The following is a 57,671-nucleotide window of genomic DNA, read 5'->3' on the forward strand; positions in this document are numbered from 1 at the left end:
GCTCTGTCCTGCATTAGGTTTGACGATCCCAGTTGGTAAAGACTCCATGTCGATGAAAACCAAGTGGGAGGAGAACGGCGAGAGTAAAGAAGTCACTTCTCCACTGTCGCTAGTTATCACGGCATTTGGTCGTGTGGAAGACGTACGTAAGACCGTGACTCCACAACTACGCACTGACAAAGGCGATACTTCTCTAGTTCTTGTTGACTTGGGTAACGGCAAAAACCGCTTAGGTGCGACAGCATTGGCACAAGTATACAAGCAGCTGGGTGACAAACCTGCTGACGTAGATAACGCTCAGCAGCTAAAAGGCTTCTTTGATGCAATGCAAGCGTTAGTACGTGATGACAAGCTAGTGGCTTACCACGATAAGGGCGACGGCGGTCTATTTGTTACACTGGCTGAGATGGCGTTCGCGGGTCACTGTGGCGTAAAAGCGAACATCGCAGAGCTGGGTGATGATGCGCTAGCCGTTCTATTTAACGAAGAGCTAGGTGCGGTTGTTCAAGTTAAGAATGATGATCTGGATTCAGTTCTATCTACTCTGGCGGCAAACGGCTTAGAGGCATGTTCACATGTGATTGGTTCAGTTAACGCTTCAGACGACTTTATTATCTCTTCTGGTGATGCAGTTGTGCTTGAACGTTCACGTACCGAACTACGCGTTATCTGGGCTGAAACAACGCATAAGATGCAAGGTCTACGTGATAACCCAGCGTGTGCTGACCAAGAGCACGAAGCTAAGAAAGACAACTCTGACCCGGGTCTAAACGTTAAGCTCAGCTTCGACGTAAATGAAGACGTTGCAGCACCGTACATTGCGAAAGGTGCTAAACCTAAGATGGCGATTCTACGTGAGCAGGGTGTTAACTCCCACGTTGAAATGGCTGCAGCGTTTGACCGCGCAGGTTTTGAAGCAACCGACATCCATATGAGCGATATCCTAACGGGTCAAGCGGTACTGGATGAATACCATGGCCTAGTAGCTTGTGGTGGCTTCTCTTACGGCGACGTACTAGGTGCGGGTGAGGGTTGGGCTAAGTCTATCCTGTTTAACGCACAAGCTCGTGAACAGTTCCAAGCCTTCTTTAACCGTAAAGAGACGTTCTCTTTAGGTGTATGTAACGGTTGTCAGATGCTTTCTAACCTGAAAGAGCTGATCCCGGGTGCAGACTTGTGGCCACGTTTTGTTCGTAACGAATCTGAGCGTTTTGAAGCGCGCTTTAGCCTAGTTGAAGTTCAGAAATCTGATTCTGTATTCTTCGACGGTATGGCAGGTTCGCGCATGCCAATCGCGGTTTCCCACGGAGAAGGGCGTGTAGAAGTACGTGATGCTGAGCACCTAGCAGCGATTGAAGCATCAGGTACGGTTGCGGTTCGTTACGTGGATAACCTCGGTAACCCGACGCAACAATATCCGAACAACCCGAACGGTTCGCCAAACGCGATTACTGGCTTAACAACAGCAGACGGTCGCGTGACAATCATGATGCCTCACCCAGAGCGTGTATTCCGCACAGTTGCAAACTCTTGGGCTCCGGAAGGTTGGGGTGAAAATGGTGCTTGGATGCGTATGTTCCAAAATGCACGTAAGAATATCGGTTAATTAACCAAAGGTTAATCTAGCTTAAGTAAAGCGTTGGTTGAGAGACCAGCGCTTTCTTTTTTCTTATTGCTCTTTTTCTTCGTCGCTCTTTCTCGTGACTAGGCTAAACGTTGCTTTGTTCTGCCTCTTCTTTGTCATCTATTATCTCGCGTAAAAAACTTGCAGCGTTTAGATTACTTTTATGCTCTAATACCGCGCTTACCAAGGGATGGTGTTAAACAGCTCAGCTTAGATGGAGTTATCAAGTTGACCGAATCCCTGATTGATCCCTAAATCCCTTAGGAAATGAAAGAAATGTCTAAGAATCCAAAATTTGCTATCCGCGTCACTGAAAAACGTAACGGCTGGAGCGCAGAAATCACTCGCCAAGTGACATCTCGTAAGACTGTAGTATCAAAGCGTGAAACTGGCTTTGACAGCGAAGAGAAAGCACAAGCTTGGGCTGAACAAGAACTGGCTGGTTTTATCCAAAACCAAGTGGTTCGTAACGAGCGTAAAGCAGCGCAACGTCAAGAGCGTGAAGCAGAACAACTAGCGGCAAAAGTTCGTAAAGAAGAAGCCCGCAAAGCACGTGACGCTGAAGTAGACGCTGACGAAGAATAGATTCAAGTCGGTTAGATGGTGACGTCACCCATCAAACAAAAAGTGAAAATGCCCTGAGCTTTGTCTCAGGGCATTTTTTATTGTATCGACTTAAAAACAATCCGAAGATACGGACAGGCTAAACGTACCGTCTTCAGGGGCTGCAAATTGTTTATTGCCAGGAAGAAGGTGAGGGTTATTAGCATAAGTGCGATGTGTTGACTTGCCCTTTGCCGAGTGCCTCTCTGGTAAATCAAAGTGTTGCAATCCGTCAGATAGATCGTTTGCTTCACCGTAGTCGAAATGCGTTGCGACGTCTTTAGGCTGCTTGGCATAACGACAGTGATCCGGCTTTCCATCTTCATGCCAAGTTAACGCGTTTGTTTTGGCGTCTAGATTCAGATTATTTGTTGTTGGTTGTGCGTAATGATCCTCAATAACTTGGTGCTGACTCTGCTCTTGTAAGTAGTCAGCAATGCTCTCATAAGGCTGTGCCAGGCTTTGACTTGCTAGAACGAAGCAAGCAAGAAGAAACAGTGTTTTTAAGTTGTTCATAGTGTGTATGCAAGCAAAAAGAAATGATAGTACTGACAAATAAAACGGTGTGCAATTATGGTTGTTCGTAAAAAAACAGCAGGGCAGTTAATATCTGCCCTGAATCTTTTGGGTATAGTTAGTATTGATAAGTGAGGTGCAGTTTGACTTCGCGACCAGGCGAAGGCACGCCATTAGATAGGTATGCTTCGTAGTAACGATCGGTTAAGTTTTTCACAACAGCGCCAACACTCAAGCCTTCGACTTGTTGTATTTCCCAAACCACGTAAGCGTTTTGTAGCGTGTATTGCTCACTTGGTGATTTCACTTTTAAATTGTTACCGCTTGCCTTGGTTTTGGTTTGCGCATCATACCAACGGACTTCCCAGCCCGTACGTAAACCAGGAATCCATTCGTAACCTAAACCCAGATTAATGTTTAATGGTGGCACATCAGGGTGATCATCATCTGAACCTGTCGAGTCAGATAGGCTACCTTTGTTTTTGCCGCGAATGTAACTTGCTGAGAAATTACTGTAGAAATCTTCAATCCGGTATTGTGAAATTAGCTCAAAGCCGTAGTTTTTAAAGCCATCTAGGTTTGTATTCCAGCTTTGTAACTCAGTAGTATTTTTGTCGAGGTTTTCGCCCGTTCGTATATCAACCGTGTCGCTAACATCGTTATAGAATAAAGTTAACTCTGTTGCGAGGTTATCGCGAGTATTCACCAGCCCTTCCGTTAAGTTGATAACGCTTGCTTGATAAGCATGGATACGAGACACGTCCAGATTCAAAGCAGTAGCCGTAGCGGTAGCTCGTGCATATTGCACTGAGTAGATGTTATCAACGGTTGGTGCTTTTAAAGCGTAGGCGTAGGAGGCGTTTAAACGCGTATTTTTGGTCGCATCAAAGTCGATATCCAAACGTGGGCTAAAGCCTTTATGCGTCGTTTCACCGTAGTCATGTCCGGCGGCTGGGTCATTATAATCCGGCGCGGCGTTCCCTTTTCCTTCACTCTTGATGTATTCGTAACGCAGAGAAGGTGTGATGGTTAGACGGTCTGTTGCTTGATAGTGATCAGCAATGTAAGCCGCATAAATTGACTGCGTGCCAGATGGTTCGTAGTAAGGGGTATACCAACCGAAGTTTTTGGCTTCATTACTGTCGTATGATGCGTTGAATACTAACGAGTCTCTATCGGTTTTTTGATATTGAAGCCCTGTGACTAGAGTGTGGTCTCCGAACTGCGCTTGGTTAAACACATCAGCATAGTCACGCTCGTAACTTAACCAAGACTCGTGACCGTAACTGCCAACAGAAACGAACATTTTCTCGAATGCCACGTCAGGGCGAACCCAGTGACGATCGTTTTCAGAACGTGCCATTTTGATATTGAAATCAATATACGGGTTAGTCGGCATGTAGTGGTAAGAGATGGTCGTGGTGTTATCCGTGTATTTATTATCGACGGTGTATGCGTATTTGGCTTTTTCTAATGATCCGTATTTCTTGATGTTGTACTCAGTGATGTTAGGCATTTTTCCGCGGCGGTTAGCCCAAGGTTTACGACCTTCATCTTTGTAGCGAGTGTGGCTAATTTCAAACTCGTGATCGTTGTTTTCATAACCGACTTTTACGAGCATGTTTTCTTGCTCATAACCTGAGTAATCCAGCGTTTCACCACCACCGACTTTAATGTCATCAGAATCTTTTACCGAGCCATTCGCTAGAAAATAAAAACCAGTATCGTTTTTACCATAGAGTGTTAGCGTGTAGGCATTCTCATTGCCGTTGGTGTTGTATGCACTTGAGATGCGAGCACCAAAGTTTCTGTCGCCGTAAAGGAGATCATCGACACTCTTGGTTTTAATGCGAATGGAGCCACCAAACTTTCCGTTGAGTGCTCGATAGTCGTGCGCGCCCTTGATAATTTCTGCTTCACCAATCAAGAACGGATCAAAAAAGAAAGTTCCGTAGCGGTATTGTTGAAAGCCAATTGGAGCGCCATCGACAAATACGGCGATATCGCTTGGATCATCAAAACCACGAATATTAATACGTTCGCCGCCGGAACGGCCGCCGCCATCTAATGATGCGCCCGGAACAGCATCGATCATTGAGGCAAAATTGGAGTACTGTTGCTCTTCAATCTCTGACCAATTAATGGTGGTTTGCGCAGGCTCTGCAATGGTAATAGGTTTGGCATAACGCACACCGATGACTTCAAGCTCTTCATTTGGCGTTGTCTCGGCATATGAATAAAGAGGGAAGAGCAAAGTCAGTGAAATGAGATTTACTTTGAATGGATGACTTTTTAATCGTTTCATATTGATGATTTATAGTGTTTTTATGAAGCTCGGATTATAAGAACATTATTACGATTAATAAATGATAATGAGATTAATTATCAAGTGTGTTTTTGCGATGGCTTGTAAAGTTTTTTATCCATTCGTGGAAACTACGATGAGTATCTGTAGCTTACAGAAAACAAAAAGCCCAGCATCATGGACGCTGAGCTCATTGGCTTTTAAACAAGATGGTGCGAGCACTGTTAGCTAATCAAGTGCGTACTTGGTAGGAGTTACTGAGTTTCTAACGGGATCTGTCCGGTAGTCAGTGGCTCGACATCGAACTCGGTTAGTCCTTCAATGTAACTTTCAACGGCTTGTTCTACCGAATCATCACCTTGGTTGAAGTAAGCAAGGTGGAAGATCGCATCGCCTTCATTAACCAGTGGCAAAGTTTGTTGACCGATCACCAAGCCACGCTTTGGCGCTTTGAGCTCTACCTCATCATGTCCAAGAGGAGAGCTGATATAGGCGAGAGTTTCACCCTGTTCCACTTTGTCTCCCAGATTAACGACAGTACGCAAAATACCGTTACCTGACGCACGAACCCAGCTGGTGGACTTCGCTATGATAGGCTCAGGCAGCTTTTTTCGGCTAGCGCGCAACATGCCAATGGCTTGCATTACGCGCCGAACCCCGAGTACACCAGCGCTGATTGACAGTGGATCAAAACGCAATGCTTCGCCAGCCTCGTAGGTGAGCACGGGGATGTCACATTTTTCCGCTTCACTGCGCAAAGAGCCATCACGCAATGCTGAGTCAACAATCACTGGCGTAGCAAACGCCTGAGCAATACGCAGAGTTTCTGGGTTGCTTAAGTTTGCGCGAATCTGTGGCAGGTTCGTGCGGTGAATGGCTCCGGTGTGCAGATCCAAGATGTAGTCACAACGCTTGGCAATGTTGTTAAAGAACCCGTGTGCCATTCGAGATGCAAGCGCGCCTTTTTCACTGCCAGGAAAGCAACGGTTGAGATCTCGTCGATCGGGCAAGTACCGTGATTTATGGATGAAACCAAAAACGTTAACGATAGGTACTGCAATGACAGTGCCTTTCAGTTTTTGTGGATCCAGTTGGTTAATGATCTGACGAACGATTTCTACGCCATTAAGCTCATCACCATGGATAGCAGCATTGACCATTAACACAGGCCCTTCTTGTTTCCCATGGATGATTTCCACAGGAATAGATAAAGGCGAATGTGTGTATAGTTTCGCTGCTTCAAATTCGATCTCTAATCGTTGTCCTGGTTGTATTTGATGCCCTAAGAGCTCAAACACTTTGCTTTTTTTACTTCTGGCCATAAACCATCTCTGTCAAATGCGTTATCAGCAATGTAACAATTGCTGCAAAATCGCACTAATCATTCTCATTAAGGACACGACAAATTACTTTAATCGTCATGCGCGAAATCTCAGCATGTGTGAAGTTTTTGTTTTCAATATGATCTTTTCTATCAGTTTAATACATAACGAGAGGTACAGAAGGAAGAGCAATCATAGGCTTAAAAAATGTGACTGTATTAAAAATAATACTGATAATGAGGGACAAAAAAACGGACTTTTAACCCTACTTTTTATCCGATAATATCCGCGCCGAATTTGAGGTCTAACATTTCTAACTAGAGGTTTTGATGAAAAAGGCAATTGCTAAAATTGGTGCATTGACTGCTGTAGCAGTTTCACTTTCAGGTTGCGTTGGCAGTAATGCCGTGACAGGTTATGTCATGGGGTTTAACTTGAAAGCTGTAGATAACCGTTACGCTCGAGGTGGTCTAAACATGCTTTTAGCACCTGTTTATGGTGTCGCAATCGCAGCGGACTACATCGTGTTTAACTCTCTAGAGTTTTGGACGGGTAAGAACCCTTTAAATGGTAAGCCACATATCTTCGATACAAAGATGGATACTTACATCGATGTAAACCACCAGTTAGATAAATCGTTAACGACGGCGCCAATTGCACCGTTAGCGAATAACCGTGTTATTGATCAGGGTCGAATGCAGCAAATCGATGAGAATACTGTTCAAATGGATATTACTTACAATAACGGCGAGAAGGCGACACTTATGGGTGTGCGCGATGGTGAGCTTGTCACTTACTACATTGATGGCGAGGTCGTTGCACAAACCTCAATGGATGAATTAGCCGCTTATACGCAAAATCGCGTGTAATTTGGTCCAGCCAAACAAAAAAGGGTGCCGTAAAGCACCCTTTGTCGTTTTTCGTGCTTGAATTACGCTTTCTCTGGAATTGCCTCTAGAAGCGCGACCATTTGGTCCCAGTACAGCTGAACGGTATCAATCTTCACTTTCTCATCTGGTGAGTGAGGGAATTTAATTGTTGGACCGAAAGACACCATATCCATGTGTGGGTATGGTTCTTTAAACAGGCCACACTCAAGACCAGCATGGATGACCATGATGTTCGGTTTATGACCGTAAATGCCTTCATACATATCACGGAAAATTGCCATGATCTCGGAATCTGCATCTGGCTTCCAGCCAGGGTAAGCACCTGAGAACTGAATTTGTGCGCCTGCTAATTCAGCAATTGAACGTAGCATACTCTCAACTTGGCTGCGGCCAGAGTCAATCAAAGAGCGAATCAGACACAGAACTGTCACTTTATTTTCTTCAGTAGTGATCACGCCAACGTTCAGTGACGTTTCGACCACACCTTCAATTTCGTCGCTCATGCGCATGACGCCATTTGGGCATGCGTTAAGTGCGGCAATGAAGCGTTGCTGATCGGCGATTGAAAATACTTGCGCGTCAGTCGTGATCACTTCATTAAAGGTTACGATACCTGTTTCGATTTTACCCAATTCAGTTTTAAGCAGCTCAGTGTAGTGGTTGAACAGCTCAGCAAGCTTGTCTTGGTTTTCGACAGGAAGCGCGACAGTAACAAACGCTTCGCGAGGGATTGCATTACGTAAGCTACCACCACGGAATTCGACTAAACGTAAATCAAGCTCTTGAGCATGACCGGCAAGGAAACGACCAAGTAATTTGTTGGCATTACCGCGACCTGTGTGAATGTCACAACCTGAGTGACCACCTTTTAGGCCTTTCAGCGTCAGTTGGCGTGTTACGAAACCTGCAGGTGTTGCTTCTCGAGAAATATCGAAAGTCATGGTGCCATCAACACCACCGGCGCAACCCATGTAGACTTCGCCTTCTTGTTCAGAGTCTGTGTTTAGAAGGATCTCACCTTCTAACCAACCAGCCTCAAGACCAAATGCGCCAGTCATGCCTGCTTCTTCATCAATCGTCAGCAGAACTTCGAGTGGACCGTGCTTAATGTCTTTAGATGCCAATACAGCAAGGCAAGAAGCCATACCAATCCCGTTATCTGCACCAAGCGTCGTGCCTTTCGCCGTTACCCATTCGCCATCGATGTAAGGTTGGATTGGATCTTTGGTGAAGTCGTGTTCGGTGTCTTCGTTTTTCTGCGGCACCATGTCGATGTGTGCTTGAATTACAACAGCCTTCTTATTTTCCATTCCAGGTGTCGCGGGCTTTTTGATGAACACGTTACCGGTTGGATCACGGCGAACGTCAAAGCCTTGCTCTGTTGCCCAGTTGATAATGTACTGTGCTAATGCTTCTTCATGCTTAGATGGGTGAGGGATAGAACAAATCTTATCGAAAAACTGCCAAAGTGGAGCAGGTGATAAGGTACTGATCTCAGAATGGAACTCAGACACGGAGGACTCCTTTTGATGTGCTTTGCCAAATATATACCGTAAAAATATTGTCGAGATAGCATTAAATGCTAGACGATTTGGCCTTCAAATTGCCGTTTAGCATACCACCAGATAAGGAGTACGAGTAGTCGCGTGCACAAGGATTTCTCTCAGAACTGTCACAGTTTGTGAACACAATAACAGGCACTATGTGTTCTTTATCATACATTCTGAAAGTGGCTTTATTTTTTAATTCACAAAACTGTAATTTAATTACATTTAAACTTTGATAAAGGTCAATTTATACATTTTTTGTGATTTTAATCACTAAAATGCTTGTAATTAAATTTCTTGGTGGTATATTTGTAACCAGCTTCTGAGAGAAGAATGAAATGCTCAAAGGATGAGTCCGTTTTATCGCCTCCAAGGAACCGAGAAATCAACGAATGTTTAATTGATTTAAAAGGTGATAGTTATGAAAGGTTTACCAAGTACAATGTTCTGGAATAGCAAGTCTGTTTACACCGGCAACTTTGTATACCCAACAAGCTTTGGCTACTAAGTGAAGTCAACGCATGTGACTCGAACAGTTTGTTCACCCCTATAAATTGGAATTTTTTTTCAGTGATAGTGCTGACATGATTCGCCGCCACCCAAATTGGGTGGCGTTTTTTTATCTCCACTTTCTCTTTCTGACACATTTTCTGCCATCAAGGCAGGATTCTATTCTCTGTTCTTCAGTTTTATCGACTTCCCCGTCAAATCCACCTAGATATGACGCTTAAAACGCCCAGTTTCTATTTGAAAGTTTAGTACATTGTTCAGTTTTTATTCTGTTGTTGGGTTCTGAGCAATAATTATTAATTGTTGTTTTATAATAATATATTTTCTGTTTTGCTTTTAAGAATTAGCGAATGGGTTTCATATCCAAAGAAAAAAATCGCATTAGAGTGAAGATTCTATCTAGAATTTGCTATTTGATAACTTTATAATTCCCGCCAATCGATTACGCAACCGTTTACTTTTTACCTTTACAGGATTCGATCATGCTCGAGAGGCTTTTTAAGCTCAGTGACAATGGCACAAATGTGCGCACTGAGATCATTGCAGGTGTTACCACCTTCCTAACCATGGCTTACATTATTTTTGTAAACCCAGCGATCCTGTCGGATACCGGTATGGACCGTGGTGCCATTTTTGTTGCAACTTGTCTTGCGGCCGCTATCGGCTGCTTCATCATGGGATTTGTTGCCAACTACCCAATTGCACAAGCACCAGGAATGGGGCTGAACGCATTTTTCACTTACTCTGTTGTGTTGGGAATGGGCTATACGTGGCAAGTTGCGTTAGCGGCGGTGTTTGTTTCAGGCCTGCTGTTTATTCTTTTGAGTATATTTAAGATCCGTGAGTGGATTATTAACTCGATCCCGCATTCTCTTCGAACTGGTATTTCAGCCGGTATCGGTCTTTTCTTAGCATTTATCGCATTAAAAAATGCAGGCATCGTCGTTGATAACCCTGCGACATTAGTTTCTATGGGAGACATCACATCATTGCCATCTGTATTGGCTGCGATTGGTTTCTTCCTTACTATCGCGCTTGTTCACCGTGGTGTGAAAGGTGCGGTGATGATCGCCATTCTTGGTGTTACAGCGCTTGGCCTTCTATTTGGTGATGTGCAGTGGGGCGGCATTATGTCTACGCCACCCAGCATTGCACCAACTTTCATGCAACTGGATTTCTCTGGTTTGTTTGAAGTTGGCATGATTTCCGTTGTGTTTGCTTTCCTATTTGTCGATTTGTTTGATACCGCAGGTACGCTAGTTGGCGTTTCTCAAAAAGCAGGCCTCACGGATGAGAATGGCAACATCCCGCGTTTAAACAAAGCGTTACTTGCAGACTCAACGGCAACGTCAGTAGGTGCACTACTTGGTACCTCAAACACCACATCTTACATTGAGAGTGTTTCTGGTGTGGCGGCTGGTGGTCGTACTGGTCTAACAGCAGTGGTTGTTGGTGTGCTCTTCCTACTTGCTCTATTGTTTTCACCACTAGCAGGAATGATCCCAGCTTACGCAACATCGGGCGCTCTGTTCTATGTCGCGATTTTGATGTTGTCTGGGCTAGTAAGCATTGATTGGCGTGACCTAACGGAAGCATCACCAGTTGTTGTGACTTGTTTGGTGATGCCGTTAACGTTCTCGATTGCAGAGGGTATTACGTTAGGCTTTATCGCGTACTCGGCGATCAAATTATTCAGCGGCAAGGGCCGTGAAGTGTCGATGAGTGTGTGGGTGATGTCTGCCATCTTCATCGTCAAATACCTCGTCGGTTAATTTCTCGAGCAAAAAGCCAGTGTGGATTTATTCACGCTGGCTTTTTCTTTTTTCATGTTGTTCACTTCAGACGGTTTTTCTGCGGAATAGGCAGAGAATTTTGATATCACCGTTGGTATTAGCGGTGTGTTTCGGTAGAATAATCGTTTGCGCAGCTTGAAATCCTCATCTCCATACGTTTTGGAGAGGTCAGTGAGCATTCCGCTTTTGAGTGAGTTCGCTAGATTTTGAGGATGCATATTTTCAAATTATTAGGTTATTACAATGAGTAAAAAATTCATTATCACTTGGGATGCAATGCAGACTTACTGCCGTGAACTGGCTGAAAAACAAATGCCAGCTGAGCAATGGAAAGGGATTTGGGCAGTAAGCCGCGGTGGTTTGGTTCCTGGCGCTATCTTGGCTCGTGAACTGGGTATTCGTTACGTTGATACAATCTGTATTTCAAGCTACGACCATGATCATCAGCGCGATATGACGGTACTAAAAGCACCTGAAGGCGATGGTGAAGGTTACCTAATCGTTGAAGACCTAGTAGACAGTGGTGATACGGCGCGCAAACTACGTGAGATGTATCCAAAAGCGAAGATGATCGCTGTGTGTGCGAAACCTTCAGGCAAAGCGTTGCTAGATGATTATGTGGTAGATATCGCGCAAGACACTTGGATTGAACAACCTTGGGATATGTCAATCCAGTACGCTGAGCCTGTAAACCGCAAGCAAAAATAAACGCTATTAAAGAATATTGAGAAATGCCCCTGTATAGGGGCATTTTTTTTATTATCATAACAACTCATGCTAATAGCCTAAGGTTCTTCCTATGTCTGAAGACGTCAGTAAAAATCTTTCCGAAACTTTGTTCGTGAAACATAAGCAAGCAAAAGAAACCTCTGCGCTTACCCAGTACATGCCGACCAGTCAAAAAATACTTGATGAGCGAGAGGCGCAGGGTGATCGTGCTTGGTATCGTCATTTGCGCCGCTTGCAATGGGCTTGGCAAGGGTTGTCTCCGATAGAGATGGAAGGTGTGCTTTCTAAAATCGCTTCTTCTTCCCACTCTCGAACCAATGATGATTGGTTAGACACCGTAATGGGGTACCACAACGGCAACTGGACATTTGAGTGGATTAAGCTCGGCATGGAGCATCAGAAGCGTTCAAATGAAATGCAAGGTGAGGAGGCCGCCGATGAACTCTTCACTGCTTCTTTGTGTTTTAGTATCGCAGGCTACCCACATCTGAAGAATGATAATTTGGCCTTGCAGGCTCAAGTGCTGGCAAACAAAGCGTACTCTGACGGCGCAGAGAAGACCAAGTACACTATCAAGCAAATTGAAGTGCCTTACCAAAATCGCAAAATCATCGCGAATCTTCATTTGCCAAGAACCGACAAACAACTGCCTGTGGTGATGGTGAGTGCTGGTCTCGATACGTTACAAACCGACATGTGGCGTTTGTTCCGCAATCATCTTGCACCACGAGATATCGCAATGTTGACGGTCGACATGCCTTCGGTGGGGCACAGTTCTCACTGGCCTTTGACTGAGAACTCAAGCTGTCTGCACCAAGCGGTACTAAATGAGCTGTATTCATTGCCTTGGGTGGATCATCACAAAGTGGGGTTAGTTGGATTTCGTTTTGGTGGTAATGCCATGATCCGACTCTCTTTTGTTGAGCAAGAGAAGATCAAAGCTTGTGTAGCCCTCGGCGCACCCGTACATGATATTTTTACTTCCCCTGAGAAGCTGCAAAAAATGCCGAAGATGTACTTAGATCTTTTGGCTTCTCGCTTAGGGAAAAGCGCGGTTGATATTAATAGCATGGCGGGCCAGATGATGGCCTGGTCATTGAAAGTTCAGGGCTTCTTGAGCAGTAGAAAAACTAAAGTACCTATTTTAGCTTTGAGCCTTGAAGGCGATCCGGTGTCTCCACACAGTGATAACCAACTCGTCGCGCTGTTTAGCCAGTATGGCAGAGCGAAAAAAATCAGTTCCAAAACGATTACAAAAGGATATGAGCAATCCCTCGATTTAGCCATAAAGTGGCTAGAAGATGAATTATTAGGGTGACAATTCTCCTAAATTAGTTAAAAGTGATATATCTGAGCAAAAAATAAGCTCATGATAATTAAAAATAATAATCATTCTTGGGTGTTTACTTTTAACTATGAAAACGGAGATTCATATGTCAGAGACGACTCAGGGCCCGACTCACTTTCGCTTGATGTCAAAGTTGAAGGCGATAGGGCCTTACCTGCGCGAACCACAATCGCAAGAAGGGCGCTATTATTTTGATTGTCTATCTGTTTGTGTAGACGACAAAAAATCGCCTGAGAAGCGTGAATTTTGGGGCTGGTGGATGGATTTAGAATCCATCGAAGGAGGCTTTACTGCCAAATATCATATCGGCAAGTACAACAAAGAAGGGCAATGGGTATCTGAAGCCCTGCCTAAAAAAGCGGTAGAGGAAGTGTATCTGACGCAGAGCACATTCCATCAAAAGCTGGTTGATACTTTAGAAGAACACTTCAAATTAGAAGTCGAATATCACACGGAGTCTTTCGATTTCGCTTAATTTGGTTGTTTTCATTTAATACCAAACAAAAAGGTGCGAAAACGCACCTTTTCTCTTGTTAATTCCCTCTTTGATTGTTAAAACATCCTCTCTTTATTTGTTTTTCACTTCAGAAGACATCATGACAACGAATCAACAAAATGCAGTTGTTTCACAACCACAAACGGTCGTTGTGAAACTGGGTACAAGTGTGCTGACAGGCGGCACTCTGGCACTCGACCGTGCTCACATGGTTGAGTTAGCGCGCCAGTGTGCTGAGCTTAAAAAACAAGGCCATTCAGTGGTAATGGTTTCGTCTGGTGCTATTGCAGCAGGTCGTGAGCACCTTGGTTACCCCGCATTGCCCAACGAGATGGCGAGTAAACAATTACTTGCGGCGGTGGGTCAAAGTCGCTTGATTCAAACATGGGAGTCTTTGTTTGGTATTTACGGCATTAAGATTGGTCAAATGCTACTAACTCGTGCTGATTTAGAAGATCGCGAGCGATTCTTAAACGCACGCGACACCATCAATGCGCTCGTTGCGAACGATATTATTCCTATCGTAAACGAAAATGATGCCGTTGCGACCAGCGAGATTAAAGTGGGCGATAACGACAACCTTTCCGCTTTGGTGGGCATTTTGTGTGGCGCAGATAAGCTCTTGCTTTTAACTGACCAAAAAGGTCTGTTTACTGCTGACCCTCGTAAAGACCCGAACGCAGAGCTGATCAAGGAAGTAAAAACCATCGACGATACGCTGCGTAAAATCGCAGGAGGAAGTGGTACAACATTGGGTACAGGCGGTATGGCAACGAAGCTGCAAGCCGCAGACATCGCTCGCCGCGCTGGTATCGAGGTTATTATTGGTGCCGGTAGTGCACCGAATGTTATCTTTGACTCTTTGAGTGCAGAGCCACAAGGCACACGCTTCCTACCTTGCGCTGAAGCTTTAGAAAACCGTAAACGCTGGATTCTGGCGGGACCTGCGGCATCGGGCGACATCATTATTGATGACGGTGCGGTAAATGCTGTGGTTGGTAAGGGCAGTAGCCTACTGGCTAAAGGGGTAATCAAAGTAAGTGGTGACTTTGCACGAGGCGAAGTGGCGCGTGTAACAAATTCTCACGGTAAGTTGGTGGCTCGTGGCATCAGCGCCTACTCAAGTGATGACCTAACTAAAATTACTGGTAAGCACAGTAAAGATATCATCTCTATTTTGGGGCATGATTATGGCTCTGAGGTGATTCATCGCGATGATTTGGTCGTCATTCAGGAATAGAATTAGAGGGAAGCAAAGTGGATTTAACGAATATGGGTAAAGCTGCTAAAGATGCAGCTTTCGAATTAGCGACAGCGTCAACTGCGCAAAAGAACCAAGCTTTAGCGATCATCGCTGATGAGCTAGAAGCAAACTCCGCTGCTATTTTGGCGGCAAACGCTAAAGACATCGAACTTGGCCGTGAAGCGGGTTTAACCGATGCGCTGCTCGATCGCCTTTTGTTGAATGAAGAACGATTGACTGCAATTGCGAATGATGTTCGCAACGTCATTAGCTTGAACGATCCTGTGGGCAGCGAAATCGACAGTAAGGTACTGGAAAATGGGATGTCATTGTCTCGCCGCCGCGTACCACTGGGTGTTGTGGGCGTAATTTATGAAGCGCGTCCTAACGTGACCATTGATATTGCGGCGCTGTGCTTGAAAACCGGCAACGCAAGCATTTTGCGTGGCGGCAAAGAGACGTTTTTCTCGAATATGGAATTGGTAAAGGTTATTCAGTCTGCGCTAGCAAAGGCGAACCTTCCTGCCGCTTCGGTTCAGTACATTGAAAAGCCAGATCGTGAGCTAGTCTCTCAACTGCTTAAACTGGACGATTACGTCGACATGATCATTCCACGCGGTGGTGCTGGCCTACACAAAATGTGTAAAGAAAACAGCACGATTCCGGTGATTATTGGCGGCTTTGGTATCAGCCATATCTTTGTCGACGAATCCGCTGATCTAGAGAAATCCCTGAATGTGGTTGAGAACTCTAAAGTTCAACGTCCATCTGCGTGTAACTCATTAGATACGCTGCTCGTGCATGAAAAAATTGCAGCACAGTTTCTGCCAATGATCGTTGAGCGTATGGACGAAAAAGTGACGTTCGTGGCAGAGCCAAAAGCAAAAGAACTCATGGAGCAAGCGAAACAAGTTCGCGATGCTGTTGAAGGTGACTTTGATACGGAATGGTTGAGCTACACCCTTGGTGTAAAAGTCGTGTCTGATGTGAAAGATGCAATTGATCATATGCGTGTTCATAACGCGAGCCACTCAGATGCGATCATGACCAATAGTTTGGAAAACTCAGAACTGTTCATCAATTCTGCCGGTTCTGCGGCGGTTTATGTGAATGCTTCAACGCGCTTTACAGACGGTGCGCAATTTGGCCTTGGCGCAGAAGTCGCAGTATCCACGCAAAAGCTACATGCCCGTGGTCCAATGGGCTTAGAAGAGCTAACTAGCTACAAGTGGGTTGGTAAAGCGAATTACTTAGCACGCAGTTAACACATTCAACGAGATCTTGAGTGAAAAAGGGGCCTTTGGGCCCCTTTTTGTTTTGTCTAACATACCAATTCCGCTACACTACATGAGCTTTTATTTCGGTTTGAAAGCGTTATACCCAAATAGCTTTAATAGAGTCCGCATAACTATGAACGCGTGGTTAGCCGTGATTGCTCATGAGGTTATTTGGGTATAGATATGGAGGTGATATGCATTGTCCTTTTTGTTCCGAGAACGATACCAAAGTTATTGATTCCCGCTTAGTGGCTGATGGCCATCAAGTTCGACGTCGCCGTCAGTGCTTGGCGTGTAGCGAGCGTTTTACTACGTTTGAAAGCGCAGAGTTAGTGATGCCTAAAGTGATCAAATCGAATGGCAACCGTGAACCATTTGATGAAGATAAAATGGTTGGCGGTATTCAGCGCGCATTAGAGAAACGCCCAGTGAGTGCTGATTCTATAGAGTTAGCGATCAGCATGATCAAATCACAATTGCGTGCGACGGGTGAACGAGAGGTTCCGAGTGAAATGATTGGTAATTTAGTCATGGACCAACTCAAAGAACTCGACAAGGTCGCTTATATCCGTTTCGCCTCAGTTTACCGCAGCTTTGAAGACATTCGCGAGTTTGGCGAAGAGATTGCCCGCCTAGAAGACTGAGTAGCTCATGACTCAACATACTCCTGAAAGAGCGTTTTCTGATTTAGATTTCGCCATGATGTCACGAGCTATTAAGTTAGCGAGACGTGGCATTTATACCACAGCCCCAAATCCAAATGTGGGGTGCGTCATCGTTCGTGATGAAGAAATTGTTGGTGAGGGCTATCACCACCGCGCTGGTGAGCCGCATGCCGAAGTGCACGCGATGCGCATGGCGGGTGAAAAAGCAGTTGGTGCAACCGCTTATGTGACGCTCGAACCTTGCTCTCATTACGGCCGTACGCCGCCATGTGCTGAAGGGCTAATCAAAGCCAAAGTGGCACGTGTGGTTTGCGCAATGGTAGACCCAAACCCTAAAGTTGCGGGGCGGGGCATCCAGATGTTGCGTGATGCCGGAGTTGAAGTACAAATTGGCTTGTTAGAGCAAGATGCCCTTGCCCTTAACCCTGGTTTTATAAAGTACATGCGTACAGGCATGCCGTTTGTTCAATTAAAAATGGCAGCCAGCTTGGATGGGCAAAGCGCGCTCAGTAATGGGCAGAGCCAATGGATCACCTCCCCAGCGGCCCGCCAAGATGTGCAGCGTTATCGAGCAATGAGTGGTGGCATTCTTTCTACTAGCAAAACGGTGATTGATGATAATGCGTCACTCAATGTGCGTTGGGATGACTTACCTACCAGTGTTCAAGCGCAGTATTTACGAGAAGAACTTCGTCAACCAGTACGTGTAATCTTAGACCGTCAGAACCATTTAACGGATGCGCTCAAGCTGTTCCACACCGATGGAGAGCGAGTTATTGTTAGCCCAGATGGAGACTGTATCCCTCTATTGGACAGCGCTGACCAAATTGACTTATCAACAACATTAAAGCGTATCTCGGATGAGCACCACATCAATCACTTATGGGTTGAAGCTGGAGCTACGCTAGCGAGTGCGATGATAAAGGCTAATCTTGTAGATGAGCTCATTGTTTACCTTGCGCCAAAACTCATGGGCAGCGATGGTCGGGGGCTTATCGGTGCTTTAGGATTAAGCGCTATGGCTGACGTCATAGATTTAAACATTACAGACGTTCGTATGGTTGGGGTAGACATTCGCATCACCGCCACCATAAAACGTAATGAACTTAGATAAGAAATAGTATGTTTACAGGAATAGTAGAAGCAGTTGGCAAGTTAGCTGCGATTACGCCGAAGGGCGAAGACATCACCGTCACGGTTGAAACGGGGACGCTTGATATGTCAGACGTTAAGTTAGGCGATAGCATTGCGACCAATGGTGTTTGCTTAACGGTAGTTGACTTCGGAAGCCACTATTACAGTGCTGATCTGTCATTAGAAACCTTGAAGAAAACTGGGTTTGCCGAATACCAAGTGGGCGATAAGGTGAATCTAGAAAAAGCCATGTTACCAACAACGCGATTGGGTGGACATATCGTTTCTGGCCATGTCGATGGGGTTGGTGAAATTGTCGAACGTAATTTAGTTGGCCGTGCGATAGAGTTTTGGGTTGCAATGCCTGCGGAAATTAGCAAGTACGTCGCAGAGAAAGGCTCGATTACAGTTGATGGTATTAGCCTAACCGTCAACGACTTACGTAAAAATGCTTTTAAGCTGACGATCGTTCCTCATACGAGTGAAGAAACTACGATTGACCAGTTTCAAGTGGGGCGCAAAGTCAACTTAGAAGTTGATGTACTTGCGCGTTATATGGAGCGTTTACTGCAAGGACAGCAAGAAGATAAGGCCGAGTCTCGTATCACGATGGACTTTTTACAGCAAAACGGTTTTGCATAAGTCTTGGGAGTGGCTGCGTGAGGCATGCGATAAAGAGCAGACTCACAGAACACCGCGAGATTCATTGACTTGCTTGATGCAAAGCTCAAACTATTGACCTAACTAGCATTCACTGCAACGTGATTTTTCATTGCTGTCGCAATAACAAATTTAGAATAACGGGATAACAGACTATGCCAATCAGTACGCCACAAGAAATTATTGATGATATTCGCGCAGGCAAAATGGTCATCCTAATGGATGATGAAGACCGCGAGAATGAAGGTGACTTGATCATGGCTGCCGAGCATATTACGCCGGAAGCCATCAACTTTATGGCAACCTACGGCCGTGGCCTGATTTGTTTAACCATGACCAAAGATCGTTGCGAAAGCCTAGGTCTGCCACCAATGGTGCAAGACAATAATGCGCAATACACAACCAACTTTACCGTTTCTATTGAGGCGGCAGAAGGGGTAACGACGGGTATTTCAGCAGCGGATCGCGCACGCACGGTTCAAGCGGCAGTCGCGCCAAACGCCAAAGCTGCGGATTTGGTACAGCCTGGTCATATCTTCCCGCTCGCGGCCCAAGATGGCGGTGTACTGACTCGCGCAGGTCACACTGAAGCGGGCTGTGATTTGGCTCGCCTTGCTGGTTTAGAGCCTGCATCGGTGATTGTTGAGATCTTAAATGACGACGGCACCATGGCTCGTCGCCCTGATCTAGAGGTCTTTGCAGAGAAGCACGGTATTAAATTGGGCACTATTGCCGACCTAATTGAGTACCGCAATAACACTGAGACAACGATTGAACGTGTGGCAGAGTGCAAGTTACCGACAGAGTTTGGCGAGTTCACGTTAGTCACGTACAAGGACACCATTGATAACCAAGTGCACTACGCAATGTGCAAGGGCGATTTGAAAGAAAAAGCGCCACTGGTTCGCGTACATCTTCAAGACGTTTTTACCGACTTACTACGTAGCGATCGTAATGCAGAGCGTAGCTGGACACTAGATAAGGCAATGAAACGCATTGGTGAAGAAGGCGGTGTGCTGGTTGTTCTTGGCCATGAAGAATCGACTGATCTACTTATTCATCGCGTGAAGATGTTTGAAGCGCAAGACAAAGGTGAAGCACCAACGCTTGCTAAAAAACAAGGCACGTCTCGCCGTGTTGGTGTGGGGTCACAGATTCTTGCGGATCTCGGTGTACATGATATGCGCCTTCTGTCATCGACCAACAAAAAGTACCACGCATTAGGTGGTTTTGGTCTGAACGTGGTTGAGTACGTCTGCGAGTAACAACCGAACAATAAGTTCCTAGTCTTTTACGCACTCAACTCGTCAATGGCTAGGAACCGGTGATTTGCCTCCAATTTCCATTAGATATTGCTCACAAATTTGTGCTAGAATCCGGCGATTCTCACTTGATGAACATATTTCACTTATAAATAGAGTTAAAGGAAAGCTTATGAAAGTGATCGAGGGTGGCTTCCCAGCGCCAAATGCAAAAATTGCTATCGTTATTTCTCGTTTCAACAGTTTTATTAACGAAAGCCTACTTTCTGGTGCGATCGATACACTAAAGCGTCACGGACAAGTAAGCGAAGACAACATCACGGTTGTGCGTTGTCCAGGTGCCGTAGAACTACCTCTAGTAGCTCAGCGTGTTGCTAAAACTGGCAAATTCGACGCTATTGTTTCTCTAGGGTCTGTTATTCGCGGTGGAACGCCTCACTTTGACTATGTTTGTAGTGAAATGAACAAAGGTCTAGCACAAGTGTCTATGGAATTCAGCATTCCAGTAGCATTTGGTGTTTTGACTGTTGATACGATCGATCAAGCGATTGAACGCGCAGGAACCAAGGCTGGTAATAAAGGTGCAGAGGCTGCACTAAGCGCACTTGAAATGATTAATGTACTATCTGAAATTGATTCCTAATGGGGGCCAGTGTGAAACCAGCCGCACGTCGTAACGCACGTCAATTCGCTCTACAGGCGATCTACTCATGGCAAATTACTAAAGAGAATGTTGCCAAGATTGAAGAACAGTTTTTGTCTGGCGACAAATACGATGAAGAAGAACTTCATGCATCTGAGCCAGCGCTTGCTGCTCCAGAAACAGACGTAGCTTACTTCCGTGAACTACTAAGCGGTGTTGTACTTAGCCACGCTGAGCTAGATAGCAAAATTCGTCCATACATCTCTCGTCCTATGCAGGATTTAGATATGATGGAACTTGCTCTTCTTCGCCTTGCTATGTACGAGATGACTCGTCGCGAAGATGTTCCTTACAAAGTTGTTATCAATGAAGCGATTGAACTTGCAAAAGTCTTCGCAGCAGAAGATAGCCACAAGTTTGTGAACGGTGTACTTGATAAAGCAGCACCTCACATTCGTAAGAAATAACGATTTCTTCAATGAAAAGGTCAGCACATGCTGACCTTTTTTGTATCAAAAGCTTTTACATCAAAAAGTAAGTGAATTATGTCTGGTGAATTTAATCTGATAGACAAATACTTCGTCGGTCGTCAGAGCCAACGTAAAGATGTCCATCTAGCGGCTGGTGATGATTGTGCTTTGGTCAAAGCGCCAGCTAATGTTCAGATTGCGATTAGCACGGATACATTGGTAGCTGGAACGCATTTCTTAGCCGACGCGAACCCAGCATGGGTCGCACACAAAGCATTGGCTTCTAACATCAGTGATTTGGCTGCGATGGGCGCAACGCCTGCGTGGGTGAGCTTTGCATTAACGATGCCCGAGCCAGATGAAGAATGGCTTGCACCTTTCTGTGATGCATTTTTCGAACTGGCTGATTACTATGGTATCCAGTTAATAGGCGGTGACACCACCAAAGGGCCATTGTGTCTGACACTAACGGTGCAAGGTTTTGTACCTGAAGACAAAGCGCTCACGAGATCCGGCGCAAAGCCTGGGGATTGGGTATACGTAACGGGAAACCTTGGCGATGCAAAAGCTGGCTTGGATGTGATTCTAGATGACTCTCTGCGCAGCAGAGTCGGTGCGGAAGCACTAGAGCGAGCTCATTACCTTAGTTCTCCGCGTGTGCTTGCTGGACAAGCTCTTGTTGGCTTAGCCTCGTCGGCGATAGATATTTCAGATGGTTTAATCTCTGATATTAAGCACATTTTACAGCGATCTCAGGTTGGGGTGAGTATTGATGTCTCTCAGCTACCGATCTCTTCAGAATTAGTCCAGTTTTTAGATGATAAGATCAGCGCGCAGCAGTATGCTTTAGCAAGTGGCGAAGAATACGAGTTGTGTTTTACCGTGCCGGAGCAAAATCGAGGCTCGTTACAAAGCGCTTTATCTCATACTGGCTGTAAGGTCACATGTATTGGTCAAATCCGACCAAATGGAACCTTCGAGCTGCATGATAACAATCAACCACTTGATTGGGACTTAAGTGGCTTCGACCACTTTAAATGATCTGAGCTAAGCTCTAGCCAAGAGCCTGTTACTATTGAGCAGCTCACAGGCATGACGATTGAAACCAAACTAGCAGTATAGGTTTAAGGATATGACCAACCCTCTTTCTCTGATTTCATTAAAGAACCCGTGGCATCTATTGGCGACGGGTTTTGGCAGCGGATTATCCCCGTTTATCCCAGGAACAATGGGCACATTGGCGGCCGTGCCCTTCTTTTTGTTGTTGGCGCAATTGCCATTTACGGCGTATGTCATTGTTGTTCTGATTTCGTGTGTGATCGGCATTCAAATCTGCCAAGTGACGTCTGCAGACATGAAAGTACATGATCATGGTTCAATCGTATGGGATGAATTTGCGGGTTTTTGGATTACGATGGGTATCGTCCCTGCGTTAAATATTCCGTTGACCGAGTGGAAGTGGTTGCTCACTGGCTTCATCCTGTTCCGTTTTTTCGACATGGTAAAACCGTGGCCAATTGGGTGGCTAGATAAGCGAGTTCACGGTGGGCTGGGTATTATGGTTGATGATATCGTGGCGGGAATTATGGCTGGTGTTGCCCTGTTTCTAGTCGCAAAATACGCTGGCTGGATGAATTAAACGCTGGACATAAAAAAGGGATGCCATGAGCATCCCTTTTTAAATTCTATTTTGCTAAATAATCCAAGATGGATTTTTCAATCCCTTTTGCATCGAGACCAAGCTCTTCATGCAGTTCATCTTGTGTTCCTTGATGAATAAACTCATCGGGTAAGCCTAGGTTTAAGACTGGCTTAATGATTTTATCTTTCATCATAAACTCAACGACACCTGCACCTGCACCACCTGCGATAACATTTTCTTCTAACGTCACGAGCACGTCATGATCTGCGGCTAATTGACGAATTAATGCTTCATCGAGCGGCTTCACAAAGCGCATATCAGCAACAGTGGCGTTAAGGTATTCTGCCGCTTCTAACGCGTTACCCAAGAAAGTACCAAAGTTCAGAATAGCAACTTTTTCACCTTGGCGAACCATGCGTCCTTTACCGATTTCTAAAGCCGTAAACTCAGTTTCGATTTCTACGCCCATCCCGCTACCGCGAGGGTATCGAACCGCACTAGGGCCAGTATGTTTATGGCCAGTGTAAAGCATTTGTCGACATTCGTTTTCGTCACTTGGCGCCATGATCACCATGTTCGGAATACAGCGCATAAAGCTTAGATCGAATGCGCCTTGGTGAGTTTGGCCATCTGCACCAACGAGACCTGCACGGTCGATAGCGAACATTACTGGTAAATCCATGATCGCGATATCGTGGATCAGTTGGTCATAACCACGTTGCAAGAAAGTCGAATAGATAGCAACGATTGGATGATCGCCCGCAATTGCCATACCTGTTGCAAGTGTCACAGCGTGTTGCTCAGCAATCGCCACGTCAAAGTATTGGTCTGGATATTCTTTTGAGAAACGTACCATACCAGAGCCTTCGCGCATTGCTGGCGTAATTGCCATTAGCTTAGGATCTTGGGCCGCCATATCACATAAAAAGTCACCAAAGATCTTTGAGTAAGTTGGCTTACCGCCACTGCTTTTCGGTAGACAGTTATGCGTTGGATCGAATTTAGGAACACCGTGGTAGCCGATAGGATCTTTCTCGGCAGGCTCATAACCTTTGCCTTTCTTGGTCATGATGTGCAGGAACTGAGGACCTTTGAGCTCACGCATGTTTTTTAGCGTTTTGACGAGTTCATTGACGTCGTGCCCATCAATCGGACCAATGTAATTAAAGCCGAACTCTTCGAACAGAGTACCAGGCACTACCATGCCTTTGAGGTGCTCTTCCGTACGGCGAACCAACTCTTTAATAGGTGGAACACCAGACAGCACTTTCTTACCGCCTTCACGGATAGAAGTGTACAAGCTGCCAGAAAGTACCTTAGCAAGGTGGTTATTCAGCGCGCCTACGTTTTCTGAAATCGACATTTCGTTGTCGTTCAAAATCACCAACATATCAGGATGAACGTCGCCAGCGTGGTTCATGGCTTCGAATGCCATGCCTGCTGTAATTGCGCCATCGCCAATCACACTGACAATTTTACGACCTTTGCCTTCTTTTTGTGCGCTGATGGCCATGCCAAGACCTGCACTAATCGATGTCGAAGAGTGACCGACAGATAAGGTGTCATATTCACTTTCTTCACGCCAAGGGAAAGGGTGTAGACCATCCTTTTGGCGAATTGTTGGCATTTTATCGCGACGACCGGTGAGGATTTTATGCGGGTAAGCCTGATGACCAACATCCCAGATCAATTTGTCGATAGGGGTGTTGTAAACATAATGCAGAGCGACAGTTAGCTCCACGGTGCCTAAGCCAGACGCTAAGTGTCCGCTAGATTGGCTCACTGAATTTAGCAGATACGTTCGCAGTTCATCACACAGATTTGGTAATGTTTCTTTCGGAAGGAGACGTAATTCTTCCGGTGTATTTGCTAACGCCAGTGTTGGGTACTTTGAAATATCAAGAGTCATATAAATGCGCGCTTATAGTGTTAATTTTTGCGCTCGATGACATATCGGGCGAACTCTTCGAGTAACTGAGTATTGTATGGGATAGCTTCCAATGCTTGAAGTGCTTCCTGTAACAGAGTGTGAGCTTTCTCTATGGCTCCCTCTAAACCCAGCAGGGAAGGATAAGTGCTCTTATTCAGACCTTGGTCGGAACCTTGAGGCTTACCCAGTGTTTCTGTGTCACTGATGATATCAAGAATATCGTCTTGAACCTGAAACGCCAAACCAATTGCTTTTGAGTAGCGCTCCAAGTGAGGTAGAACCTCGATACCTTTCTCACCAGCAGCTAATGCACCTAATTTTACCGCACAATCAATCAGAGCTCCGGTTTTTTTACGGTGTATCTCTTCCATTTCTTCAAGAGAAACTTGGCGATTTTCTGCGCCTAAATCTAAAGCTTGTCCAACACACATGCCGTTGGCGCCAGAAGAATGCGCCAACGCTTTGATCATGTTGATGCGTTGAGTCTCGGCTGCCGGGTTTAATTGACCATCGGCAATAATGGTGAAGGCGAGAGTTTGTAGTGCATCACCTGTCAGTATTGCGGTTGCTTCATCAAACTTAATATGACAAGTTGGTTGACCTCGACGCAGTTCATCATCGTCCATGGCTGGCAGATCATCATGAATGAGTGAGTAGGCATGTATACATTCGATAGCAGCGGCAGGAGTGTCTAAGTCTTCAGGTTTACAGCCGAGCATTTGACCTGTGATGTAAACAAGAAAAGGGCGAACGCGTTTTCCACCTAGCAAAAGGCCGTATTTCATTGCTTGAATCAATGGCTGCTCTTGATATGGAAGCTGATCGAGCCACAAGTTCAATTGCTGATTGTTTCTTTGTTGAAAAGACGTCAATGTCTGTTGCATCACATTGCTCACTACTGATGGTTATTCTGAATCTGGTTTGAAGTCACTCAGTGGTGCTTCATCATCTTCGCTAAGAAGAATACTTACGCGCTGTTCGGCGTCGCTAAGTTTAGTTTGGCCGGCACGAGCTAAGGCAATGCCTCGTTCAAACTTACGTAGAGCATCATCTAGGGCAAGATCGCCATTTTCTAATTGATCAACCAAGCTATCAAGCTCTTCAATGGTTGCTTCGAAGGTCATGTTTTCTGGTTTCTTGACCGCCATCTTTTTTCTGCCTTAATCAAGCCTTGGAGAAGATGCACGAAAGTTACCTTAGCCTAGTAACTTGGTCAAATTTAACCTTATATAATTGTCACAAAATTAGCGTTAAACGAGCCTAAGCGCTGAAACCCCATATTTTGGTTAAGGTTGTTAAGTCTAATTTGTGATCCATTAGCTAAGATTTTTCTAAAAATTCTGCGCGAGTTGTCGATACAGGTAATAATCCGCCCAATGGCAGTATTTGAGTATAGCGAGAGGAGTGCTTTGTGGATTTAGCAACCCTATTAGGTTTGATTGGTGGTTTTGCATTCGTCATTATGGCGATGGTGCTTGGTGGCAGCATCGGCATGTTTGTCGATGTCACGTCGATCCTTATTGTCGTTGGTGGCTCAATATTTGTAGTACTAATGAAGTTCACAATGGGACAGTTCTTTGGTGCAACAAAGATCGCAGGCAAAGCCTTCATGTTTAAAGCGGATGAACCGGAAGACTTGATCGCAAAAATTGTGGAAATGGCCGATGCGGCACGTAAAGGTGGTTTTCTTGCTCTTGAAGAGATGGAAATTAATAACACTTTTATGCAAAAAGGCATTGATTTGCTTGTTGATGGCCATGATGCCGACGTGGTAAGAGCAGCCTTAAAAAAAGACATCGCGCTTACGGATGAACGACATACTCAAGGCACTGGCGTATTTCGCGCCTTTGGTGACGTTGCCCCTGCAATGGGGATGATTGGTACCTTGGTTGGCTTAGTCGCAATGCTTTCGAACATGGATGACCCAAAAGCGATTGGACCAGCAATGGCGGTTGCGCTCTTAACCACATTGTATGGCGCGATCCTGTCCAACATGGTGTTTTTCCCTATTGCAGATAAGCTTTCTCTGCGCCGTGACCAAGAAACGCTAAACCGCCGTTTGATCATGGATGGTGTATTAGCGATTCAAGATGGTCAAAACCCGCGAGTGATTGATAGCTACTTGAAGAACTACCTCAACGAAGGTAAACGTGCCCTTGAGATTGACGAGTAACTTGGAGAGTAGTGATGGATGATGAAGATAACAAATGCGATTGCCCGCCACCCGGTCTCCCGTTATGGATGGGGACATTCGCGGACTTAATGTCGCTACTGATGTGTTTCTTTGTTCTTCTGCTCTCGTTTTCTGAGATGGACGTGCTGAAGTTCAAACAGATTGCGGGATCAATGAAATTTGCCTTCGGTGTACAAAATCAACTTGAAGTGAAAGACATTCCCAAAGGTACTAGCATCATTGCTCAAGAATTTCGACCGGGCCGACCGGAACCAACGCCGATTGATGTCATCATGCAGCAAACCATGGACATCACTCAGCAGACGCTCGAATTTCATGAAGGGGAGTCTGACCGAGCTGGTGGCACAAAGCGTGATGAAGGCAAGTTAACGGGGGGCCAGTCGCCAGAAACGTCAACGCAAAACAATCAATCTGCAGAAGCGGACATGCAACAGCAGCAATCTGAAGAGATGTCGCAAGAGATGGAAACCTTGATGGAAAGCATCAAGAAAGCCTTAGAGCGAGAGATTGAACAAGGTGCCATTGAAGTTGAAAATCTTGGCCAACAGATTGTCATACGCATGCGTGAAAAAGGTGCATTCCCTGAAGGTTCGGCTTTCTTGCAGCCTAAATTCCGCCCTTTAGTTCGACAAATTGCAGAGTTAGTAAAAGACGTGCCAGGCATTGTGCGAGTATCCGGTCATACGGACAACCGACCGTTGGACTCAGAGCTTTATCGTTCTAACTGGGATCTCTCTTCTCAGCGCGCCGTATCGGTTGCACAAGAGATGGAGAAGGTGAGAGGCTTCTCTCATCAACGTTTGAGAGTGCGAGGCATGGCAGATACTGAACCATTGTTGCCGAATGATTCTGATGAAAATCGCGCGCTTAACCGACGGGTTGAAATCAGCATCATGCAAGGCGAACCACTATACAGTGAAGAAGTGCCTGTAATTCAATAACTAGACTTTAGTTTTAAGTCAGTAGAGAGATAGGAAAGCGAGCAGATTGCTCGCTTTTTTTGTTTTTCCAATCCGCTTGGGTGTATAATCTCGCGCCTTAAAAGTGAGCTCAGACTACTTTTTGTGACTGAAACGCGGTTTTACTGCGTATGAAGCATTGAAGTTGAGTGTCACTCTTTGTTGATTGCGAAACTAACCTGCGAATTAGACTATGAAATTTATTGTAAAGCCCCATCCAGAAATTTTTGTAAAAAGTGAATCTGTGCGTAAGCGCTTCACAAAGATTTTAGAGTGCAACATTCGTAACATCATTAAGAGCCGCACGGAATCTGTCGCGGTATTCAACCGTCGTGATCACATTGAAGTGACCTCTGAGAGTAACGAATTCCACGCTGAAGTTCTTGAGGTTTTGACTCATACACCAGGCATTCACCACGTACTGGAAGTGAAGCAGACCGAATTTAAAGATTTGCACGATATCTTCGAACAAGTACTGGAGCTAAATCGCTCTGCACTCGAAAATAAAACCTTTGTTGTACGTGCGAAGCGTCGCGGTAAGCACGACTTTACCTCTATCGAACTAGAGCGTTATGTCGGCGGTGGTTTAAACCAAGCGATTGAGAGCGCAAGAGTTAAGCTGCAAAACCCAGACGTGACGATCAAGGTGGAAGTCTCGAACGATAAGCTAAACCAAGTGCTGGCTCGTCATAAAGGTTTAGGCGGCTTCCCACTGGGCACGCAAGAAGACGTGTTGAGCTTGATCTCTGGTGGTTTTGACTCTGGTGTTTCTAGCTACCTTCATATCAAGCGTGGCTCAAAAGTACATTACTGCTTCTTTAACTTAGGTGGTCCAGCACACGAAATCGGCGTTAAGCAGGTTTCTCACTACCTATGGAACAAATACGGTTCTTCTGCAAAAGTACGTTTCATTTCAGTTGATTTCGAACCTGTGGTTGCGGAAATCCTAGAGAAAGTCGATGACGGCCAAATGGGGGTTATCTTGAAGCGTATGTTCATGCGTGCAGCAGGCATGATCGCTCAGAAGATGAAGATCGAAGCATTGGTGACTGGCGAAGCGCTCGGTCAGGTATCGAGCCAAACGCTAACTAACCTCCGTCATATCGATAACGTAACGGACACGTTGATTCTGCGCCCACTTATCAACTGGGATAAAGAAGACATCATTAACCTAGCACGCGAAATCGGCACGGAAGACTTTGCGAAGACTATGCCAGAGTATTGTGGTGTTATTTCTAAGAAGCCGACAGTAAAAGCGATTAAAGCGAAGCTAGAAGCGGAAGAAGAGAAATTTGACTTTAGCATTCTTGAGCAAGTAGTTCGTGATGCACGCATGATGGACATTCGTGATATCGCTAAAGAATCTGAGCAAGCTGCACCAGAAGTCGAGCAGGTTGAAGCGGTAGAAGAGCACGCGGTTGTGCTAGATATTCGTAGTCCTGAAGAGGAAGACGATAACCCGCTCGAAATCGAAGGTGTGGATGTGAAACATATCCCATTCTACAAGTTGGGTACACAGTTTGGTGATTTAGACCAATCTAAGACATATCTATTGTACTGTGACCGTGGTGTGATGAGCCGTCTGCAAGCACTTTACTTGCAAGAGCAAGGCTTCAATAACGTAAAAGTTTACCGCCCATAGTTGACTGATAAAAAGACGTTAAAAGGCGCAAATTGAGACATCAATTTGCGCCTTTTTTGTTTTTGATCGCGTTACAGCTAATCATTACTTAGCATAATGTTGAGGCTTATCGCAAAGCCATACACTTTGTGTTGATATAACGATAATTAATCCGAAAGAAGAGTAATAAAGTGATGTTGCTGCCAGATATACGGATGAGATTTTCGATAGATAAAAAAACACCGCCTAATTTAGGCGGTGTAACAAATTTGACAGACAGGTCAAAAATAAATACAGGAAGTATATGTTTTGTCACAGGGAGTGTGGACAAAACATTATGGTAGAAATCTACCTAACTCGAAATACGAGTTTGCAAACACAACATCGCAACAACGAAGCCAATTGATTTCCAAAGAAATCAAGCCGTTCAGGCTCGTGTTGCGGGGTGAAATATAGAATTTATCTGGCTGTTCGACAACGGACATTTTATAATGTTTCAGATTAAAAAAACTAATCCTATTTGAGGTCCCATATGTCTCGCAGATTGCCTCCATTAAATTCGCTTCGAGTCTTCGAAGCGGCTGCTCGTCATCTCAGTTTTACGCGAGCGGCAGAAGAGTTGTTTGTTACTCAAGCCGCGGTCAGTCACCAGATTAAAGCACTCGAAGAGTTCTTATCGTTGAAGCTCTTTCGTCGCCGTAATCGTTCGCTATTGTTGACAGAAGAAGGACAAAGTTACTTTCTCGACATCAAAGATATTTTCACCTCGATTGCCGAGGCGACAGATAAGGTATTGGAACGTAGTGAAAAAGGGGCATTGACGATCAGTCTACCGCCGAGTTTTGCTATCCAATGGTTGGTGCCTCGTTTGGCCGATTTTAATGCTCAAGAGCCAGATATCGATGTACGTATTAAAGCTGTGGATATGGATGAAGGTTCACTGACTGATGATGTAGATGTGGCTATCTACTATGGCCGTGGGAATTGGCCGGGTTTGCGAGCGGATAAATTGTACCAAGAGTTTCTGATCCCACTTTGTTCACCTTCGTTACTTTTAGGCAACAAACCATTAGAATCTCTAAGTGACCTCAAATTACACACTTTGTTACATGATACTTCGCGTAAAGACTGGAAGCAGTTTGCGCGTCATTACAACATCGAAGGTATCAATGTAAACCACGGTCCTATTTTCAGTCACTCGACGATGGTGCTACAGGCTGCTGCGCATGGTCAGGGGGTTGCGCTTGGTAACAACGTACTCGCCAAGCCAGAAATGGAAGCTGGACGACTCATCGCGCCATTCGACGAGGTGTTGATCTCCAAGAATGCATTCTACGTGGTGTGTCATGAACAGCAGGCAGATATGGGCCGAATCGCAACGTTTAGAGACTGGATGTTAGCGACCGCGAGAAAAGAGCAAGAGGAAGTACTAGATGAGCCAATGGATAGTTGAGGGACCTGAAAGCGGTCCTCTATTTATCTTTGCCCATGGCGCTGGAGCGGGGATGGAACATGATTTCATGGCCGCTGTTGCCAAAGGATTAGTTGAGCAAGGAATTCGCGTGGTGCGATTTAACTTCCCGTATATGATTAAGCGAGCGGAAGATGGGAAAAAGCGTCCACCAGATCGTGCGCCAAAACTGCTGGAAGCCTATGAAGAAGTGATTGCTCACTTTACCTCTCAACCTATTGTCATTGGTGGTAAGTCAATGGGTGGCCGCATGTCGAGCTTACTGGCTGAAAATGAGCTGGTGGCGGGCATTGCCTGTTTAGGGTTTCCATTTCACCCACCGGGAAAGCCAGAAAAGTTCAAAGGCGATCACTTAGCGAATATCGAGAAACCTACGCTGATTCTACAAGGGGAGCGAGACACCTTTGGTAAGCGTGAGGAATTCGATGACTTTGTCCTTTCATCGCAAGTTAAGGTGAGTTTTTTACCCGATGGTGACCACAGCTTTAAACCGCGCAAGAGCTCAGGCCATACCGAGGCGGGTAACATCGAGCTCGCGGTAGAGCAGTTAGCGGCGTTTATCAAAGAGGTGTACCATGAAAAGTAAGTGGTTACTCTCATTTTCTGGTCTGTCTGGGCTGGTTTCTGTCGCTCTAGGTGCCTTTGCTGCACATGGGTTAAAAGCTCAGCTGGCTCCGTATTTGCTTGGCGTATTTGAGACCGGAGTGTTGTACCAATTTATTCACACGCTGGCGATTGTGTTTTGTGCGGTTTTATTGCTATTGAATTTGGGACAAAAAGCACAAAAATATTTTTTCATTGCAGCGATTTGCTTTATCATCGGCATCTTTTGTTTTAGCGGCAGTCTTTACGCGCTGGCGCTGACAGGCATTAAGTGGTTTGGGCCCATTACTCCAATGGGAGGATTACTGTTCATGATTGGTTGGTGTCTGTTCTTTTTTGCTGCGTTCAATATCAAAGAGGTCTCCAAGTGAAACAACTAATGCTCTATTGCCGTTCTGGCTTTGAGAAAGAGTGTGCTGGTGAAATTCAGGACAAAGCGACACAGTTGGAAGTGTATGGCTTCCCTCGTGTGAAGAGAAACTCAGGTTATGTTGTCTTCGAGTGTTACCAAGATGGAGATGCGGACAAACTTGCTAGAGGTTTGGACTTTAAGTCGTTAATCTTCGCTCGCCAAATGTTTGCGGTAGCGGCTGAGTTTCAATCGCTGCCAAGTGATGACCGCATTAGCCCAATTTTGAATGAGCTAGCAGACATTGAAGCGTTTCCTCGCTGTGGGGATTTGAGAATTGAAACTCCGGATACGAATGAAGCGAAAGAGCTACTGAAATTCTGCCGTAAATTTACTGTCCCAATGCGTCAAGCGTTGCGCGGTAAAGGTTTAATGTTGAACAAAGACAACGCGAAGAAGCCAGTACTGCACATTTGTTTTGTGGAGCCTGGCCACTGTTATGTCGGTTATTCTTACACAGACAATAACTCTCAGTTCTTCATGGGTATTCCTCGCCTTAAGTTCCCAGTAGACGCCCCAAGTCGTTCAACGCTTAAACTGGAAGAAGCATTTCACGTCTTTATTCCACGTGAAGAGTGGGATGAGCGTTTAGCTCCAGGAATGTGGGGGGTCGATTTAGGGGCATGTCCAGGCGGTTGGACGTACCAATTGGTGAAGCGCTCGATGTTCGTTCACTGTGTCGATAACGGCATGATGGCAGACAGCTTGATGGAAACCGGCCAGATCAAGCATCATATGGTGGATGGTTTTAAATTCGAACCAGACCGTAAGAACGTAACATGGATTGTTTGTGACATGGTAGAAAAGCCAGCTCGTGTTGCTCACCTTATGGGCCAGTGGCTGTTAAAAGGTTGGGCGAAAGAGGCAATCTTTAACCTTAAGCTGCCAATGAAAGGCCGCTATGACGAGGTGCTGCAAGACCTTGAAAACCTGAAGCAGTTCCTGATTGATAATAAGGTAAAGTTCAGACTACAAGCTAAGCATTTGTATCATGATCGTGAAGAGATCACGATTCATATCCAGTGTCTATCGAACATTTCGCCGTACTAATTCTATCTCCGAGTCATTTGGGGATAGTCCCGAGAATAGAAAAAGCGCCTTCAAATGGCGCTTTTTTATTGTCTGATAGCTCTATGGTTTGAAACCATCATCAGACACTATTCCGCCTTATTTGGTCCTGTAAAGCGAATGTCCTGTAAGTTAAAGCCGAGTTCAATGTCGCACTTTAAAGCCGCGACGCGTTTACATAAGCGTGCAGACTCAATGTGCTCGTCTAATTTTTTACGGTATTTCGGTGCGAGGTCTTCACTGGCGTAGGCTGCTTCAATATTCTCAAACTGAGTAAGAATCTCTTTCGCCGCTTTTGGTCCAATGCCCGGAACCCCAGGCACTTGGCTAGAGCTGATCCCCGTTAACCCCCAATAATCGGCCAGTTGGCTTGGTTTTACGCCGAACTCTTTTTCGATAAACGGTTCATCTAACCAACGATGTTGGAAGTAATCACGGATCTGTAGGGTAGGAGAAAGCAGCTGACAGTAGCCTTTATCCGTAGAAACGATGGTGACTTTTTCACCATGACTGGCCACTTTAGTCGCGAGAGTAGCAACCAAGTCGTCCGCTTCATCGCCTTCAGAAAGCAATGAATCAATACCTTGTTCCCACCATGCTTGCTGAATCGCATCTAGACCTTGCATCAGTGGTTCCGGCATTGGTTTTCGATTTTGCTTATAGTCTGGAAGAATCTCAGCTCGCCACCCTCTGTCTTGTTCATGGTGATCGAAAACCGCAATGATGTGTGTCGGGTTGGCTTCTGACAGAATGCGAGTGAGGGTTCTTTGTGTCGTGGTGATGGTTCTTGCTATGTCGGTTGGATCCGGTTGTGCAGAGTGCACTCGGCGGATCAGGTTTAGGGCATCAATAATAACAAGATGAATAGACATAATGACTTAGCAATAAAAAAGGGGCGTAATGCCCCTAGTGTAACGAATGCTAGCCTGACTATCGACCACCAATTTCTGGGTGAGCGATGCGATAACACGGTTCGTAGTCTGAACCGCCAGGTAATTTCATTCGGTGTTGTTCGACAAAGTCTTGTAGTAACTTATCGAGCTTTTTCATTAGCACAGGATCACCGTGAATGGTGAAAGGGCCTCGACGTTCGATTTCTCGAATTCCTTCGGCTTTCACGTTACCAGCCACGATACCGGAGAAGGCTTGACGCAGGTTGGCCGCTAAGACTTGAGGTTCTTGATCTAAGCTTAAATCCAATTGCTCCATCGACTCATGAGTTGGATCGAATGGTAACTGGAAGTTAGGCTCGATTTTTAATGACCAGTTAAAGCTATAAGCATCGCCTTTTTCTTTTCGGTGAAGGCGTACAGAGTCCATTGAGCGCTTCATGATACGTGCCACTTCTGCCGGATCGTCAATGACGATCTCGTAATGCTTTTGACCTTCTTCGCCAAGTGTATCGCGAACAAACTCGTCGATAGAGCGGAAGTACTCTTCACTCTCTTTTGGTCCTGTTAACACGATAGGCATTGGCTGATCGGCGTTGTCTGGGTGCATCATAATGCCAAGAATATACAGCAACTCTTCTGCAGTGCCCGGACCACCAGGGAAAATCACAATGCCATGCGCCATACGTACAAAGGCTTCCAAACGCTTTTCGATGTCCGGCATGATAACCAGCTCATTCACGATTGGGTTTGGTGGCTCGGCTGCAATAATCGAAGGCTCGGTTAAACCAAGATAACGTTGCTGAGTATAACGCTGCTTCGCATGTCCGATAGCGGCACCTTTCATTGGCCCTTCCATCGCACCAGGGCCACAACCCGTGCAGATATTAAGTTCACGCAAGCCAAGCTCGTTACCGACTTCACGTGTGTATTGATATTCCACGCCATTGATAGAGTGACCACCCCAACACACGACGAGGTTTGGCTCGATACCTGGTGTGAGTGCTCTGGCATTACGCAGAATACCGAACACGAGGTTAGTGATGTGAATTGGGTTCGTTAGGTTGAGTCGTTGTGCGTCTGCTAAATGCATATTGACATAAACGATATCGCGTAACACGGAGAACAGATGCTCTTGGATACCTTTAATTATCTCGCCATCGACAAAGGCGTGCTCAGGTGGGTTAGTCAGCTCAAGCTTAATACCACGCTCGCGGCGCACTACGTTGACATCAAACGACTGGTGTTTATCGAGCAGCTCTTTCGAGTTATCGGTATGACTGCCGGAGTTCAACACCGCTAACGTGCAGTTGCGGTACAGTTGATAAAGTTCACTCGAGGCCGTGTTTTTTAAGCGCTCTACTTCTAATTGAGATAGCAAGTCCATGCTACCAGCGGGGCTTATATGGGTAATCATAACGCCTCCTTGTGTTGCATTATTTTGAGGGAAAGTACCAACTCACCTTTTTGGGTTATACGTATGGTTTGATGAAAGGCAGTTGGCCGATTTGGTTTTATGGTTATTGACTCCCAAGCAACCTCAAGATGGTACATTCGCGTTCTGTAAATGCATCATCTTGAAGTGACTTGGGTTTTTACAGCTTAGCAGACTGAAAGGGAAGAAATGTGATAACTCGTTGAAAATGGGTGGTTATAAAGCGTAAATTGCGCCAATTCTGGTTTGTTTGTTCGCTTTTTGTACGAAATCTAGCTCCAGTTAAGCTGATTTGTTCCACGTTTTTTAGCGTCCGCAAGCATCTTGCCGAGTCGATCGAGTACATACTCTGGCGTATCGGACTCTTTAAAAGAGGTCGACACAGCCGCTAGGGTGATCATGATATTTTGCTCACGGAACTTAAATGGTAATTGGCTAATATCACGCTGGATATGTTTAATGAGATCCAGTGTGTATTCTTCAGATTGTTCTGGAACGAGTAAAATAAACTCTTCGCCACCAAAGCGAGCTACCGTTTCAGTTTCTGATACGCGTTTATTAATGGTGCGAGCGATGATCTTCAACGCTTTATCACCAGCCGTATAGCCATAGCTGTCATTCACCGCTTTGAAGTTATCAACGTCAAACAACACTACACGCAGATTCTGTTGAGAGCGAATCCAACGCCGATACTCTAACTCTAGTCGGTCATTAAATGCGGTGCGGTTATAGACTTTAGTCAGAGGGTCTAGCAACATGCGCTGAGCTTGGTCATCTAAGCGTCGACGATGATCTTGGGTGGTTTCAAACACGGCTTCGAGCTGGTTCTTACTGTAATTCAAACGCTCTTGCAGCGCTTGTTCTCGTTCTTCCGTCATTTTAAGTCGCTCTGTCAGCGACGCCATTTTCGCAAGTAACGGGGCGATTTCTTTTTTTACATCCGCTAGATCTTGAGCTTGGTTGAGCGATAGTTGACTCAATTCAACCAGACTGTTCATTTCTGTGTTGAGCTCTCGGCGGTGCTCAAAGTAGGTATGATGTTGGTCGACGTTCTGATGAACGGTTTTTAGGTTACTTGCGAGAGAAGTGTTCAGCTGATCAAGGAATTGGCTAGATGCTTCGCGCTCGAACTTTGTTGCTTCGACAACCAATTTCAGCGTTGAGAGCGTAAGCTCAATGAGAGACTCTGCACTCACGCCAAGAAGCAGCTTAGCCCGAATATCGAGCAACCTATCTCCCGTTTCTCCCTCAAAATCCAGCTCGGTGATGGTATGTTGTAGATCGCTGGCTAAGCACTCAAGTTGAGACTTATCAGGATTATTCTCAAACTCACTGAGATGCAAACGCGAGTTGGAAGTGATGATTTTCAGAGCGCGTTCGTAAATGCTCAGTAGCTTAGTGGCTTGATCGGCTTTATTGCTGGCATGAGCTTCTGAGAAACTCATTAAGTTCCGTAGTTCACGTTTTAACTGCGCAGGTAAACCTGTGACACGTTGGAGTGTTTCACCACTGTGTTTGATTTGTTCGTCTAGGTAGCCGTTCTGTTTGTCCATCGTCTTCGACTGCTGTTTGAGCATTCTCTCTAATACCGCTAAACGTGGGATAAGAGTACTGATATCTTTTTGATGTTGCAGCTCTTGTTGGATTTCAAACAGGTAATTGGATACCTGGGTATTCGAACCCTGGCAAGCTGAAGACAATGATGCCACAACGCGTTTAAGAACTTGTTGTTCACGTTTGAATTTGAGTGAAGTATCACGATGTGTCAGTCTGAGTTGGTCAAGTTGACAACTCAGCTGATGAAGCTGCGACTGAATATCGGATTCCAAGATTCCCATGAAGTGACTACGGTTAAGTCCATGTACTACTGACAATTATCCGATAATAACAAAAAACGTTATAGCGTCATTAGTTATTATGTCTAACAGGCGTTTAATTATCCATTTTTTAATATTTTCTTGATGTCGTCCTCATTCTTGTAGGACGAATGGATCTTAATCAGGCCTTGGCTAATGGCATGCTGACAGGCGGTTCTTATGTTACCCGTTGCAAAGCTCGCGGCGGGTGCGTTATCGATGGCTTTCAAGAAAACCCAGTGGCTTTGCTTATCCTTCAAGCTGACTTCTCGCGCAATGTGAGTCGCAAGCAGCAACAGATCGAGTAATTCCTCGTCGTTAATTGCAGTGTAGGCTCGTGGTAAGAACGGATAATCGCTGATACCCATGCGAATAATACGGTTGACGTTGTGTTGTTGAGCGAACTCATCCACCCAAGTCTGGAATTTCTCGAACATGACTTCGGCAGAAGCATCACGGTCAGCATTCGGTTCTATGTAGAGTAGGTTTGCATCTGAGAAATGGTAAAGACGCGACGGTTTTTCTATCTTTTCCGCTAGGAAGTCACCAAATGCGCGCTCCAGCTCCAGGCCTGCTTTATAACCGTTGTGGACGTACATGCTTCGTAGGAATGGCAAGTCGATCATGACAAAGCGCAGGCGGTCGTTAAGTGGCTCGTGGATCAATTCGCCCATTTGCCATTGCTCGAAAGTTTCGCTCGACTTTTTCAATGAGCGAGACAGCTTAACGTTCAGCATACGCAAGTTACGCAAACGGGAACGAGAGTGAGTGAAGAGATCATTGCGCAGTTTTTCGATTTCACTTGCTTGGCGCTGCATGATCACGCCGCGGCGCATAATGAACAAAAACATCACCAACACAGTAATAAACAATGCGAATGAGATTTTCTGGAATTTGCGGTGTTCCCTTTCCACTTGCTCAAGGCGTTCCGATTGACCAATATAGTGGATGGTTTGTTCAGCAAACTCTTTTTGTTGGCGGAATGCATCCTCACTGATTTGGTTGAGCTGTTTTTGCTCTAAACGCACAAGGTTGGTGTATTTCTTATAAGCCTGCAGAGAAAGTTGGTATTCGCCTGCCTGCTCGTAACCAAGCCCGAGTAAGCGGTAAGACTGCTGCTTAATGAAGTTGTTATTTTCAGGTGACTTTTCAGCAAGTGCTAACGCCAGCTTTGCATTGGTAATGACGTTTTTACTGTCGTTTTGATGATAAGCCAGGCCTGACTGAAGCAATGCTGCCTTTGCTTCAAGCTTAGGAATGTCAGTGTATTCTAAAAGCTCTTTAGATCGGTCTAGGTATTGTTCTGCTAGCGCGTAATTGTAGAGTTGCAGATAGGTAGCCGCCAAGCTTAAGCGAATCTTAATGATCCGATTAATGTTCTTACTGGTGCTTTCATGGTCCAGCACGTTGAAGTAGTGCACCAAGGCAAGGTTAAACTTGCCTTGGTAAAAATAAATGTCACCCATTTGCTCAAGGACATCCGCTAGGATGGGAGAGCTAGGGTAGGAGTCATAGAAGTCTGCGGCTTGAGATAAGTATTCGATCGCTTTGTCGTAAACTCGGCGCTCTTGGAAGAGCCTCGCCAACAGGCGATTAACTTTTGCTAACCTTGCGCCACTGTCACTCTCAATAGATTGCCAATAACCGTAAAGCAGTTCCGACAAAGCCAAATTGTATTTCTTGCTATTCAGATAAAACTCGCCGACGGCTGTGTAATAGTCGATCAAGGCTAAGTCAGATCGGCTGTCTTCAAGCATAGTTTTGGCTTGAGAATACAAACTTTCCGCTTTAATCAGATCGCCACTATGTGAAGCGAGGAGCGCTCTTTGCATCACTAATCGATAGCGAACGCTGTCGGTCCGTTGCAATACCGCATCAGCTTCATCGAGTTGCTGCTCAATTTGGTTAAGCGTGTCTTCAGCTTTTGAGTAGTTTTTGTCGTACATCCAAATCATTTGGTTGCGCATCAGCTGGAGATCTAAATCCATGTACGGCAATTGATATTCTTGCGCTAAGCGCTCGGCTTTGTTTAGGTGTTCGATAGCCGAACGAACGTTACCCATGGCGTAGTCTGCCTGAGCGATAATCTTGTGTGCTTCGATGGTGCTGCTTGGTGTGCGAACGCTACGATCGGTCTCGTCACGAGACATAGCAGAAGGGCTGTCACTCTCTTTGCGTTCCGTTAGCTCACGTTGTGACAAGTAGTTGGTTGCCGCTTGTTTTGCTTGTGATGGCTCTATTTCCGCCAATTGTTGTGCTTCGTTGAGTAACGCGGACGATAAAATGGTCGCATGAAGCGGCTGTACAAACAGCAAGCAAAGAAAGCCAATCAACTTGAATAGACGCGAACTGTCCCAAAACATCCTTTCGTTCCCTCGAACTGTTTTTAGATATGGCGGATAACGGTAAAAGACCTCAACAAGCCCCTTAAATGCAGGTTGAAGCCATTTGATATAGTAACATGCTTGGACAATAAAAACGTCCGGTAACCCTTTAGATTACCGAACTTATTTCTGTCACTAACGCGATTACTGACGAGCCATGCGGTGGTTGCGATCTGGCTTGTCTTGTTCCGTTGAGCGGTACGGGTTGATGTCCAAGCCACCACGGCGCGTGTAGCGGGCAAATACGGTCAGTTTGCTTGGTTGGCAGTATTTCATTAGATCCGTAAAAATACGCTCAACACATTGTTCGTGAAATTCGTTGTGCTCGCGGAAAGATACCAAGTAACGCAGCAGTTTCTCGCGATCTATTTTCGCACCTTGGTAGCGAATTTCTACACTGCCCCAGTCGGGTTGATTGGTGATCAAACAGTTTGACTTCAATAGATGGCTATGTAGGATTTCTTCCACTTGCTCTTCACCTGCTGCGCCTTCAAGCAAATCGGCATCAAAATCGTAACTGGTGATGTCAATGTCTTGGTCATCAATGCATTCGCCTTCCATTGTCACAATAGGCTGATTGGTGTAGTGAGTAACCGGGTTCACCTCGACCAACACCTTTTCACCGGCACATTCAGATAGGTCTTGCGTTAAACGTTCTTCAACTTCTTCCCAGCTTGCAAAGCGGGTTTGGTTATAGCTGTTTAAGTACAGTTTGAAAGACTTCGACTCAATCAAGTTTGCACTGGTGGCTGGAATGTATACTTCGCCAACGGCCACTTGTGGTAAGCCTTTACTATTTAACCAAGAGAGTTCGTACAGCGTCCAAATGTCGTGGCCCATAAAAGGAAGGCTTTCGCCTAACTGAAGGTCATCTCGGTTTAGGCTACGAGGAACTGGTTGCAGCAAGCTTGGGTCGTATTGGTTCGCATACTCGGTCTTTTTACCTAGTGTTAGGCCAGCAAGCTCTTTAGCGTCAGAATATTTGCTCATACTTTGTGGTCGTTTTCGATTAGAATGGCGAGAATTTTACTGAATCCGCTGGTCAATTGCCATCCGGCAAACACGGCTATCTGATAAATAAGGAATGAGGAGACCTTCATGACCCAAAACGTTACTCAGGCGCTACAAGAGTTCAGCCTGCGCTACCAACAAGCTTGGCAAGCTAAATATAATGAGTTGCCAAGCAGTGAAGAGCTTGCAGATCTTGTTTCTCCTTGTGTCGAAGAGAAGCGTGATGGAAAGGTGCTTTGGAAAGCGGTCGCACGTGATGAAATGGCCGATTTCACTAATGTGGAAAATGCGATTGAGTTGTCACTGCAAGATGATGTAAAAGCCTTTTATGGTTCTCAATACAGCGCCGATATGGAGGCAACTTGGCAAGGTAATTCGTTGACGCTGCTGCAAGTGTGGAGCGATGATGATTTTGTGCGCCTACAAGAAAATATTCTTGGTCATTTGGTGACGCAACGTCGCCTGAAACTTAAACCAACGGTATTTATCGCGGCGACAGATGAGGAAATGGATGTAATCTCTATTTGTAACCTCACTGGTAATGTGATTTTAGAGCGTTTAGGTACGTCTAAACGCGATGTGCTGGCGGATTCATTGGCTGAGTTCTTGAGCAAGTTAGAGGCCGCTGTCTAAATATGTACGTTGTTGAGTTGCAGTTTGAGTGTTTTGATAACACCACCGTCAGCGCGGTAGACAAAGCCATTAATGGCTTGATGGATGCGTTGCGTTACAACGGCCAAGTACTAGGCCGTGAATTCCCGATAGTGATGGGAGATGGCGAGTTTTATGTTCGTGTCGTTTGCCCAGAGCAAGACAGTTTGCATCCACGTTATCACTCAGATTTTGTCAAAGTGTGCATGAACCGTTTGTCAGACGCGTCTTTGCTTGCACCGAAAATGCGTATGCTTGGCCGTGATTTAAATTCAGAACAAGCGGCCGAAGAAGAGACACCTAGCTGGCAAGTGTTGTACACGACTTATGTTCATACGTGTTCGCCATTGCGCAGTGGGGAAACGTTGTTGCCGATTCCTTTGTATCGCAATGAGCCGACGCTAAATGGTGACCATAAAGCCGTCATCAAATGGCAGACAGAATGGCAAGCGTGCGATGAAATCCAAATGGCTGGCGGGTGCCGTGCAGAGCATGCGGCGCTGCACGAGATTTGCGATGTAGACAGCGTGTTGTTCCGCAGAGGTTGGGATTTGCGAGGTCGTATCGAATACATCACCAAGGTTCCAACATACTATTACCAGTATCGCGTGGGCGGTCAGTCGCTGGAGAGCGAGAAAGCGCGCAAGTGCCCAAAATGCGGTGGAGAGTGGCTACTCGATGAGCCACTACATGACATATTTCACTTTAAGTGTGATGACTGCCGAATCGTGTCGAATATCTCTTGGGACCACCTAAAGTAACTAATTGAGGTTAGTTAAATGGTTAGATAGAGAAATAAAAAGGGCTGATGTTTTCACATCAGCCCTTTTATGTTCAGACTATTATTTTCAGTACGGTTTAGAAAAGTGGGATTACCAACCTTTCACTACGCCGCCTTTGAATAGCTCTTTTGCCGCTTCGTAAACTTCTTCCGTTTGATAAGCTTTTACGAAGTTTTGTACGTTTTGCGCATTAACATTTTCTTCGCGAGCAACAATTAGGTTTACGTATGGTGAGTCTTTATCTTCAACGAACACGCCGTCACGCTCTGGCGATAGGTCGATAGAGCTTGCGTAAGTGGTGTTGATGATAGATAGCGTTACGTCATCCAATGAACGTGGAAGTTGTGGCGCTTCTAACTCAATGATTTCGATATTTTTAGGGTTGCCTACGATGTCACGTACTGTAGCGAGTAGACCAACGCCATCACGTAACGTAATCAAACCTTGTTGCTCAAGAAGCAGTAGTGAGCGACCTAGGTTTGTTGGATCGTTTGGTACTGCGATGCGTGCGCCATCTTGGATTTCATCGATTGACTTCACTTGCTTAGAGTAACCAGCAATAGGGTAAACGAATGAGTTACCCGCGATAGCCAGTTTGTAGCCGCGGTCTTTCACTTGTTGGTCTAGGTATGGTTTATGTTGGAACGCATTCGCGTCTACTGAACCATCATCCAGAGCGGCATTTGGCGTTACGTAATCGGTAAATGTTACTAACTCAACGTCTAGGTTGTACTTTTCTTTTGCTACTTTAGCTGCCACTTCGGCAACTTGTGCTTCAGCACCAGCAATAACGCCAACTTTTACTTTATTTACGTCTACTTCTTTGTCGCCACAACCCGCTAGAACAAGAGCAGAAGCGGCTGTTGCTACAGTCAAAAGACCTTTAAGGCTAAATTTCATCTTTATCTCCTTATAATTTGTATTTTCAATGCTTATCTGTGGTCTACACGGCGCACCACTGCGTCACCGATAGACTGAATAATCTGTACTAGAACAATCAGCATCACGACAGTCACAGCCATGATAGTTACATCGTAGCGGTGGAAACCGTAACGGATGGCTACGTCGCCGAGTCCGCCGCCGCCTACCGTTCCCGCCATGGCCGAGTAGCTAACGAGAGTGACTAAGGTGATCGTTACTGAGTTAACAATAGTCGGCATTGCTTCAGGTAGTAGAACTTTTGTGATGATCTGTGTTGGTGTCGCCCCCATTGACTGCGCCGCTTCCACCAAGCCTGTTGGTACCTCTAACAAAGCACCTTCAATAAGACGGGCAACAAACGGAATGGCACCAATAGTCAGTGGGACGATTGCTGCGGTTGTACCGATAAAGGTTCCAACTAGCATTTTTGTCACTGGAATAATCGCAACCATCAGGACGAGGAATGGAACAGAACGACCAATGTTAACGACAGCGCCTAAGCTGCTATTTAGTTTGGTGTTTTCAAGTAGGCCGCCTTTCTTAGTAATATGGAGGATTACGCCTAATGGAATACCCACGGCAAAGCCGACTAATCCGGCAACCGCAACCATGTAAAGCGTTTCCCACGTTGCACCTAAAAGTAGTTTGCTGTTTAAACTCAGCCATTCAGAAATCGTATTAAAGGACATAACCAAGTACCTCTACTTTTACGTTGTGCTTACGCAGGTATTCCAGTGCTGCGTTGTCATCTTCTTCATTACCAAATAGCTCTGCGACCATCATGCCGAATTTCACGCCGCCAGCGTAATCGAGATCGGAGCTTAAAATACTCACATCAATATTGTATTTACGAGAAATTTGCGACATTAACGGTGCATCGACGGTTGCGCCAGTAAACTCTAAGCGAACTAATGGGTAGCTGCCATCAACACGCTCTGCTTGCAGACGTGCTTGGTAATCTTCAGGAATGGATAGATCCAGCGTTGAGCGAATGAATTGGTGCGCCAGCTCCGTTTTAGGGTGCGCGAAAATATCGCCAACGGTGCCTTTCTCCACCAACTCACCACCACCGATGATCGCCACTTCGTGACAGATGCTTTTTACCACTTCCATTTCGTGGGTGATTAGTAGAATCGTGATGTTGAGTTTGCGGTTGATCTCTTTCAATAGCTCAAGGATAGATTGAGTTGTTGCAGGATCCAGTGCGCTAGTGGCCTCATCACAAAGCAGAACGCTAGGATCGGATGCCAATGCACGAGCAATCGCCACACGTTGTTTTTGGCCGCCACTTAAGTTCGATGGGTAGCTCTCGTGTTTGTCAGCTAAGCCAACAAGTTTTAGTAACTCAGTGACTTTTGTTGTGATTTGCGATTTGTCTTTGCCTGCCAGTTCCAGTGGTAGCGCCACGTTATCAAACACAGTACGAGACGAAAGCAGATTAAAATGCTGGAAGATCATGCCGATGTTACGGCGCGTTTCGACCAACTGCTTTTTGCTGAGTTTTGTTAAATCAATGCCATCAACGATGATGGAGCCAGATGTTGGTGCTTCTAACATGTTTACGCAGCGGATCAGCGTACTTTTACCAGCACCAGATGAACCGATAACACCGAAGATGGTGCCCTTGGCGATGTGTAGGTTAATGTCTTTCAGGGCAAGGATTTCCTTACTGCCTTGGTAGAACACTTTATTGACGTTTTTTATTTCTATCATGTTTCAACCTGCCCAAAGATACGGGGAACTTCGCTGTCAAAAACGGCCTTTGACAGAACTTAATGTTGAGCTTTATCTCACTTCTCAGTTGATGCTATGGGTTAACCAGAATGAAGTCAATAGATATTTTTACGTCTAGACGTCTAAATGTATAGATGTTCTGTTTTGAAAAGAATGAGGAGTAAGTTACGAGGAGAAGATAAGTGGAGAGCCCCCTCAGAATTACCGATTCTTGCCCAACAAATCAACTGTTTTGTCGAGGCCTAGAATGAATTAGATAGTGTTGAAGTTTATAAGGTATGTAATAATCTGATTAAACCGAGTTAATAGAGAAATACGTTTTGGCAAAACCTGCTGTTTTTATCGATCGTGATGGCGTGATAAACGTTGACCACGGCTACGTTCATGACGAACATGATTTTGAGTACATTGATGGTGTGTTTGAAGCGACGAAAGCGCTGAAAGATCAAGGTTACCTCTTAGTGCTAGTGACGAATCAATCGGGCATCGCACGTGGTAAATTCAGTGAAGACCGTTTCTTGTCTCTGACTCAATGGATGGACTGGAACTTTGTTGATCATGGTGTTGAGTTTGATGGTATCTACTACTGTCCACATCACCCTGAACATGGCATTGGCGATTACAAGCAGGATTGTGATTGCCGCAAGCCTAAACCTGGTATGTTTATCTCTGCTCGCGACTTCTTGAAAATCGACATGGAAAAATCTGTGATGATTGGTGATAAAGCCGAAGACATGATGGCAGCAGAAGCCGCGGGCGTTGGCACCAAGATTTTGGTGCGCACAGGTAAGCCTGTTACTGAGCAAGGTGAAGCATTAGCAACGGTTGTGCTTGATAGTGTTGCTGACGTGCCTGCATATTTAAAGAAATAATCTGCACAATTCACATATTTAAGGGAAGCGTTTGCTTCCCTTTTCTCTTATTACTGTTAAAGTTCAGTCACCTAAGCATTCATCCATTCTAGTTTGATCACTTATGAGCAAAAAACTCACCATTCTTGATATCGCGAAATTGGCAGGCGTTGGCAAATCAACAGTAAGCCGTGTGCTTACCAACGATCCAAAAGTGAAACCTCAAACGCGAGAGAAAGTAGAGCAAATCATTCGTGAATCTGGTTATGTACCGTCCAAATCTGCGCAATCAATGCGTGGCGGTAGCCAAAAAGTCATTGGTGTTATCATCTCCCGTCTGGACTCACCATCCGAAAATCGTGCTGTTGGTACAATGCTCAATGCATTGTATTCCGCTGGTTATGATGCGGTGATCATGGAGAGCCAATTCGATCGCGATAAAACTAATGAGCATTTGGATGTGCTTAAACGTCGCAATGTCGATGGGGTGATCGTGTTTGGCTTTACTGGATGTGATGAGCAAGCATTGGCGGAGTGGGGGAATCGTATCGTCGTGATCGCGATGGACACGCAAATGGTTTCTTCGATCAACTACGACAACCAAGGTGTGATAGACATGGCTTTGTCTCACCTTGAGCAGCAATCTTTATCTCGGATTGCTTATATTGGTGTTGATCCCGAAGATAAAACTACAGGCTTAGCGCGTTTAAATGCTTACAAAGCTTGGTGTCAGCGCAAGCAACTTACGCCTTGCTTCCAAACCGGTAAGCTTAGCCATGAAAGTGCTTATCAGCTGGTGGACCACGTTCTGAAAGCAGACACGCAAGCCATTGTGTGTGCCAGCGATACCATTGCATTGGGCGTAATCAAGCGTCTTCAAGAGTTAGGTCGTGAAGACGTGGTCGTGACAGGCGTGGGTGGTAACGAGTTGCTTTCTTTCCTTTTCCCTAAAGTATTTAGTGTCGATCCTGGTTATACCCTTGCGGGTGAAAAGTCCGCTAAAATGCTGATTAATCAATTAAATGGCGATGAAGAAGTCGTTCACTTCACTCAACAACCTATTTGCCGCTAATCCACACTACAACGATTTGCTCTAAAATTATACTGTGATCATTCTCAATTAATGGGACTGTTCCCATTTTGTTTTTTGTCTTTGAGTGGCAATATTAAAATTAAGAAATGGGAATGTTCCCATTTATAAAAAAATAAAATGATGAATCGAATGTATCCAATACAGGGTGGACAAAGTTATGAGTAAGATTGCGCGTAAAGACGTGGAGCGTCTTATTGAGCTGGTCGGGGGGCCGGACAATATTGCCAGTGTAAGCCACTGTTTAACTCGCTTGCGTTTTGTTCTAAACGATACGGACAAAGCAGATACAAAACAGTTAGAAGCATTACCGATGGTGAAGGGCTGCTTTACCAACGCAGGTCAATTCCAAGTCGTCATCGGCACTGAAGTTGATGAGGTTTACAAAGTACTGATCGAGCTAAGCGGTAAAAGTGAAGCGAGCAAAGACGAATCCAAGAATGCTGCTCGCCAAAACATGAATATCGTTGAGCGTGGTATTTCCCACCTTGCAGAAATCTTTGTACCACTGTTGCCTGCGATCATTACTGGTGGTTTGATTCTTGGTTTCCGTAATGTGATTGGCGACATCAAAATGTTTGATGGTCAAACCCTAACGGAAATCAGTCAGTTTTGGGCGACTGTTCACTCATTCCTATGGTTAATTGGTGAAGCGATTTTCTTCTTCCTACCCGTTGGTGTGTGTTGGTCGACCGTGAAAAAGCTCGGTGGTACACCGATTCTGGGTATCACGCTTGGTGTAACTTTGGTTTCGCCGCAGTTAATGAACGCCTACCTGATTGGTAAGCAAGTACCTGAAGTGTGGGACTTTGGGTTGTTTGCGATTGAGAAAGTCGGTTACCAAGCGCAGGTGATTCCCGCGATGTTAGCAGGTATCGCACTAGCGTTTATCGAAACACGCTTAAAACGCATCATTCCGTCTTACCTTTACCTAGTAGTAGTACCGTTTGTTTCTATCATTGTGTCTGTGATTCTTGCGCACTCTATCATTGGCCCATTCGGTCGTATGTTGGGTGACGGCGTAGCATTCGCAGCAAAAGCAGCCATGACGGGTGACTTTGCGATGATTGGTTCAACCATCTTCGGCTTCTTATACGCGCCACTTGTGATCACAGGTATCCACCACACAACCAACGCCGTTGACTTGCAGTTGATGCAAGAATTAGGTGGCACGCCGATTTGGCCTTTGATTGCACTATCGAACATTGCTCAAGCATCGGCAGTGGTTGGCATCATTATCATCAGTAAAAAGCAGGATGAGCGTGAAATCTCAGTGCCAGCAGCGATTTCTGCCTACCTTGGCGTAACAGAGCCGGCGATGTACGGCATCAACTTGAAATACAAGTTCCCAATGTTGAGTGCGATGATCGGTAGTGCATGTGCTGCTGCTATCTGTGGTAGTGCGGGCGTCATGGCGAACGGTATCGGTGTGGGCGGCTTGCCGGGCATCTTATCTATCCAGCCGCAGTTCTGGGGCATCTTTGCTCTGGCGATGTTGGTCGCGATGGTGGTACCCGCTGCATTAACGTTACTTCTTTATAAGCGTGCACAAGCGAAAGGTGAGCTTGAGGCGGCAAACGCGTAATTCAATTTGAGGCAGTGACTTGGCTGCCTCCTCCTATTTTTCTTTTCAAATTTTAAGTTTCCGATTACTGGTAAGTGAGTGTTAGAAATGGCTATGACCAAGCATGATGAGAGCTGGTGGAAAACCGCAACCATCTATCAAATTTACCCAAAAAGCTTTTGTGACAGCGGCAGTAAAGGCACGGGCGATATTAAAGGGATCATTTCTAAACTGGATTATCTAAAACATCTCGGTGTGGATGCGATTTGGCTGACGCCAGTGTATCAGTCTCCAATGGTTGATAACGGTTATGACATCTCCGATTACTACGCGGTCAACCCCGAGTTCGGCACGATGCAAGATTTCGATACCCTGTTGTCAGAGGCTCATCAGTTGGGCATTCGAATCATCATGGACATCGTGGTCAACCATACTTCGACAGAACACAAGTGGTTCCAATCTGCGTTAGGTGATAAAAACAGCCCTTACCGTGATTACTACATCTGGAAAGATCCGGTTGATGGCGTAGAGCCCAACAACTGGCAATCGAAGTTTGGAGGCAATGCTTGGGAATTGGATGAAGCGACAGGGCAGTACTACTTGCACCTTTTTGCTAAAGAGCAGGCGGATTTGAACTGGGAAAACCCAGTGGTGCGCGAAGAAGTCAAAGAAGTCATCAGCTTCTGGGCAGACAAAGGCGTGGATGGTTTCCGTCTTGATGTCATCAACCTGATTTCTAAACAACAAGATTTCCCAAGCGATGATATTGGCGATGGCCGTCGTTTCTATACTGATGGTCCTCGCGTGCACGAATATCTGCAAGAAATCAGCGAAGCCGTGTTTCAAAAATACGGCAGCGTGACGGTGGGTGAAATGTCTTCCACCACGTTAGAGCACTGCCAGCAATACTCTTCGCTAGACGGCAAAGAGCTATCCATGGTGTTCAACTTTCATCATCTGAAAGTCGATTATCCGAATGGTGAAAAATGGACTAAAGCGCCTTTTGATTTCATTCAGTTAAAGCAGATCTTCAACCATTGGCAAACGGGCTTAAATGGCAAAGGGTGGGGGGCGTTGTTCTGGTGTAACCACGACCAGCCACGCGTTGTGAGCCGATTAGGTAACGACGAGCAATACCGTGTTGAATCTGCCAAGATGCTTGCGGCATCAGTGCACATGATGCAAGGCACACCTTATGTTTACCAAGGGGAAGAGATTGGCATGACCAACCCAGGTTACACTGAGATCAGCCAGTACCGCGACGTAGAAAGCACCAACATGTACGACATCATGGTTAACCGCGATGGTGTATCACACGAGGAGATGATGGCGATTTTGGCGCAGAAGTCGCGTGATAACTCACGTACGCCAATGCAATGGAATAGCCAAAAGCACGCTGGTTTTACCGAAGGCACACCGTGGCTTGAAGTGGCGCAGAATTACTCTGAAATCAACGCAGAAGCAGCGGTTGCTGATTTGAACTCGGTGTTCTACTTCTACAAACGTTTGATTGAGCTACGTAAACAGGTTCCGGTGATCACCGATGGCCGTTATGAAGATTTATTGCCAGAGCATCAACGCATTTTTGCTTACGCTCGCCAGAACGACAAACAAACGCTGCTGTGTATCAACAACTACTACGCTGAAGAGGTGGAATGCGTTCTGCCAGAGCGTTTTGATATGAATAAAGCGAAAAACTTGCTATCCAACTATCAAAACTCAGCGAGTGCAGTCGCGTCAAACCATCAAGTATTACGACCTTACGAAACTCGTATTTTATTGATAGAAGAATAAACTCGGGTGTCACCCCCTAAGATTGATGTTCGAGATAAAGGCTTTGGTGTGCTCCCCAAAGCCTTTTTTATTGAGATGCGAGATACTTGTGGAGTACAGGCTTATTTTGTTTCAATTGCTGTTAGCAGCACTTTCTCTTCATTGATTTGTACTTGTTGTACTTTTAGCAGCTCGATTTGCTCAATCAGACCTAAGCTCGGGTTAAACCAACGTTCTGCCGAAGTGGCGAACTCCATTGAGTCCATATCATCGCAGTTTAGGTTGTAAGTATTTTCTTCCGTCAGGTACGCCGCTTCAATTTTCTTGCTTGAAATCGAGAACGTTTTACGTACGCCAGTCTCTCGGATTTGCTGTTGCCAAACCACTTGGCAAGATGCTGTCATTGGCAGGTTTTGCACCCACTCATGATCTTCAAAACTGTCTAGTAGGTTGTGAACTGCGTAGCCTGTTAGAGTGGTTTGCAGAGATATGGTCTCTTCACCGATATCAATGTTCGGGCTTTTCTCTTTTACGTCGTCACCGTTGAGACGGAAAATAGGGCTGCTGTGCATCAGCATGGCAACAAACTGCTGGTTAATGGAATAAGCATCGGTGACTTCATGAAGTGCGCCATCAGAGCCTGCAAAATAAAGCGTATTGCCCTCTTCATCGTCGTTGTACTGTTCGTCAGAATAGTAGAACTGTTTGGCGCCGTAGTTCACCAAGTCATTAACCAACTGGACCATTGCTTCGCTGTTTGGGATTTGTGCCAATGCTGCCAACAATTGCTCGTTATCCATCGCTTGGAAACTCAGTTTCATCTCGCCTTCAGGTTGGCCATCCAGGCTAAACGCGTAGTTTAGTTGTGTGCTTGGCGTGGGAGCGAAGATTGAGTTTTGAATCGCGATGTCGAAACTTTCTTGAGGCACTTTGTTTGGATTAGCACTGCCAGAAGATGAACCACCGCCACAGCCGTAAAGAGCCAGAGTTGCTGCTGCGATAAGCGTCATTTTGTTTAGCATGGTTTACATTCCTGATTGATTAGGCCGCTTCATGTTGGGCCGTTGCTTGAATGCGAGCATGCTAAGTTTAATGAGCTAAAAAGGGCAAAAAACAAAAGCTAATAGGGCTTAACGAAAGCTTAATTTTATGTTTAGGTCTTTGTTTTATTTGGGCTTATTTCGTTAGCTACGTTGGTGCAATACTCGTTGATGAGCGCTTTCCATCGGCTGATAATTTCTTGATCGGTCAAACTGACATGCAACGTTTTCCATGGTTGAAGGCAAGTTTCTTTCGATTCAGATTGAGAAAGACGTTCAAACAATGTCTCGGAAGGTAAAACGCGCAGCAGTGCCACCAGTGATTCCATGTAGTTGAGACGGAACTGTTCGAGTTTGTTTTGTTTATAAGCGATGTGAGACACAAACGTATAAATCAGCGCGTTTTGAATACGTGAGTCGCCATCTGGAGTGGTCAGCAGAACTTTTGCTCGGTCTAGGTTACCTAGTTTGAAATGCAATACGCCCAACCAGAGGCTTAGCTCATCTGGCAAAACATCGAACGACGACTGCACTTGCGTCAAATACGCTTCCAGCTTTTGAGGTTCTTGCTCGTACAAAGCGAGATGCCTTGCGGTTGTGATCGCTGCAAACTCATCAGCTTGTTGGAGAGGTTGGTTAGAAAAGACATTCTCAAACAGCATTTTTTGGTGAACGTCTGACAGCTGCCATGTGCTTGCCGAAGGTGCAGGCAAGTTGAAGTATTGCGCGACATCTGAGTGAATTTGGAAGATATCCGATTGTAGGTCGGATAAGCGCAGTGTGTATTCGTTGCGAAACGCCAGTTTCCCTGTCGCAGGATAAATAAGGTTCATCTGAGCTTTCAAGGTGCCTTGCTCTGCGCCGTCTTTTAACTCTATGTTGAGTTCGTAATCACTGGTCTGCATGTTTCGCGCGCCAGGGAAATACGGCGTATGACCGATAGGATCAAGAAAGTAACTGGGAGCGTCTTGGTTGGCGATGTCGGTGTATGGATATTCGACCTGTTGTTGCAGCAAGATGGCTTTGACCAGTATGCGATATTTTCTTGCTTGGGAGCCAATCGCATCGACACGGTTGAGCAGCAACTCGACTTTGGGGATAAGTAACTGATGACGTGTTTGCTGCGTTGAAATCTCTTGGCGTTGCCATAACAAGCTTGCGAGCGTCACGCTACAAACCACAAGTACGGCACATAAGCTATAAGCCAAAATCAGCTTGATGTTCTTACGGTTCGCAACTTGAGCTGTAATAGCACGTCGATGGTTTTTCGCTGGTGGCACTAAACGGATATTCGCTGGGTTTAGAAAGTAACCTTTGCGAGGATAAGTGACCAAGAGCTTAGTCGCATCGTACTCGGGGAGATGCTGTTGTAGCAGCGCACGTAAGGTGCTAATGCGGTTAGTGAGTACATTCTTAGAGATGAATTTGCTCTGCCAAATGGTTTCGATAATGGTATCGGCAGAGAGCGGATGTCCCACGCGTGTTAGCAGCAGCTCTAATAACTCAATGGTACGAGGTTCGAGATCAATCGCGACAGTGTCTTGATGAAGAGTTTGTGTCTTCGGATTATAGACCAACTCGCCAATCGCAATACAACTGTGAGTTTGTTTGGCTTGTTGCAAAAAATCGCGCATACCGCACCGCGTTATTTGGAAATGGCGAAATATTATATAGCGATTGGAGCGCGAAATCTTATAAATTGCGCTCCAATTATCATCAAAAGTTTATGAACCGTAGGTCACGGAATAGCGATGAGGCTTGTGGTTCATCGCTAACACGACATTCAGTGCAAACGCGCCCAAAATCGAAAGACCAATTACTTCTGGAGTGACAAAGAAGAATGACGCAAACAGGATGCACGCATCGATTGCCATTTGGCTTTTGCCAACTGAAATGCCAAATTTGTCCTGAATAAATAAACACAGCACGTTAAAGCCACCTAAGCTGGAGCGATGTCGGAACAAGATCAGCATACCGAGTCCCATTAAAAGCCCACCTGCGACGGCACAATAAACTTCATTTACCGATTCGAGCGAGATTAGCAAATAAAGATGATCGGCAAAGATAGAAACCAAAGCGCCAGAAATGGCACTATTAATGGCGAAATGACGGCCGAAGCGTTTCCATGCTAGCAAGTAAAAGGGACTGTTTGCTAAAAAGTACAGCACACCAAACGTAAAAGGTGTAAATTGGCTAATAAGCAGAGCCAATCCTGTCGTCCCCCCTGTTAGGAGGTTTGCGGATTGGAGAAAGAAAACGCCTTGAGCTACCAAAAAGGTACCCGTGAGAATCGCTATCCAGTCTTCTTTTAATGAGTGTTTTTCCATCAATGTTGCAGTCATTAGTGATAAATAAGGCGTGCATAGTAGTAAAAAGATGATCTTTTCGGTAGCTAGAGGGTAAAATTTACGGTAAACCTATGTAATTGCTGTTTTACAGGGTGTAAAGCACAAAATTGACAGGCAGTAGATCGTCGTTATGCAATTGCAATGCGGGCGTGATACAGATTGCTTGCCATCATGAAAAAACTGCATGAGAAAAATTGTAAATTTCTCTTTATGACCCAGATCAAATTATGTAGAATGCGCGCCATTAGGGTGACGAAAACGTTTGCGTAGGGTCATTCAACAGTTTTTTTGCAACTTTCAGTACTAATCTGAGTCAGGAGATACAGATGCTTAAGCGTGATATGAACATCGCAGATTACGATGCGGAACTGTTCGCAGCTATCCAGGAAGAAACTCTTCGCCAGGAAGAACACATTGAACTTATCGCTTCTGAAAACTACACAAGCCCACGTGTAATGGAAGCGCAAGGTTCTCAGCTAACGAACAAATACGCTGAAGGCTACCCAGGCAAGCGTTACTACGGCGGTTGTGAGTACGTAGATAAAGCGGAACAACTTGCTATCGACCGTGCATGCAAACTGTTCGGTTGTGAATACGCGAACGTACAGCCTCACTCAGGTTCTCAAGCAAACAGCGCGGTTTACATGGCGCTTCTTAACCCAGGCGATACAGTTCTAGGCATGAGCCTAGCGCACGGTGGTCACCTGACTCACGGTTCTCCAGTAAACTTCTCTGGTAAGCACTACAACGTTATCCCTTACGGTATCGATGAAGCGGGTCAAATCAACTACGACGAGATGGAACAGCTAGCGCTTGAGCACAAGCCTAAGATGATCATCGGTGGTTTCTCTGCTTACTCGCAAATCGTTGATTGGAAGCGCATGCGTGAAATCGCGGACAAAGTAGATGCTTACCTTTTCGTTGATATGGCGCACGTAGCGGGTCTTATCGCAGCAGGCGAATACCCAACACCTGTTCCACACGCTCACGTGGTAACAACAACGACGCACAAAACACTAGCAGGTCCTCGCGGTGGTCTTATCTTGTCAAATGCTGGCGAAGATATGTACAAGAAATTGAACTCAGCAGTGTTCCCTGGTGGTCAAGGTGGCCCTCTAATGCACGTTATCGCTGGTAAAGCAGTAGCGTTCAAAGAAGCGATGGAGCCAGAGTTCAAAGCTTACCAAGCTCGCGTAGTGAAAAACGCAAAAGAAATGGTTGGTCAATTCCAAGAGCGTGGCTACAAAATCGTATCTAACGGCACAGAAAACCATTTGTTCCTTGTGGACCTGATCGACAAAGACATCACTGGTAAAGACGCAGACGCGGCACTAGGTGCAGCAAACATCACAGTGAACAAAAACTCGGTACCAAATGACCCACGCAGCCCATTCGTAACGTCTGGTATCCGTGTAGGTACGCCAGCGATCACTCGCCGTGGCTTCACTGAAGAAGATGCAAAAGAGCTAGCAAACTGGATGTGTGACGTTCTAGATAACATCGGCAACGAAGAAGTTATCGAAGCGACTAAACAGAAAGTGCTCGAAATTTGTAAGCGTCTACCGGTTTACGCCTAACTGTTCTTCATAGAATGAGTCGATTTCGGTGTCGAACATACTCATTTGCTCGCGCAAACTCCGTGTGTTCTCCTAGAACTCGACTCGTCTATTTTGAACATTGATATACTAAAGGTCCTCAATTGAGGGCCTTTTTGTTTGTCTGGCGTTTGGAATGAGATATAGCGAAGAGTGTGTGATAAGGAGATGGCTACCAACACTTGTCCCTTTCAATATATCCAAACCGCGTCATTCCGACGAGCCTAGGCGAGATCAGGAATCTTGTTGAGGCACACTCTTTTACTCAGCGTTTCCCAAAAAATCATCAGTACGTTGGAAACTGATTCTCAATAACGCTCGTTCCTCGCTGTTCAGAATGACGGAGGTAGAATGGCTTTTTATCACCATTTGACTGATACAAAAAAGGTTGGCACTGAGCCAACCTTTTCTCTTCAAAATAAGCGAGTGCTTATTTAATCTCGATGCCTTGAGCCTGCATATCGGCATGGTAAGAAGAGCGAACAAATGGACCACACGCTGCGTGCGTGAAGCCAAGCTCTAGTGCAACTTCTTTTAGCTCGTCAAACTCTGATGGCGGAACGTAACGCTCTACTGGCAAGTGGTGACGGCTTGGCGCTAGGTACTGACCTAGAGTTAGCATCGTTACGCCGTGTGCGCGTAGATCTTTCAGTACTTCGATGATTTCTTCTTTGGTTTCACCAAGACCCATCATCAAACCAGATTTGGTCGGTACATCTGGATGCTGCTCTTTGAACTTCTTAAGAAGCTCAAGTGACCATTTGTAGTTCGCACCTGGGCGAGCTTTACGGTAAAGACGTGGTGCTGTTTCTAAGTTGTGGTTGAAGACATCTGGCGGATTGTCTTTCATTAGATCAAGCGCTACATCCATACGACCTCGGAAGTCAGGAACCAGAGTTTCAATCTTAATATGCGGGTTTAATGCACGGATCTCGCGGTTACAGTCGGCAAAGTGCTGTGCACCACCATCACGCAGATCGTCACGGTCAACAGAAGTGATTACTACGTATTTCAGCTTCATATCGGCGATGGTTTTCGCCAGTTTTTGAGGCTCTTCTGCTTCCGGTGGTAATGGGCGGCCATGAGCAACGTCACAGAAAGGACAACGACGAGTACAAATAGCACCTAAGATCATGAAGGTAGCTGTACCGTGGTTAAAACATTCCGCTAGGTTAGGGCAAGATGCTTCTTCACATACGGAGTGAAGTTTATTCTTGCGCATCGCCGCCTTGATGTCTTGAATTCGTTGGCTGTCGGCTGGTAGCTTGATCTTCATCCAATCAGGCTTACGTAGCACTTCTTTCTGCTCTGTAGGCATGTTCTTTACGGGAATCAATGCCATTTTATCGGCGTCACGATATTTAACGCCTTTTTCCATCTGGATTGGTTTGCTCATGCTTTATTACCTTGAGAAGGTGCTTCTGTGCTGAATTCTACTTGCTCATAGTCGAGCAAAGTAACGAGTTCTTCTATTAATTGTTTTTCTACGGCTTCTACATTGTCTGGGCCGCCAAATTGGCTGACCTGAACCATTTCCATACCTTCATAACCACAAGGGTTAATACGCAGAAACGGTGTTAAATCCATATTTACGTTCAAGGCTAAGCCATGAAACGAGCATCCTTTACGAATGCGTAAACCGAGAGAGCATATTTTTTTACCGTCAACGTAAACGCCTGGTGCGTCAGGTCGCGCGGCCGAATCGATATTGTATGCTTTTAGCGTGTTGATCACGAGGTTCTCGATAGTGGTAACGAGATCTCGTACACCTAATTTTTTGCGGCGTAAGTTGATCAAGAAATAGGCGACCAACTGACCAGGGCCATGATACGTAACCTGGCCTCCGCGATCACTTTGTACAACAGGAATGTCACCAGTGTTAATAAGGTGCTCAGCTTTACCTGCCTGACCTTGCGTAAATACTGGGTTATGTTCTACCAACCAGACTTCATCAGGGGTTTCTTCTGTGCGTTGGTCGGTGAACTCATGCATCGCCTTCCATACAGGCTCATAGTCTTGGCGGCCAAGTCGTTTTACAACAAGTTGGTGTTGCATGGGAATTCCTGTTGCTAATATATAAAGTTTTTGGATTATAAACCGGATAACCCTGATGCTCTACCGCTGAGTAACAGATTTTTAACTGAAAGCGATGTAAAGTTTTGTTATCTAGTTGATAAATAAAAAGAAAGCAGCCGAAGCTGCTTTCAAAAAAAATTTAATCTATCAAAAAATTATAGAACCATGCGCACGATGTCAATTTCACCTAACTCTTTGTATAGCGTCTCAACTTGCTCGATAGACGTCGCAGTGATGTTGATTGATACCGAGTGGTAGTTGCCCTTAGCACTTGGTTTAACGGTCGGGCTGTAGTCACCTGGAGCATGGCGCTGAATAACTTCAAGAACAAGCTCTGGAAGTTCAGGCTTTGCATGACCCATTACCTTGTAAGTAAATGAACAAGGGAACTCAAGCAGGTCTTTTAATTTTGCATCAGAGTTGATGGTTAGCATATCGATAACTCCAGTAGATATTCGTTGCGGTGCGAAATAGTACAGTCAAATTAGGGGGAACTCAAGACGAGGATCTCAAACTTAAAAAGCCGCCCTTTCAGGCGGCTTTGCGAATAAGTTTGCTACTCTAACGTTCTTCTTAGAAGAAGCTCTTGAATAACAATACGATGTAATCCCACATGCGGCTAAATAGACTACCTTGCTCTACGGTTTCTAGTGCCATTAGTGGGTATTCGGCAATATCTTCACCATCGATCTGATAGTATAGCTTACCAACTACATCACCTTTATTAATTGGGGCT

General features: G+C 45.5%; 53 protein-coding genes (2 of these 53 running past the window's edge). 31 read left to right on the top strand and 22 right to left on the bottom strand.

All coding sequences use genetic code 11. The features are described from left to right. Both purL and ACWPOD_RS18540 read left to right on the top strand, forming a co-directional pair. On the top strand, positions 1-1,606 hold the 3' end of the coding sequence (purL, locus tag ACWPOD_RS18535) for a phosphoribosylformylglycinamidine synthase (protein ID WP_456232131.1). Its footprint begins 2,288 nt before the window's first position; 1,606 of the gene's 3,894 nt are visible here — the last part of the coding sequence; its start codon lies off the left edge, out of view; the stop codon is at positions 1,604-1,606. A gap of 294 nt (positions 1,607-1,900) precedes the next feature. After that, a complete protein-coding gene (locus tag ACWPOD_RS18540) occupies positions 1,901-2,209 on the top strand; it encodes a DUF3622 domain-containing protein (protein ID WP_005391432.1) in 309 nt (102 codons plus the stop codon). A 90-nt stretch (positions 2,210-2,299) separates the two neighbouring features. On the opposite strand, the gene ACWPOD_RS18545 is transcribed toward ACWPOD_RS18540, so the two are convergent. From ACWPOD_RS18545 to ACWPOD_RS18555, 3 genes are all read right to left on the bottom strand, one after another. Next, positions 2,300-2,743, bottom strand: coding sequence for a DNA-directed RNA polymerase subunit beta (locus ACWPOD_RS18545; protein WP_432585481.1), 444 nt, complete (start codon positions 2,741-2,743; stop codon positions 2,300-2,302). Between the two features lie 118 nt (positions 2,744-2,861). Continuing rightward, the gene (locus tag ACWPOD_RS18550) at positions 2,862-5,048 is read right to left on the bottom strand and encodes a TonB-dependent receptor domain-containing protein (protein WP_456232124.1); all 2,187 of its coding nucleotides are present in this window, start codon (positions 5,046-5,048) and stop codon (positions 2,862-2,864) included. 254 nt (positions 5,049-5,302) lie between these two features. Further along, positions 5,303-6,370 carry a succinylglutamate desuccinylase/aspartoacylase family protein gene (locus tag ACWPOD_RS18555; RefSeq protein WP_005391426.1) on the bottom strand — a complete coding sequence of 356 codons (1,068 nt, stop codon included), beginning with the start codon at positions 6,368-6,370 and terminating at the stop codon, positions 5,303-5,305. Between the two features lie 329 nt (positions 6,371-6,699). Between ACWPOD_RS18555 and ACWPOD_RS18560 the strand changes: the two genes are divergently transcribed. Continuing rightward, positions 6,700-7,239, top strand: a complete 540-nt coding sequence (locus ACWPOD_RS18560; protein ID WP_104969122.1) for a DUF3332 domain-containing protein — start codon at positions 6,700-6,702, stop codon at positions 7,237-7,239. Between the two features lie 62 nt (positions 7,240-7,301). Here ACWPOD_RS18560 and ACWPOD_RS18565 read toward each other — a convergent pair whose 3' ends face one another. After that, positions 7,302-8,774: an aminoacyl-histidine dipeptidase gene (locus tag ACWPOD_RS18565; RefSeq protein WP_456232125.1), complete on the bottom strand. Its 1,473-nt coding sequence runs from the start codon at positions 8,772-8,774 to the stop codon at positions 7,302-7,304. A 1,025-nt stretch (positions 8,775-9,799) separates the two neighbouring features. Between ACWPOD_RS18565 and ACWPOD_RS18570 the strand changes: the two genes are divergently transcribed. From ACWPOD_RS18570 to pgpA, 14 genes are all read left to right on the top strand, one after another. Beyond that, positions 9,800-11,089 (top strand): NCS2 family permease, encoded by a 1,290-nt coding sequence (locus ACWPOD_RS18570; protein WP_150916378.1) that lies wholly within the window; start codon positions 9,800-9,802, stop codon positions 11,087-11,089. Between the two features lie 264 nt (positions 11,090-11,353). After that, complete coding sequence (gene gpt, locus ACWPOD_RS18575; protein ID WP_005391418.1) at positions 11,354-11,818, top strand: xanthine phosphoribosyltransferase; 465 nt, start codon at positions 11,354-11,356, stop codon at positions 11,816-11,818. 91 nt (positions 11,819-11,909) lie between these two features. Next, entirely contained in the window at positions 11,910-13,157 is a 1,248-nt protein-coding gene (frsA, locus tag ACWPOD_RS18580; RefSeq protein WP_005391416.1) for an esterase FrsA, read from the top strand. A 115-nt stretch (positions 13,158-13,272) separates the two neighbouring features. Then, positions 13,273-13,662 (top strand): sigma factor-binding protein Crl, encoded by a 390-nt coding sequence (gene crl / locus ACWPOD_RS18585; protein ID WP_005391414.1) that lies wholly within the window; start codon positions 13,273-13,275, stop codon positions 13,660-13,662. A gap of 121 nt (positions 13,663-13,783) precedes the next feature. Further along, entirely contained in the window at positions 13,784-14,923 is a 1,140-nt protein-coding gene (gene proB, locus ACWPOD_RS18590) for a glutamate 5-kinase (RefSeq protein WP_167426836.1), read from the top strand. 17 nt (positions 14,924-14,940) lie between these two features. Then, the gene (locus tag ACWPOD_RS18595; protein WP_167426835.1) at positions 14,941-16,191 is read left to right on the top strand and encodes a glutamate-5-semialdehyde dehydrogenase; all 1,251 of its coding nucleotides are present in this window, start codon (positions 14,941-14,943) and stop codon (positions 16,189-16,191) included. Between the two features lie 206 nt (positions 16,192-16,397). Further along, positions 16,398-16,847, top strand: a complete 450-nt coding sequence (gene nrdR, locus ACWPOD_RS18600; RefSeq protein ID WP_005381578.1) for a transcriptional regulator NrdR — start codon at positions 16,398-16,400, stop codon at positions 16,845-16,847. Positions 16,848-16,854: 7 nt separating this feature from the next. After that, entirely contained in the window at positions 16,855-17,982 is a 1,128-nt protein-coding gene (ribD, locus tag ACWPOD_RS18605; RefSeq protein WP_167426834.1) for a bifunctional diaminohydroxyphosphoribosylaminopyrimidine deaminase/5-amino-6-(5-phosphoribosylamino)uracil reductase RibD, read from the top strand. 8 nt (positions 17,983-17,990) lie between these two features. Then, positions 17,991-18,644: a riboflavin synthase gene (locus tag ACWPOD_RS18610; RefSeq protein ID WP_053811835.1), complete on the top strand. Its 654-nt coding sequence runs from the start codon at positions 17,991-17,993 to the stop codon at positions 18,642-18,644. Positions 18,645-18,817: 173 nt separating this feature from the next. Next, positions 18,818-19,927, top strand: a complete 1,110-nt coding sequence (ribBA, locus tag ACWPOD_RS18615) for a bifunctional 3,4-dihydroxy-2-butanone-4-phosphate synthase/GTP cyclohydrolase II (RefSeq protein ID WP_164666669.1) — start codon at positions 18,818-18,820, stop codon at positions 19,925-19,927. Positions 19,928-20,096: 169 nt separating this feature from the next. Then, positions 20,097-20,567: a 6,7-dimethyl-8-ribityllumazine synthase gene (ribH, locus tag ACWPOD_RS18620; RefSeq protein WP_005381572.1), complete on the top strand. Its 471-nt coding sequence runs from the start codon at positions 20,097-20,099 to the stop codon at positions 20,565-20,567. After that, the gene (gene nusB / locus ACWPOD_RS18625; protein ID WP_005381571.1) at positions 20,567-21,034 is read left to right on the top strand and encodes a transcription antitermination factor NusB; all 468 of its coding nucleotides are present in this window, start codon (positions 20,567-20,569) and stop codon (positions 21,032-21,034) included. The genes ribH and nusB overlap by 1 nt, the downstream gene beginning before the upstream one ends. Before the next feature lie 78 nt (positions 21,035-21,112). Further along, entirely contained in the window at positions 21,113-22,078 is a 966-nt protein-coding gene (gene thiL / locus ACWPOD_RS18630; protein WP_109169997.1) for a thiamine-phosphate kinase, read from the top strand. A gap of 91 nt (positions 22,079-22,169) precedes the next feature. Further along, complete coding sequence (gene pgpA / locus ACWPOD_RS18635; RefSeq protein WP_046874310.1) at positions 22,170-22,676, top strand: phosphatidylglycerophosphatase A; 507 nt, start codon at positions 22,170-22,172, stop codon at positions 22,674-22,676. A gap of 46 nt (positions 22,677-22,722) precedes the next feature. Here the strand turns inward: pgpA and dxs are convergent, their stop codons facing one another. The 3 genes from dxs to xseB are packed head-to-tail and all read right to left on the bottom strand — an operon-like array spanning position 22,723 to position 25,757. Further along, the gene (gene dxs, locus ACWPOD_RS18640) at positions 22,723-24,588 is read right to left on the bottom strand and encodes a 1-deoxy-D-xylulose-5-phosphate synthase (protein WP_047010153.1); all 1,866 of its coding nucleotides are present in this window, start codon (positions 24,586-24,588) and stop codon (positions 22,723-22,725) included. Between the two features lie 20 nt (positions 24,589-24,608). Beyond that, entirely contained in the window at positions 24,609-25,493 is an 885-nt protein-coding gene (ispA, locus tag ACWPOD_RS18645) for a (2E,6E)-farnesyl diphosphate synthase (protein WP_005391389.1), read from the bottom strand. Positions 25,494-25,514: 21 nt separating this feature from the next. Further along, complete coding sequence (xseB, locus tag ACWPOD_RS18650; RefSeq protein ID WP_005381566.1) at positions 25,515-25,757, bottom strand: exodeoxyribonuclease VII small subunit; 243 nt, start codon at positions 25,755-25,757, stop codon at positions 25,515-25,517. A gap of 263 nt (positions 25,758-26,020) precedes the next feature. Between xseB and pomA the strand changes: the two genes are divergently transcribed. From pomA to rlmM, 7 genes are all read left to right on the top strand, one after another. After that, positions 26,021-26,782, top strand: a complete 762-nt coding sequence (gene pomA, locus ACWPOD_RS18655; RefSeq protein ID WP_005381564.1) for a flagellar motor protein PomA — start codon at positions 26,021-26,023, stop codon at positions 26,780-26,782. Positions 26,783-26,796: 14 nt separating this feature from the next. Then, positions 26,797-27,744 carry a flagellar motor protein MotB gene (locus ACWPOD_RS18660; protein WP_006741833.1) on the top strand — a complete coding sequence of 316 codons (948 nt, stop codon included), beginning with the start codon at positions 26,797-26,799 and terminating at the stop codon, positions 27,742-27,744. 211 nt (positions 27,745-27,955) lie between these two features. After that, complete coding sequence (gene thiI, locus ACWPOD_RS18665) at positions 27,956-29,404, top strand: tRNA uracil 4-sulfurtransferase ThiI (RefSeq protein WP_031780206.1); 1,449 nt, start codon at positions 27,956-27,958, stop codon at positions 29,402-29,404. Between the two features lie 511 nt (positions 29,405-29,915). Beyond that, positions 29,916-30,836, top strand: a complete 921-nt coding sequence (locus tag ACWPOD_RS18670; RefSeq protein WP_005391378.1) for a transcriptional regulator GcvA — start codon at positions 29,916-29,918, stop codon at positions 30,834-30,836. Beyond that, the gene (locus ACWPOD_RS18675; RefSeq protein WP_114323817.1) at positions 30,817-31,440 is read left to right on the top strand and encodes an alpha/beta fold hydrolase; all 624 of its coding nucleotides are present in this window, start codon (positions 30,817-30,819) and stop codon (positions 31,438-31,440) included. The genes ACWPOD_RS18670 and ACWPOD_RS18675 overlap by 20 nt, the downstream gene beginning before the upstream one ends. Further along, on the top strand, positions 31,430-31,828 hold the full coding sequence (locus ACWPOD_RS18680) for a DUF423 domain-containing protein (protein ID WP_005391376.1): 399 nt from the start codon (positions 31,430-31,432) through the stop codon (positions 31,826-31,828). Before ACWPOD_RS18675 ends, ACWPOD_RS18680 begins: the two co-directional genes overlap by 11 nt. Beyond that, positions 31,825-32,916 (top strand): 23S rRNA (cytidine(2498)-2'-O)-methyltransferase RlmM, encoded by a 1,092-nt coding sequence (gene rlmM / locus ACWPOD_RS18685; RefSeq protein WP_167426832.1) that lies wholly within the window; start codon positions 31,825-31,827, stop codon positions 32,914-32,916. The genes ACWPOD_RS18680 and rlmM overlap by 4 nt, the downstream gene beginning before the upstream one ends. 107 nt (positions 32,917-33,023) lie before the next feature. On the opposite strand, the gene xni is transcribed toward rlmM, so the two are convergent. The 5 genes from xni to queF all read right to left on the bottom strand — a co-directional run bounded on the left by xni (position 33,024) and on the right by queF (position 40,489). After that, entirely contained in the window at positions 33,024-33,806 is a 783-nt protein-coding gene (xni, locus tag ACWPOD_RS18690) for a flap endonuclease Xni (RefSeq protein ID WP_005391374.1), read from the bottom strand. Between the two features lie 58 nt (positions 33,807-33,864). After that, positions 33,865-35,241 (bottom strand): nucleotide 5'-monophosphate nucleosidase PpnN, encoded by a 1,377-nt coding sequence (ppnN, locus tag ACWPOD_RS18695; RefSeq protein WP_005391372.1) that lies wholly within the window; start codon positions 35,239-35,241, stop codon positions 33,865-33,867. A 290-nt stretch (positions 35,242-35,531) separates the two neighbouring features. Continuing rightward, positions 35,532-37,097, bottom strand: coding sequence for a GGDEF domain-containing protein (locus ACWPOD_RS18700; RefSeq protein ID WP_167426831.1), 1,566 nt, complete (start codon positions 37,095-37,097; stop codon positions 35,532-35,534). A gap of 98 nt (positions 37,098-37,195) precedes the next feature. Next, complete coding sequence (locus ACWPOD_RS18705; protein ID WP_005391368.1) at positions 37,196-39,478, bottom strand: tetratricopeptide repeat protein; 2,283 nt, start codon at positions 39,476-39,478, stop codon at positions 37,196-37,198. A 165-nt stretch (positions 39,479-39,643) separates the two neighbouring features. Next, entirely contained in the window at positions 39,644-40,489 is an 846-nt protein-coding gene (gene queF / locus ACWPOD_RS18710) for an NADPH-dependent 7-cyano-7-deazaguanine reductase QueF (protein WP_167426830.1), read from the bottom strand. Positions 40,490-40,597: 108 nt separating this feature from the next. Between queF and syd the strand changes: the two genes are divergently transcribed. Further along, complete coding sequence (gene syd / locus ACWPOD_RS18715; RefSeq protein WP_053808745.1) at positions 40,598-41,143, top strand: SecY-interacting protein; 546 nt, start codon at positions 40,598-40,600, stop codon at positions 41,141-41,143. Positions 41,144-41,145: 2 nt separating this feature from the next. Further along, positions 41,146-41,922, top strand: a complete 777-nt coding sequence (locus ACWPOD_RS18720) for a Zn-ribbon-containing protein (protein ID WP_048626099.1) — start codon at positions 41,146-41,148, stop codon at positions 41,920-41,922. 111 nt (positions 41,923-42,033) lie between these two features. On the opposite strand, the gene ACWPOD_RS18725 is transcribed toward ACWPOD_RS18720, so the two are convergent. From ACWPOD_RS18725 to metN, 3 genes are read right to left on the bottom strand one after another with little or no spacing between them, the layout of a single operon-like run. Continuing rightward, positions 42,034-42,843, bottom strand: coding sequence for a MetQ/NlpA family lipoprotein (locus ACWPOD_RS18725; RefSeq protein ID WP_005391357.1), 810 nt, complete (start codon positions 42,841-42,843; stop codon positions 42,034-42,036). Positions 42,844-42,875: 32 nt separating this feature from the next. Then, positions 42,876-43,553 (bottom strand): methionine ABC transporter permease, encoded by a 678-nt coding sequence (locus ACWPOD_RS18730; RefSeq protein ID WP_005391355.1) that lies wholly within the window; start codon positions 43,551-43,553, stop codon positions 42,876-42,878. Continuing rightward, the gene (gene metN / locus ACWPOD_RS18735) at positions 43,543-44,577 is read right to left on the bottom strand and encodes a methionine ABC transporter ATP-binding protein MetN (protein ID WP_005391353.1); all 1,035 of its coding nucleotides are present in this window, start codon (positions 44,575-44,577) and stop codon (positions 43,543-43,545) included. Before metN ends, ACWPOD_RS18730 begins: the two co-directional genes overlap by 11 nt. A gap of 341 nt (positions 44,578-44,918) precedes the next feature. On the opposite strand from metN, the gene gmhB reads away from it, so the two are divergent. The 4 genes from gmhB (at position 44,919) to treC (ending at position 49,897) form a co-directional block, all read left to right on the top strand. Further along, positions 44,919-45,470 (top strand): D-glycero-beta-D-manno-heptose 1,7-bisphosphate 7-phosphatase, encoded by a 552-nt coding sequence (gene gmhB / locus ACWPOD_RS18740; protein WP_048626100.1) that lies wholly within the window; start codon positions 44,919-44,921, stop codon positions 45,468-45,470. Between the two features lie 103 nt (positions 45,471-45,573). Beyond that, positions 45,574-46,521: a trehalose operon repressor TreR gene (gene treR / locus ACWPOD_RS18745; protein WP_456232126.1), complete on the top strand. Its 948-nt coding sequence runs from the start codon at positions 45,574-45,576 to the stop codon at positions 46,519-46,521. 178 nt (positions 46,522-46,699) lie between these two features. Beyond that, positions 46,700-48,124, top strand: a complete 1,425-nt coding sequence (gene treB, locus ACWPOD_RS18750) for a PTS trehalose transporter subunit IIBC (RefSeq protein ID WP_005391342.1) — start codon at positions 46,700-46,702, stop codon at positions 48,122-48,124. An 87-nt stretch (positions 48,125-48,211) separates the two neighbouring features. Then, positions 48,212-49,897: an alpha,alpha-phosphotrehalase gene (gene treC, locus ACWPOD_RS18755; protein ID WP_167426829.1), complete on the top strand. Its 1,686-nt coding sequence runs from the start codon at positions 48,212-48,214 to the stop codon at positions 49,895-49,897. A gap of 101 nt (positions 49,898-49,998) precedes the next feature. Here the strand turns inward: treC and ACWPOD_RS18760 are convergent, their stop codons facing one another. The 3 genes from ACWPOD_RS18760 to ACWPOD_RS18770 all read right to left on the bottom strand — a co-directional run bounded on the left by ACWPOD_RS18760 (position 49,999) and on the right by ACWPOD_RS18770 (position 53,243). Continuing rightward, the gene (locus tag ACWPOD_RS18760) at positions 49,999-50,898 is read right to left on the bottom strand and encodes a hypothetical protein (protein ID WP_024703722.1); all 900 of its coding nucleotides are present in this window, start codon (positions 50,896-50,898) and stop codon (positions 49,999-50,001) included. A gap of 131 nt (positions 50,899-51,029) precedes the next feature. Further along, the gene (locus ACWPOD_RS18765) at positions 51,030-52,550 is read right to left on the bottom strand and encodes a winged helix-turn-helix domain-containing protein (RefSeq protein WP_456232127.1); all 1,521 of its coding nucleotides are present in this window, start codon (positions 52,548-52,550) and stop codon (positions 51,030-51,032) included. A gap of 90 nt (positions 52,551-52,640) precedes the next feature. Continuing rightward, entirely contained in the window at positions 52,641-53,243 is a 603-nt protein-coding gene (locus tag ACWPOD_RS18770) for a YitT family protein (protein WP_031780204.1), read from the bottom strand. A gap of 347 nt (positions 53,244-53,590) precedes the next feature. Here ACWPOD_RS18770 and glyA point away from each other — a divergent pair, with 347 nt between their 5' ends. After that, positions 53,591-54,841 (top strand): serine hydroxymethyltransferase, encoded by a 1,251-nt coding sequence (gene glyA, locus ACWPOD_RS18775; RefSeq protein WP_456232128.1) that lies wholly within the window; start codon positions 53,591-53,593, stop codon positions 54,839-54,841. Positions 54,842-55,289: 448 nt separating this feature from the next. Here glyA and lipA read toward each other — a convergent pair whose 3' ends face one another. From lipA to ACWPOD_RS18795, 4 genes are all read right to left on the bottom strand, one after another. Beyond that, on the bottom strand, positions 55,290-56,255 hold the full coding sequence (lipA, locus tag ACWPOD_RS18780) for a lipoyl synthase (RefSeq protein ID WP_005391329.1): 966 nt from the start codon (positions 56,253-56,255) through the stop codon (positions 55,290-55,292). Further along, positions 56,252-56,914: a lipoyl(octanoyl) transferase LipB gene (lipB, locus tag ACWPOD_RS18785; RefSeq protein ID WP_005391320.1), complete on the bottom strand. Its 663-nt coding sequence runs from the start codon at positions 56,912-56,914 to the stop codon at positions 56,252-56,254. The genes lipA and lipB overlap by 4 nt, the downstream gene beginning before the upstream one ends. 176 nt (positions 56,915-57,090) lie before the next feature. Then, positions 57,091-57,369, bottom strand: coding sequence for a DUF493 family protein YbeD (gene ybeD, locus ACWPOD_RS18790; RefSeq protein ID WP_005384135.1), 279 nt, complete (start codon positions 57,367-57,369; stop codon positions 57,091-57,093). A 139-nt stretch (positions 57,370-57,508) separates the two neighbouring features. Further along, on the bottom strand, positions 57,509-57,671 hold the 3' portion of the coding sequence (locus tag ACWPOD_RS18795) for a serine hydrolase (protein ID WP_012842069.1). Its footprint extends 1,016 nt past the window's final position; the window shows 163 of its 1,179 coding nt (coding positions 1,017-1,179); its start codon lies beyond the right edge, outside the window — the gene reads right to left on this strand; the stop codon is at positions 57,509-57,511.

It is taken from the genome of Vibrio sp. JZG120 (assembly GCF_053890955.1).

Coding starts and splice junctions, on each gene's coding strand:
- ACWPOD_RS18540 (WP_005391432.1), top strand. CDS start 1,901: ATGTCTAAGAATCCAAAATTTGCTATCCGCGTCACTGAAAAACGTAAC.
- ACWPOD_RS18545 (WP_432585481.1), bottom strand. CDS start 2,743: ATGAACAACTTAAAAACACTGTTTCTTCTTGCTTGCTTCGTTCTAGCA.
- ACWPOD_RS18550 (WP_456232124.1), bottom strand. CDS start 5,048: ATGAAACGATTAAAAAGTCATCCATTCAAAGTAAATCTCATTTCACTG.
- ACWPOD_RS18555 (WP_005391426.1), bottom strand. CDS start 6,370: ATGGCCAGAAGTAAAAAAAGCAAAGTGTTTGAGCTCTTAGGGCATCAA.
- ACWPOD_RS18560 (WP_104969122.1), top strand. CDS start 6,700: ATGAAAAAGGCAATTGCTAAAATTGGTGCATTGACTGCTGTAGCAGTT.
- ACWPOD_RS18570 (WP_150916378.1), top strand. CDS start 9,800: ATGCTCGAGAGGCTTTTTAAGCTCAGTGACAATGGCACAAATGTGCGC.
- gpt (WP_005391418.1), top strand. CDS start 11,354: ATGAGTAAAAAATTCATTATCACTTGGGATGCAATGCAGACTTACTGC.
- frsA (WP_005391416.1), top strand. CDS start 11,910: ATGTCTGAAGACGTCAGTAAAAATCTTTCCGAAACTTTGTTCGTGAAA.
- crl (WP_005391414.1), top strand. CDS start 13,273: ATGTCAGAGACGACTCAGGGCCCGACTCACTTTCGCTTGATGTCAAAG.
- proB (WP_167426836.1), top strand. CDS start 13,784: ATGACAACGAATCAACAAAATGCAGTTGTTTCACAACCACAAACGGTC.
- nrdR (WP_005381578.1), top strand. CDS start 16,398: ATGCATTGTCCTTTTTGTTCCGAGAACGATACCAAAGTTATTGATTCC.
- ribD (WP_167426834.1), top strand. CDS start 16,855: ATGACTCAACATACTCCTGAAAGAGCGTTTTCTGATTTAGATTTCGCC.
- ACWPOD_RS18610 (WP_053811835.1), top strand. CDS start 17,991: ATGTTTACAGGAATAGTAGAAGCAGTTGGCAAGTTAGCTGCGATTACG.
- ribBA (WP_164666669.1), top strand. CDS start 18,818: ATGCCAATCAGTACGCCACAAGAAATTATTGATGATATTCGCGCAGGC.
- ribH (WP_005381572.1), top strand. CDS start 20,097: ATGAAAGTGATCGAGGGTGGCTTCCCAGCGCCAAATGCAAAAATTGCT.
- nusB (WP_005381571.1), top strand. CDS start 20,567: ATGGGGGCCAGTGTGAAACCAGCCGCACGTCGTAACGCACGTCAATTC.
- thiL (WP_109169997.1), top strand. CDS start 21,113: ATGTCTGGTGAATTTAATCTGATAGACAAATACTTCGTCGGTCGTCAG.
- pgpA (WP_046874310.1), top strand. CDS start 22,170: ATGACCAACCCTCTTTCTCTGATTTCATTAAAGAACCCGTGGCATCTA.
- dxs (WP_047010153.1), bottom strand. CDS start 24,588: ATGACTCTTGATATTTCAAAGTACCCAACACTGGCGTTAGCAAATACA.
- ispA (WP_005391389.1), bottom strand. CDS start 25,493: ATGCAACAGACATTGACGTCTTTTCAACAAAGAAACAATCAGCAATTG.
- xseB (WP_005381566.1), bottom strand. CDS start 25,757: ATGGCGGTCAAGAAACCAGAAAACATGACCTTCGAAGCAACCATTGAA.
- ACWPOD_RS18660 (WP_006741833.1), top strand. CDS start 26,797: ATGGATGATGAAGATAACAAATGCGATTGCCCGCCACCCGGTCTCCCG.
- thiI (WP_031780206.1), top strand. CDS start 27,956: ATGAAATTTATTGTAAAGCCCCATCCAGAAATTTTTGTAAAAAGTGAA.
- ACWPOD_RS18670 (WP_005391378.1), top strand. CDS start 29,916: ATGTCTCGCAGATTGCCTCCATTAAATTCGCTTCGAGTCTTCGAAGCG.
- ACWPOD_RS18675 (WP_114323817.1), top strand. CDS start 30,817: ATGAGCCAATGGATAGTTGAGGGACCTGAAAGCGGTCCTCTATTTATC.
- ACWPOD_RS18680 (WP_005391376.1), top strand. CDS start 31,430: ATGAAAAGTAAGTGGTTACTCTCATTTTCTGGTCTGTCTGGGCTGGTT.
- xni (WP_005391374.1), bottom strand. CDS start 33,806: ATGTCTATTCATCTTGTTATTATTGATGCCCTAAACCTGATCCGCCGA.
- ppnN (WP_005391372.1), bottom strand. CDS start 35,241: ATGATTACCCATATAAGCCCCGCTGGTAGCATGGACTTGCTATCTCAA.
- ACWPOD_RS18700 (WP_167426831.1), bottom strand. CDS start 37,097: ATGGGAATCTTGGAATCCGATATTCAGTCGCAGCTTCATCAGCTGAGT.
- ACWPOD_RS18705 (WP_005391368.1), bottom strand. CDS start 39,478: ATGTTTTGGGACAGTTCGCGTCTATTCAAGTTGATTGGCTTTCTTTGC.
- queF (WP_167426830.1), bottom strand. CDS start 40,489: ATGAGCAAATATTCTGACGCTAAAGAGCTTGCTGGCCTAACACTAGGT.
- syd (WP_053808745.1), top strand. CDS start 40,598: ATGACCCAAAACGTTACTCAGGCGCTACAAGAGTTCAGCCTGCGCTAC.
- ACWPOD_RS18720 (WP_048626099.1), top strand. CDS start 41,146: ATGTACGTTGTTGAGTTGCAGTTTGAGTGTTTTGATAACACCACCGTC.
- ACWPOD_RS18725 (WP_005391357.1), bottom strand. CDS start 42,843: ATGAAATTTAGCCTTAAAGGTCTTTTGACTGTAGCAACAGCCGCTTCT.
- ACWPOD_RS18730 (WP_005391355.1), bottom strand. CDS start 43,553: ATGTCCTTTAATACGATTTCTGAATGGCTGAGTTTAAACAGCAAACTA.
- metN (WP_005391353.1), bottom strand. CDS start 44,577: ATGATAGAAATAAAAAACGTCAATAAAGTGTTCTACCAAGGCAGTAAG.
- treR (WP_456232126.1), top strand. CDS start 45,574: ATGAGCAAAAAACTCACCATTCTTGATATCGCGAAATTGGCAGGCGTT.
- treB (WP_005391342.1), top strand. CDS start 46,700: ATGAGTAAGATTGCGCGTAAAGACGTGGAGCGTCTTATTGAGCTGGTC.
- treC (WP_167426829.1), top strand. CDS start 48,212: ATGGCTATGACCAAGCATGATGAGAGCTGGTGGAAAACCGCAACCATC.
- ACWPOD_RS18760 (WP_024703722.1), bottom strand. CDS start 50,898: ATGCTAAACAAAATGACGCTTATCGCAGCAGCAACTCTGGCTCTTTAC.
- ACWPOD_RS18765 (WP_456232127.1), bottom strand. CDS start 52,550: ATGCGCGATTTTTTGCAACAAGCCAAACAAACTCACAGTTGTATTGCG.
- ACWPOD_RS18770 (WP_031780204.1), bottom strand. CDS start 53,243: ATGGAAAAACACTCATTAAAAGAAGACTGGATAGCGATTCTCACGGGT.
- glyA (WP_456232128.1), top strand. CDS start 53,591: ATGCTTAAGCGTGATATGAACATCGCAGATTACGATGCGGAACTGTTC.
- lipA (WP_005391329.1), bottom strand. CDS start 56,255: ATGAGCAAACCAATCCAGATGGAAAAAGGCGTTAAATATCGTGACGCC.
- lipB (WP_005391320.1), bottom strand. CDS start 56,914: ATGCAACACCAACTTGTTGTAAAACGACTTGGCCGCCAAGACTATGAG.
- ybeD (WP_005384135.1), bottom strand. CDS start 57,369: ATGCTAACCATCAACTCTGATGCAAAATTAAAAGACCTGCTTGAGTTC.